This window comes from Streptomyces sp. NPDC057302, from assembly GCF_042667685.1.
GTDB lineage: Bacteria > Actinomycetota > Actinomycetes > Streptomycetales > Streptomycetaceae > Streptomyces.
Genome location: NZ_JBHUZJ010000018.1, coordinates 55,413 through 109,727, shown reverse-complemented (window position 1 = coordinate 109,727; position 54,315 = coordinate 55,413). Strand labels below are relative to the sequence as shown.

General features: G+C 71.2%; 54 protein-coding genes, 1 pseudogene and 1 riboswitch (2 of these 56 running past the window's edge). Of the genes and pseudogenes, 24 read left to right on the top strand and 31 right to left on the bottom strand.

Features of this window, described 5'->3' with window-relative positions; all coding sequences use genetic code 11:
* The 3 genes from ACFUPX_RS16180 to ACFUPX_RS16170 all read left to right on the top strand — a co-directional run.
* On the top strand, positions 1–270 hold the end of the coding sequence (locus ACFUPX_RS16180) for a heme-binding protein (protein WP_383321743.1). 288 nt of this gene lie to the left of the window's left edge; 270 of the gene's 558 nt are visible here — the last part of the coding sequence; its start codon lies beyond the left edge, outside the window; the stop codon is at positions 268–270.
* A gap of 202 nt (positions 271–472) precedes the next feature.
* Positions 473–1,075, top strand: coding sequence for an ankyrin repeat domain-containing protein (locus tag ACFUPX_RS16175; protein WP_383321740.1), 603 nt, complete (start codon positions 473–475; stop codon positions 1,073–1,075).
* Positions 1,072–2,187 (top strand): hypothetical protein, encoded by a 1,116-nt coding sequence (locus tag ACFUPX_RS16170; protein WP_383321737.1) that lies wholly within the window; start codon positions 1,072–1,074, stop codon positions 2,185–2,187. Before ACFUPX_RS16175 ends, ACFUPX_RS16170 begins: the two co-directional genes overlap by 4 nt.
* Here ACFUPX_RS16170 and ACFUPX_RS16165 read toward each other — a convergent pair.
* A complete protein-coding gene (locus ACFUPX_RS16165) occupies positions 2,184–3,710 on the bottom strand; it encodes an FAD/NAD(P)-binding protein (RefSeq protein ID WP_383321734.1) in 1,527 nt (508 codons plus the stop codon). The genes ACFUPX_RS16170 and ACFUPX_RS16165 overlap by 4 nt on opposite strands.
* Positions 3,711–3,878: 168 nt before the next feature.
* On the opposite strand from ACFUPX_RS16165, the gene ACFUPX_RS16160 reads away from it, so the two are divergent.
* Positions 3,879–5,012, top strand: a complete 1,134-nt coding sequence (locus tag ACFUPX_RS16160) for a LuxR C-terminal-related transcriptional regulator (protein ID WP_383321731.1) — start codon at positions 3,879–3,881, stop codon at positions 5,010–5,012.
* Between the two features lie 45 nt (positions 5,013–5,057).
* Positions 5,058–6,485: a M1 family metallopeptidase gene (locus tag ACFUPX_RS16155; protein ID WP_383321728.1), complete on the top strand. Its 1,428-nt coding sequence runs from the start codon at positions 5,058–5,060 to the stop codon at positions 6,483–6,485.
* A 9-nt stretch (positions 6,486–6,494) separates the two neighbouring features.
* On the opposite strand, the gene ACFUPX_RS16150 is transcribed toward ACFUPX_RS16155, so the two are convergent.
* From ACFUPX_RS16150 to ACFUPX_RS16135, 4 genes are all read right to left on the bottom strand, one after another.
* The gene (locus ACFUPX_RS16150; RefSeq protein ID WP_383321725.1) at positions 6,495–7,010 is read right to left on the bottom strand and encodes a GNAT family N-acetyltransferase; all 516 of its coding nucleotides are present in this window, start codon (positions 7,008–7,010) and stop codon (positions 6,495–6,497) included.
* Positions 7,011–7,060: 50 nt separating this feature from the next.
* Positions 7,061–7,891, bottom strand: coding sequence for a phosphoenolpyruvate hydrolase family protein (locus tag ACFUPX_RS16145; RefSeq protein WP_383321722.1), 831 nt, complete (start codon positions 7,889–7,891; stop codon positions 7,061–7,063).
* A 67-nt stretch (positions 7,892–7,958) separates the two neighbouring features.
* Entirely contained in the window at positions 7,959–9,221 is a 1,263-nt protein-coding gene (locus ACFUPX_RS16140) for a Tm-1-like ATP-binding domain-containing protein (protein WP_383321719.1), read from the bottom strand.
* Between the two features lie 133 nt (positions 9,222–9,354).
* The gene (locus tag ACFUPX_RS16135; protein ID WP_249589187.1) at positions 9,355–9,930 is read right to left on the bottom strand and encodes a TerD family protein; all 576 of its coding nucleotides are present in this window, start codon (positions 9,928–9,930) and stop codon (positions 9,355–9,357) included.
* A 197-nt stretch (positions 9,931–10,127) separates the two neighbouring features.
* Between ACFUPX_RS16135 and arfB the strand changes: the two genes are divergently transcribed.
* Positions 10,128–10,565, top strand: a complete 438-nt coding sequence (gene arfB, locus ACFUPX_RS16130) for an alternative ribosome rescue aminoacyl-tRNA hydrolase ArfB (protein WP_383321796.1) — start codon at positions 10,128–10,130, stop codon at positions 10,563–10,565.
* Positions 10,566–10,689: 124 nt separating this feature from the next.
* Here the strand turns inward: arfB and ACFUPX_RS16125 are convergent, their stop codons facing one another.
* Positions 10,690–11,214 carry a flavin reductase family protein gene (locus ACFUPX_RS16125; RefSeq protein WP_383321716.1) on the bottom strand — a complete coding sequence of 175 codons (525 nt, stop codon included), beginning with the start codon at positions 11,212–11,214 and terminating at the stop codon, positions 10,690–10,692.
* A gap of 419 nt (positions 11,215–11,633) precedes the next feature.
* Here ACFUPX_RS16125 and cdgB point away from each other — a divergent pair, with 419 nt between their 5' ends.
* Together cdgB and ACFUPX_RS16115 are read left to right on the top strand one after the other, a co-directional pair.
* A complete protein-coding gene (gene cdgB, locus ACFUPX_RS16120) occupies positions 11,634–13,307 on the top strand; it encodes a diguanylate cyclase CdgB (RefSeq protein WP_383321713.1) in 1,674 nt (557 codons plus the stop codon).
* Positions 13,308–13,394: 87 nt separating this feature from the next.
* Positions 13,395–14,369, top strand: a complete 975-nt coding sequence (locus ACFUPX_RS16115) for a carbohydrate-binding protein (RefSeq protein WP_383321710.1) — start codon at positions 13,395–13,397, stop codon at positions 14,367–14,369.
* Positions 14,370–14,402: 33 nt separating this feature from the next.
* Here the strand turns inward: ACFUPX_RS16115 and ACFUPX_RS16110 are convergent, their stop codons facing one another.
* The 5 genes from ACFUPX_RS16110 to ACFUPX_RS16090 form a co-directional block, all read right to left on the bottom strand.
* Positions 14,403–15,251, bottom strand: coding sequence for a ketose-bisphosphate aldolase (locus ACFUPX_RS16110; protein WP_383321708.1), 849 nt, complete (start codon positions 15,249–15,251; stop codon positions 14,403–14,405).
* 67 nt (positions 15,252–15,318) lie between these two features.
* A complete protein-coding gene (locus ACFUPX_RS16105) occupies positions 15,319–16,251 on the bottom strand; it encodes a 1-phosphofructokinase family hexose kinase (protein WP_383321705.1) in 933 nt (310 codons plus the stop codon).
* Positions 16,252–16,407: 156 nt separating this feature from the next.
* Positions 16,408–17,550 carry an N-acetylglucosamine-6-phosphate deacetylase gene (nagA, locus tag ACFUPX_RS16100; RefSeq protein WP_383321702.1) on the bottom strand — a complete coding sequence of 381 codons (1,143 nt, stop codon included), beginning with the start codon at positions 17,548–17,550 and terminating at the stop codon, positions 16,408–16,410.
* Positions 17,550–18,518, bottom strand: a complete 969-nt coding sequence (locus ACFUPX_RS16095) for an ROK family protein (protein ID WP_383321699.1) — start codon at positions 18,516–18,518, stop codon at positions 17,550–17,552. Before ACFUPX_RS16095 ends, nagA begins: the two co-directional genes overlap by 1 nt.
* 524 nt (positions 18,519–19,042) lie before the next feature.
* Positions 19,043–19,936 (bottom strand): SIS domain-containing protein, encoded by an 894-nt coding sequence (locus ACFUPX_RS16090; RefSeq protein ID WP_383321696.1) that lies wholly within the window; start codon positions 19,934–19,936, stop codon positions 19,043–19,045.
* Between the two features lie 180 nt (positions 19,937–20,116).
* Here ACFUPX_RS16090 and ACFUPX_RS16085 point away from each other — a divergent pair, with 180 nt between their 5' ends.
* From ACFUPX_RS16085 to otsB, 3 genes are read left to right on the top strand one after another with little or no spacing between them, the layout of a single operon-like run.
* Positions 20,117–21,334: an ABC transporter substrate-binding protein gene (locus ACFUPX_RS16085; RefSeq protein ID WP_383321793.1), complete on the top strand. Its 1,218-nt coding sequence runs from the start codon at positions 20,117–20,119 to the stop codon at positions 21,332–21,334.
* Between the two features lie 9 nt (positions 21,335–21,343).
* Positions 21,344–21,592: a DUF3263 domain-containing protein gene (locus ACFUPX_RS16080; RefSeq protein WP_383321693.1), complete on the top strand. Its 249-nt coding sequence runs from the start codon at positions 21,344–21,346 to the stop codon at positions 21,590–21,592.
* A gap of 16 nt (positions 21,593–21,608) precedes the next feature.
* On the top strand, positions 21,609–22,460 hold the full coding sequence (otsB, locus tag ACFUPX_RS16075; RefSeq protein ID WP_383321690.1) for a trehalose-phosphatase: 852 nt from the start codon (positions 21,609–21,611) through the stop codon (positions 22,458–22,460).
* A gap of 19 nt (positions 22,461–22,479) precedes the next feature.
* Here otsB and ACFUPX_RS16070 read toward each other — a convergent pair whose 3' ends face one another.
* The 6 genes from ACFUPX_RS16070 to ACFUPX_RS16045 form a co-directional block, all read right to left on the bottom strand.
* Entirely contained in the window at positions 22,480–22,860 is a 381-nt protein-coding gene (locus ACFUPX_RS16070; protein WP_383321687.1) for a hypothetical protein, read from the bottom strand.
* Positions 22,857–23,513 (bottom strand): sigma-70 family RNA polymerase sigma factor, encoded by a 657-nt coding sequence (locus ACFUPX_RS16065; protein WP_383321684.1) that lies wholly within the window; start codon positions 23,511–23,513, stop codon positions 22,857–22,859. The genes ACFUPX_RS16070 and ACFUPX_RS16065 overlap by 4 nt, the downstream gene beginning before the upstream one ends.
* An 88-nt stretch (positions 23,514–23,601) precedes the next feature.
* Positions 23,602–23,901: a hypothetical protein gene (locus ACFUPX_RS16060; RefSeq protein ID WP_383321681.1), complete on the bottom strand. Its 300-nt coding sequence runs from the start codon at positions 23,899–23,901 to the stop codon at positions 23,602–23,604.
* A gap of 265 nt (positions 23,902–24,166) precedes the next feature.
* Positions 24,167–25,558 (bottom strand): trehalose-6-phosphate synthase, encoded by a 1,392-nt coding sequence (locus ACFUPX_RS16055; protein WP_383321679.1) that lies wholly within the window; start codon positions 25,556–25,558, stop codon positions 24,167–24,169.
* A gap of 119 nt (positions 25,559–25,677) precedes the next feature.
* Positions 25,678–27,786, bottom strand: coding sequence for a hypothetical protein (locus ACFUPX_RS16050; protein ID WP_383321676.1), 2,109 nt, complete (start codon positions 27,784–27,786; stop codon positions 25,678–25,680).
* Between the two features lie 56 nt (positions 27,787–27,842).
* Positions 27,843–28,787 carry a glucosyl-3-phosphoglycerate synthase gene (locus ACFUPX_RS16045; protein WP_383321673.1) on the bottom strand — a complete coding sequence of 315 codons (945 nt, stop codon included), beginning with the start codon at positions 28,785–28,787 and terminating at the stop codon, positions 27,843–27,845.
* 168 nt (positions 28,788–28,955) lie between these two features.
* Positions 28,956–29,090, top strand: a riboswitch (SAM riboswitch).
* A 17-nt stretch (positions 29,091–29,107) separates the two neighbouring features.
* Here ACFUPX_RS16045 and thrC point away from each other — a divergent pair.
* The 4 genes from thrC (at position 29,108) to groL (ending at position 33,359) form a co-directional block, all read left to right on the top strand.
* Complete coding sequence (thrC, locus tag ACFUPX_RS16040; RefSeq protein WP_383321670.1) at positions 29,108–30,418, top strand: threonine synthase; 1,311 nt, start codon at positions 29,108–29,110, stop codon at positions 30,416–30,418.
* Positions 30,419–30,519: 101 nt separating this feature from the next.
* A complete protein-coding gene (locus ACFUPX_RS16035) occupies positions 30,520–30,795 on the top strand; it encodes a MoaD/ThiS family protein (protein WP_383321667.1) in 276 nt (91 codons plus the stop codon).
* Positions 30,796–31,219: 424 nt separating this feature from the next.
* Entirely contained in the window at positions 31,220–31,423 is a 204-nt protein-coding gene (locus ACFUPX_RS16030) for a cold-shock protein (protein WP_005315736.1), read from the top strand.
* A gap of 310 nt (positions 31,424–31,733) precedes the next feature.
* The gene (groL, locus tag ACFUPX_RS16025; RefSeq protein ID WP_055551550.1) at positions 31,734–33,359 is read left to right on the top strand and encodes a chaperonin GroEL; all 1,626 of its coding nucleotides are present in this window, start codon (positions 31,734–31,736) and stop codon (positions 33,357–33,359) included.
* A gap of 99 nt (positions 33,360–33,458) precedes the next feature.
* Here the strand turns inward: groL and ACFUPX_RS16020 are convergent, their stop codons facing one another.
* The 4 genes and pseudogenes from ACFUPX_RS16020 to ACFUPX_RS16005 form a co-directional block, all read right to left on the bottom strand.
* Positions 33,459–34,703, bottom strand: coding sequence for an esterase/lipase family protein (locus ACFUPX_RS16020; RefSeq protein ID WP_383321664.1), 1,245 nt, complete (start codon positions 34,701–34,703; stop codon positions 33,459–33,461).
* Between the two features lie 445 nt (positions 34,704–35,148).
* Positions 35,149–35,949 (bottom strand): annotated as a pseudogene (locus ACFUPX_RS16015) (hypothetical protein); the annotation flags it as partial.
* 281 nt (positions 35,950–36,230) lie between these two features.
* Entirely contained in the window at positions 36,231–36,437 is a 207-nt protein-coding gene (locus ACFUPX_RS16010; RefSeq protein ID WP_383321661.1) for a DUF397 domain-containing protein, read from the bottom strand.
* Complete coding sequence (locus tag ACFUPX_RS16005) at positions 36,421–37,260, bottom strand: Scr1 family TA system antitoxin-like transcriptional regulator (protein ID WP_383321658.1); 840 nt, start codon at positions 37,258–37,260, stop codon at positions 36,421–36,423. Before ACFUPX_RS16005 ends, ACFUPX_RS16010 begins: the two co-directional genes overlap by 17 nt.
* 114 nt (positions 37,261–37,374) lie before the next feature.
* Between ACFUPX_RS16005 and ACFUPX_RS16000 the strand changes: the two genes are divergently transcribed.
* Both ACFUPX_RS16000 and ACFUPX_RS15995 read left to right on the top strand, forming a co-directional pair.
* Positions 37,375–37,587, top strand: coding sequence for a hypothetical protein (locus tag ACFUPX_RS16000; RefSeq protein WP_383321655.1), 213 nt, complete (start codon positions 37,375–37,377; stop codon positions 37,585–37,587).
* Complete coding sequence (locus ACFUPX_RS15995) at positions 37,584–37,808, top strand: hypothetical protein (RefSeq protein WP_383321652.1); 225 nt, start codon at positions 37,584–37,586, stop codon at positions 37,806–37,808. Before ACFUPX_RS16000 ends, ACFUPX_RS15995 begins: the two co-directional genes overlap by 4 nt.
* Before the next feature lie 3 nt (positions 37,809–37,811).
* Here ACFUPX_RS15995 and ACFUPX_RS15990 read toward each other — a convergent pair whose 3' ends face one another.
* The 4 genes from ACFUPX_RS15990 to ACFUPX_RS15975 all read right to left on the bottom strand — a co-directional run bounded on the left by ACFUPX_RS15990 (position 37,812) and on the right by ACFUPX_RS15975 (position 42,575).
* Entirely contained in the window at positions 37,812–38,567 is a 756-nt protein-coding gene (locus ACFUPX_RS15990; RefSeq protein WP_383321649.1) for a polysaccharide deacetylase family protein, read from the bottom strand.
* A gap of 235 nt (positions 38,568–38,802) precedes the next feature.
* Positions 38,803–40,317: a PTS transporter subunit EIIC gene (locus tag ACFUPX_RS15985; RefSeq protein ID WP_383321646.1), complete on the bottom strand. Its 1,515-nt coding sequence runs from the start codon at positions 40,315–40,317 to the stop codon at positions 38,803–38,805.
* A 52-nt stretch (positions 40,318–40,369) separates the two neighbouring features.
* Positions 40,370–41,353 carry an N-acetylmuramic acid 6-phosphate etherase gene (murQ, locus tag ACFUPX_RS15980; protein WP_383321643.1) on the bottom strand — a complete coding sequence of 328 codons (984 nt, stop codon included), beginning with the start codon at positions 41,351–41,353 and terminating at the stop codon, positions 40,370–40,372.
* Between the two features lie 298 nt (positions 41,354–41,651).
* Entirely contained in the window at positions 41,652–42,575 is a 924-nt protein-coding gene (locus ACFUPX_RS15975; protein ID WP_383321640.1) for a MurR/RpiR family transcriptional regulator, read from the bottom strand.
* Between the two features lie 131 nt (positions 42,576–42,706).
* On the opposite strand from ACFUPX_RS15975, the gene ACFUPX_RS15970 reads away from it, so the two are divergent.
* From ACFUPX_RS15970 to ACFUPX_RS15960, 3 genes are read left to right on the top strand one after another with little or no spacing between them, the layout of a single operon-like run.
* Complete coding sequence (locus tag ACFUPX_RS15970; RefSeq protein ID WP_383321637.1) at positions 42,707–43,063, top strand: hypothetical protein; 357 nt, start codon at positions 42,707–42,709, stop codon at positions 43,061–43,063.
* Positions 43,064–43,076: 13 nt separating this feature from the next.
* Entirely contained in the window at positions 43,077–43,343 is a 267-nt protein-coding gene (locus tag ACFUPX_RS15965) for a DUF4031 domain-containing protein (RefSeq protein ID WP_383321634.1), read from the top strand.
* A 26-nt stretch (positions 43,344–43,369) separates the two neighbouring features.
* On the top strand, positions 43,370–43,672 hold the full coding sequence (locus ACFUPX_RS15960) for an NIPSNAP family protein (protein ID WP_383321631.1): 303 nt from the start codon (positions 43,370–43,372) through the stop codon (positions 43,670–43,672).
* On the opposite strand, the gene ACFUPX_RS15955 is transcribed toward ACFUPX_RS15960, so the two are convergent.
* From ACFUPX_RS15955 to ACFUPX_RS15945, 3 genes are all read right to left on the bottom strand, one after another.
* Positions 43,655–44,878, bottom strand: coding sequence for a Cmx/CmrA family chloramphenicol efflux MFS transporter (locus ACFUPX_RS15955; RefSeq protein WP_383321628.1), 1,224 nt, complete (start codon positions 44,876–44,878; stop codon positions 43,655–43,657). The genes ACFUPX_RS15960 and ACFUPX_RS15955 overlap by 18 nt on opposite strands.
* Before the next feature lie 173 nt (positions 44,879–45,051).
* Positions 45,052–46,134: a GNAT family N-acetyltransferase gene (locus ACFUPX_RS15950; protein ID WP_383321626.1), complete on the bottom strand. Its 1,083-nt coding sequence runs from the start codon at positions 46,132–46,134 to the stop codon at positions 45,052–45,054.
* A 20-nt stretch (positions 46,135–46,154) separates the two neighbouring features.
* Positions 46,155–46,808 (bottom strand): hypothetical protein, encoded by a 654-nt coding sequence (locus ACFUPX_RS15945; protein WP_383321623.1) that lies wholly within the window; start codon positions 46,806–46,808, stop codon positions 46,155–46,157.
* Positions 46,809–46,872: 64 nt separating this feature from the next.
* Here ACFUPX_RS15945 and ACFUPX_RS15940 point away from each other — a divergent pair, with 64 nt between their 5' ends.
* Entirely contained in the window at positions 46,873–47,583 is a 711-nt protein-coding gene (locus tag ACFUPX_RS15940; RefSeq protein WP_383321621.1) for a maleylpyruvate isomerase family mycothiol-dependent enzyme, read from the top strand.
* 49 nt (positions 47,584–47,632) lie between these two features.
* Here ACFUPX_RS15940 and ACFUPX_RS15935 read toward each other — a convergent pair whose 3' ends face one another.
* A complete protein-coding gene (locus ACFUPX_RS15935; RefSeq protein ID WP_383321790.1) occupies positions 47,633–48,277 on the bottom strand; it encodes a dihydrofolate reductase family protein in 645 nt (214 codons plus the stop codon).
* A gap of 95 nt (positions 48,278–48,372) precedes the next feature.
* Positions 48,373–49,389, bottom strand: a complete 1,017-nt coding sequence (locus tag ACFUPX_RS15930; RefSeq protein WP_383321618.1) for a hypothetical protein — start codon at positions 49,387–49,389, stop codon at positions 48,373–48,375.
* Between the two features lie 192 nt (positions 49,390–49,581).
* Here ACFUPX_RS15930 and ACFUPX_RS15925 point away from each other — a divergent pair, with 192 nt between their 5' ends.
* The 3 genes from ACFUPX_RS15925 (at position 49,582) to ACFUPX_RS15915 (ending at position 53,495) form a co-directional block, all read left to right on the top strand.
* Positions 49,582–51,864, top strand: a complete 2,283-nt coding sequence (locus ACFUPX_RS15925) for a heavy metal translocating P-type ATPase (protein WP_383321616.1) — start codon at positions 49,582–49,584, stop codon at positions 51,862–51,864.
* 224 nt (positions 51,865–52,088) lie between these two features.
* Positions 52,089–52,778 (top strand): copper homeostasis protein CutC, encoded by a 690-nt coding sequence (locus ACFUPX_RS15920; protein WP_383321613.1) that lies wholly within the window; start codon positions 52,089–52,091, stop codon positions 52,776–52,778.
* A 102-nt stretch (positions 52,779–52,880) separates the two neighbouring features.
* Positions 52,881–53,495: a DUF2165 domain-containing protein gene (locus ACFUPX_RS15915; RefSeq protein WP_383321610.1), complete on the top strand. Its 615-nt coding sequence runs from the start codon at positions 52,881–52,883 to the stop codon at positions 53,493–53,495.
* A 16-nt stretch (positions 53,496–53,511) separates the two neighbouring features.
* Here the strand turns inward: ACFUPX_RS15915 and ACFUPX_RS15910 are convergent, their stop codons facing one another.
* Positions 53,512–54,315, bottom strand: partial view of a HelD family protein gene (locus ACFUPX_RS15910; RefSeq protein ID WP_383321607.1) — the final stretch only. 1,167 nt of this gene lie beyond the right edge of the window; the window shows 804 of its 1,971 coding nt (coding positions 1,168–1,971); its start codon lies beyond the right edge, outside the window — the gene reads right to left on this strand; it ends in the stop codon at positions 53,512–53,514.

Here is a 54,315-nt window from a genome sequence, read left to right as displayed (position 1 = left end):
CGCGGCGACGGCGCGGGCCCGCAGTCCTACGAGTCCGCCGAGAAGAAGGCGTACACCGCCGTCTCCTGGAACGCGCCCACCTCCGAGCTGGCCAAGAACCTGGAGAAGACCCCGAACCTGAAGGACATCCCCGGCACCCTGTTCCTCGCGGGCGGTGCGCCGGTGACCGCCAAGGGCGCGCCCATCGCGGGTATCGGTGTCGCGGGCGCCCCGTCCGGCGACCTGGACGAGAAGTTCGCGAAGGCCGGCGTCGCGGCGCTCGGCCGCTGAAGCCGCGAGAGCTGCGAGAGCCGCGAGAGCCACGAGAGCTGCTGGAGCGGGTGGGGCGGGTAGGGCAGGTGGGGCAGGTGGGGCGCCGGGCAACTCGGCGCCCCGGCCGTCGGAGCCGTCGGAGCCGCCCGAGCCGCCCGAGCCGCCGGATCTCATCATGCTGAAGCTGTTCCCGGTCCGTACGACGACGAGGAGAACGATCATGACAAGGACCGCTGACGACCAGCGGCTGCTCGACGCCGCACGGGCCGGGAACGCCGTCGAGGTGAGGGCCGCCCTCGACGCGGGAGCCCGCGTCGAGGCCCGCGACTCCGAGCTGCGCACGCCCCTGCTGCTCGCCGCCCTCGGCGACCATGTCGAGGCCGCCCGCGTCCTGGTGGCCGCCGGCGCCGACGTCGACGCGCAGGACCACCGCGCCGACAGCCCCTGGCTGGTCACCGGCGTGACGGGCAGCGTCACCATGCTGCACGTCCTGCTTCCCGCGGGGCCCGACCTGAAGCTGCGCAACCGGTTCGGCGGGATCTCCGTGATCCCGGCATCGGAGCGCGGGCACGTCGCGTACGTACGGGAAGTCCTGCGCGTCACCGACACCGACGTCGACCACGTCAACGACCTGGGCTGGACCGCCCTGCTCGAAGCCGTGATCCTCGGCGACGGCGGCCGTGCGCACCAGGAGATCGTGGAGCTGCTGCTCGCCGCGGGCGCGACGCCCGGCCTCGCGGACCGGGACGGCGCCACGCCCCTCGCGCACGCGGAGCGCCGCGGATTCGCGGAGATCGCCGCGCTGTTGAGGAGCGCCTCGTGAAGCCTCCCCGGCGGGTTGCCGTCACAGGCGCCGCTCTCCTGGGAGCCGCCGTCCTCGCGGGCTGCGCCACCGGCGGCGAAGGACCGGAAAGGTCCGAGCCCGCCGCCGCCACATCCACCCTCCCGGCTGAGCACCGCACCCCCGAAGGCACCCTCCTGGTGGCCGACTTCGGCTCGGACACCGTCACGTTCGTCGACCCCGAGCGCGGCCCCATCGACTCCGTGAAGGTCGGCACCGCCCCCTACGGGATCACCGTGGGGGACGACGGCCGCGCCTGGGTCGCCACCGCCGACGCGGTGGCCGTCGTCGACACCGCGACCCGTGAACGCGTCGACCGCATCCCCTACGAGACCGACAGCGGCCCCGTCACGACCGGTGAGTACCGCGGCGGCGGCATGGGCATCGCCCTCGCCCCGGACGGCGAGCACGTCTACGTGGGCGTCAACGTCCCCGACGGCAAGGGGACGTTGGAGGTCATCGACACCGGCGAGCGCGAGGTCACCGACACCGTTGCGGTGGGGCGGCGGCCCTTCGACGTGGACGTGTCGAAGGACGGCGGCGAGGTCTACGCGACCAACCACGACTCCTTCGACGTCACGGTCGTACGCGCCGACTCGCTGAAGCCCCGCCGCATCGAGGTCGCCCCCTACGGGACCGAAGGCGGCCTCGGCTCCTGGCTCAAGCCGCACTACGCCGCCGTACGCCCTTCGGACGGCAAGCTCCTCCTGCCCTTCGAGGGCGAGAAGCTCGTCGTGCTCGATCCGCGCACCGGTGAGTCCGACATCGAGCCGATGACGGCCAACACCCACCAGCACGGCGCGCAGATCACGAAGGACGGCACGCTGTTCGCGGTCGGCACGGGGCCCATCGACCCCTCGTCGGACGAGGGGCCCTCGCTGACCATGCGGACCAAGGACGGCAAGGAGAAGGTCTTCCCGCTCGAAGGGCCGCACGAGGACGTCGCCGTCTCCGACGACGGCCGCACCGCCTACGTCACCGGCGGCTTCACCCGCGACGGATTCTGGAACGGGATCACCGTCGTCGACGTGGACAGCGGCGACACGCGTCGCCTCCCGGCGGGGGAGCGGCCGTTGGGCATCGCCGTCCTCTAGGTGCTGCGCCCCTGCACGTAGGCGCTGCGCCCCTGCACGAGGAGTGCTCGGGCGGCGCGGGATGCCTGGGCCGCGATGCCGGGGACGCTCGAGGTGATGAACGAGCCGCCGCCGGTCAGGTCTCCGACCACGTGCACGCGCGGGTCGGCGGGTATCAGCCCGCCGTCCGGGTGGAGCGTGGTCAGTCCGGTGTCCACCAGGGACCGGACCAGGTGCCCGGCAGCCGCCGGGACCGCCTGCGGCGGCGGGTTCACGGCGTTGAGGACGATGTCTGCGGTGCGTTCGCCGTCGTCGTCCCGTATCCGGAACCGTCCGCCCACCGGCTCGATCGCCCGGAGCCCGCGCGCCACGGAGAGTTGGCCCGAATCGAGGAGCCGCAGCAGGACGGCCGCGTTCGTCGGGACCATGGGCGATGCCACGCCGGTGGCCGTGCGCAGGTGGCGGCGCAGCCACGCGCGGTCGGATGCGGGCAGCAGCCGCCATGCGTACGGGCCGACGGTGTGCGCCGCTTGCTGCAGCACCCGGCGGCCGGTCCGGGGGTCGTCGACGGCGGCGAGCTGCCGACGCAGACGCGTGGCGGGGTCCTCGGTCCCGGTGGCGGCGAGTTCTGCCGTGAGTTCGTCGAAGTCCTCCCCGCAGGAGGCCAGTTCCGCGCGCAGCAGCCCGGCGAGGTCGTCCAGCGTGACCTGTCCCCGCCTCTCGTGCAGCTCCGCCACGCGCTCGGCCGTCACGTGCAGGGGGCGCCTCTCGTCCGGACGCTGCCAGACGTGCGGCAGCACGCCACCGCGCGAGAGGAGCGTGATCCGTCCCGTGTGCCCGCGCGCCGCGAGTGACACGACGGCGTCCACGGCGGTCAGACCGCTGCCGATGATCGCCACGTCGCCTTCGGCCGGGACGTGGGCGAGTGTGTCGGCGAGTGGGTAGGGGTCGGCCGTGAAGCCCGGGGCGCCGGTGAGGCCGTACAGGTCAGGGGGTGTGCCGCCGCCCACGCACAGTGCCACATGGGTGACCTCGTGCTCCCGCGGCTCGTGCTGTCGTGCCTCGTGGTTGCGTGTTTCGTCCTGCTGCGCCCCGTGTTCCCGCGCGTCACGCGTACGCAGCACGAGGCGTGCCCCGGAGCGGGCGACCCCGGTCACGCGTGCGGCCACGACGCGTACGGGCCGGCCCTGCTCGCCCAGGGCTGCCATGGCCTTCTCGGCGGTGTGTGCCAGGTACTCGCCGTAGAGCGCCCGTGGGACCAGCGGCAGGCCCAGGAGCTCGTCCAGGTGGGCGGCGCCCCGTTCGCCCAGCCAGGCCGCGTAGTGGCCGAAGTCGCCGTGCCGGATCGACATGATGGCGGGCGGCGCGTTCACCAGCACCGAATCGAGGTCCGGTCCGTACGGCCGCCCCCGCCACAGCCGCGGCGACGGCTCGAAGACCGTGACGGTGCCGCTGTCGCGCTCCGCGGACCGTGCGCCCTCCGTGGCCAGCGCGTCCAGCAGGCCGACCGCTGCCGCGCCCCCTCCGACGATCGCGATGTCCATGTGCTGCTCCTTCTCCGGTGCCGGTGGTCGTGTCTGCCGTCGACCTTCGCGAACAGCGGAGCGCAGCCCCATCCCCCGTGGAGGGGCGGCTTGTTGGGGCGACTCCCTCAAGTGGGGGGTTGGTTCCGTGCGAGGGGCAGGGCAGGCTGGCCGGTGGAGGGGATGCGCATGGGCGAACCACGCGGGGCGGTGCTCTCGGCCGCGGAACGGGCCGCGGACGCGGGCGAGTTGTTCAGCCGGACCTCGGCAGTTCTCCGGCGCTGGGTGCCGTTCCACTCCGCCGTGTGGACGGCCGCCGACCCGGAGACCGGACTGATCACGGCGCCGATGCTGGTGGAGAACGTCGGCTCGGGCGAGGGCTGTTACGCGTACTGGGAGAGCGAGCTCCTGGAGGAGAACGTCGTGCCGTTCCGCGAGCTGGCCCGCGCGCCCGTGCCGGCCGCCGGGCTGCGGGCCGCCACCGGCGGTCTGCCCGCCCGCAGCGCCCGCTTCCGGCGCCTCCTGCTCGGCCAGGGGGTGCACGACGAGCTGCGCGCCGTACTGCGGATCGGCGGTCGCCCATGGGGCCTGGTGAGCCTGTTCCGCACCACCGACGCGTTCCGCCCGGACGAGATCGAGCTGCTCGCCGACCTGTCGGGCCCGCTGGCAGCGCGCCTTCGCGCGTTCGCCCTGCCGCCCGAGTCCCCGCCCCGCACCGACTCGCCCGCCCCCGGCCTGATCCTCTTCGACGTGTCCGGCGAGGCCGTGTCGGTCAACGAGGAGGCGCGGGAGCACCTCGCGCTGCTGCCGGACGGGCCGTCCTTCCCCACCCGGCTCGGGCTGAAGCTGCCCATCTGGGTGGTCGGCACGGCCTTCCAGGCGCGGGCCGTCGCCGAAGGCCGAGACCACCATGGCAACACCCGTGTGCGCATCCGGACGGCCGAGGGCCGCTGGCTCGTCTGCCACGCCTCGTGCCTCACGGGGCCCGGCGGCCTGCCGGGCCCGGTGGCCCTCGTCATCGAGCCGGCGACCCCCGCCGACCTGGCGGTCCTGGTCGCCGACGCCTACGGCCTGACCTCGCGGGAGCTCCAGGTCACCCAGCTCGTCGCGCGCGGGATGACCACCGCCGAGATCGCCGCGACGCTGTTCATCTCCCAGCACACGGTCCGCGACCACCTCAAGACCGTCTTCGGCAAGGCCCGCGTCTCCAGCCGTGGTGAGCTGGTCGCCCGGCTGTTCACCGACCACTACTGGCCCGCCCTGCCGGGACGCGCCGCCGCTGACCCGCTGGCCCGCTGGCCCGCTGACCCGCTGACCCGGTGAACCCGACGGAGGCACACCGAACATTTGCCGCATAAGATCACGGGCGTGCACCCACGATCCACGGCGCTGCGCGGCGCATCCGCCGCCGCCCTCACCGCCCTCGCCCTCACCGCCTGCAGCGGCTCCGGAGTGCACGGCACGCCCGGGGCCGACGGCGTGCGCGACCCGTACTTCCCCAAGCTGGGCAACGGCGGCTACGACGTCGCGCACTACGACCTGACCCTCGGGTACGACCCCGACGCGCGCCACCTCACCGCCACGGCCGAGGTCACGGCCCGCGCCACGCAGGACCTCAGCGCCTTCAACCTCGACTTCAAGGGCATGGACGTGAAGGGCGTGACCGTCGAGGGGAAGGACGCCTCCTTCCACCGCGACGGGCAGGAGCTGACGATCCGTCCGCCGGACGACCTCGACAAGGGCGAGACGTTCCGCACGGTCGTGCGCTACTCCGGCAGCCCGGAGACCATCACCGACCCGGACGACTCCGAGGAGGGCTGGCTGCGCACCGAGGACGGGGCCCTCGCGCTCGGCGAACCGACGGGCTCGATGGCGTGGTTCCCCGCCGACAACCACCCCTCGGACAAGGCCTCGTACGACATACGGATCACCGTCCCCAAGGGCCTGAAGGCCATCTCCAACGGTGAGTTGACCCGCGAGTCGACCAAGAACGGGCGCACCACCTTCGCCTGGCACAGCGCGGAGCCGATGGCGAGCTATCTCGCGACGGTGGCGATCGGGCGGTTCGAGGTGAAGAAGTCGACGACGAAGTCCGGCATCCCGGTGCTCACGGCGGTCGAGCCCTCCGAGGCCAAGGACAGCGCGAAGGCGCTCGGCAAGATCCCCGAGATCATGGAGTGGCAGGAGCTCAACTTCGGCCCCTACCCCTTCTCGTCGACCGGCGCGATCGTCGCCCACGAGGGGGACGCGGGCTACGCCCTGGAGACGCAGACCCGCCCCACCTTCCCCGGCGCCCCCGGCACCGGGCTCGTCGTCCACGAACTGGCCCACCAGTGGTTCGGCAACTCCGTGACGCCCGAGTCCTGGCGGGACATGTGGCTCAACGAGGGCTTCGCGACGTACGCAGAGTGGCTCTGGGAGGAGGACCACGGCGGCGACAGCGTGCAGGAGACCTTCGACAACGTCTACGCGGACGACTACTACGAGGACAAAGAGGACAACGACGCCATCTGGGAGTTCCCGCCCGCGAAGCCGCCGTCCGCCGGTCAGATCTCGGACAGCCCGGTGTACGAGCGGGGCGGCATGGTCGTCCACAAGATCCGTCAGGCGGTGGGCGACGACACCTTCTACGACATCGTGCAGGGCTGGACGAAGACCTACCGTCACCGCAACGCGGACACCGAGGACTTCACGCGGTACGTGGAGAAGCACGCGGGCGGCGAGGCGGCCCGCAAGAAGGTGCGCGCGATCTGGGGCCCGTGGCTGTACGGGGACGGGAAGCCGAAGCGCCCGTAAGGCGGCGGGTCACACCAACGGCTTGCGCAGCACCGCGCAGGGGCGGCCCGCGTCGATGTCGCGCCGGTGGTCGATGACCTCGTAGCCGAGCCCGCTCCAGAAGGCGAGCGCGGTGTCGTTCCCGTCCAGGACCGCGAGGCGCACCGCGTCGCGTCCCTCCTGGCGGAAGTGCTCCTCGATCCGGGCTGCGAACTCCCGCCCGTACCCCTTGCGTTGCTGACCGGCATCGACCATGAGCAGCCCGATCCACGGGTCCGGGTCCGCGGGGTCGGGGTGCTGGTCCAGCGTGATGCCGATCCCGACGACCCGGCCCTCGGAGCGGGCGACGAGCACCCGCGCCCGCGGATCGGCCAGATCGTCCGCGAGCTCGGCGGCGACCTGTTCGGGGCGGATGTCGTGGGGGTCGGGGAAGTCCCCGGACAGGGCGTGGAAGACGTGGTTGGACGCGTACAGGGCGGTGAGCTCGGTCAGCAGCTCGCCCGGGAGCGCGCCCTCCTCCGCGGAGGTGAGGGTTTCGAGGATCATGCGGCGCAGGCTAGCCGCATTCGGCCCTACGCCTTGGGGAACATTCGGCCTTACGCCTTCAGGGATTTGAAGGCGCGCGTCTGGTCCACGATCGCCCGCTCCGTGGGGAGGCGTTCGATCGAGGAGGCGCCGAAGAAGCCGACGATGCCCGTGGTGCGGGACAGGACGTGGGCCGCGTCCCGCGGTCCCGCGATGGGGCCGCCGTGGCACAGGACCAGGATGTCGGGGTTCACGCGCTTGGCCGCGTCGTGCATCTCCTGGACCGCCGTCGCCGCCTGGTCCAGGGTCAGGGCGGTGCCCGCGCCGATCGCGCCCTTGTTCGTCAGGCCGACGTGGGGGACCAGGACGTCGGCGCCCGCCCGTGCCATGTCGGCCGCCTGGTCGGGGTCGAAGACGTAGGGGGTCGTCAGGAGGTCGCGGGCGTGGGCCTCGCGGATCATGTCCACCTCCAGGCCGAACCCCATGCCGGTCTCTTCGAGGTTGGTGCGGAACGTGCCGTCGTACAGGCCGACCGTCGGGAAGTTCTGTACGCCGGTGAAGCCCATGCCCTTCAGCTCGTCCAGGAAGCGGCCCATGTCCCGGAACGGGTCGGTGCCGCAGACCCCGGCGAGGACCGGGGTGTCCTTGACGACGGGGAGCACCTCCCTGGCCATGTCCACCACGATCGCGTTCGCGTCGCCGTACGGGAGGAGCCCCGCCAGGGAGCCGCGGCCCGCCATGCGGTAGCGGCCCGAGTTGTAGATGATCAGGAGGTCGACGCCGCCCTCCTCGGCGCACTTGGCGGAGAGGCCGGTGCCCGCGCCCGCTCCGATCACCGGATTTCCCTGCGCCACCTGGGAGTTGAGGCGTACCAGTGCTTCCTTGCGGGTGATCTGTGTCATCTGCTTCTCCTCAGGTGAAATCGTGCGTCACGGCATCACGGCATCACGGCATCACGGCATCACGGCGTCACGGCGTCTGTGTCTGCGTCCGCTTGGGCGCGCGTGCGCCGATCAGTTCGTCCAGGCGGTCCGCCATCGCCACCGCGAACTGCGGGTCGTTGATGTGCGCGTCCAGCTCGTGCAGCCGTACGCCGCTGCCCCGCACCGTCGTGCGCAGCGCGTCCAGCCCGGCCTCGTCCGCTGCCGTGTCCTGGAAGGGGCCTCCCTCCACGTCCACCGCCGAGATCCCGCGCAGGGGCCAGAAGAACTCGGCGGGGCCGCGCGCGGCGGTGAGGCGGTGGCCGAGGGTGGCGCCGAGCGCGGCCATCTCGTCGGCCGTCGTCCGCATCAGGGTGACCGTGGGGTTGTGGACCAGGAGCGTGCGGCCGGTGAAGCGGGGCGGGACCGTCGCCGCGGGGCCGAAGTTGACCATGTCGAGGGCGCCGGGGGCGACCACCTGCGGGATGCCCGCGCGGCCCGCGGCGGTGAGGCGCTCGGGGCCCGCGGAGAGGACGCCGCCGACCAGTTCGTCGGCGAGCTCGGTGGTCGTCAGGTCCAGTACGCCGTCCAGGAGGCCGTCGGACGCCAGCTTCTCCACCGCACGGCCGCCCGCGCCCGTCGCGTGGAAGACGAGCACCTCGTAGCCGAGTTCGTCCAGGCGGGCGCGGGCCGCGTCGATCGCGGGCGTCGTCACGCCGAACATCGTCGCGGCGACCACCTTGCGTCCCTGGCCCGCCGGTTCGCCGTGGTCGCGCTCGAAGCGCCGGGCCATGCCCGCGGCTGCCGCCGCCGCGTTGCCCAGGACCTGCCGGGAGACCGCGTTGATGCCGGAGATGTCCACGACGCTGTACATCAGGGTGAGGTCGCTGCTGTCGACGTACGGCGCCACATCGCCGCCCGCCATCGTGCTGACCAGGATCTTCGGCACCCCGATCGGCAGTGCGCGCATCGCCTGCGCGGCGATCGAGGAGCCACCGCTGCCCCCGGCGGCGAGCACCGCGTGGAGCTTGCCCCGCCGGTGCAGGTCGAGCACCACCTCGGTCGCGCCGTCCGCCATCGCGGCCACGGCCGGGCCCCGCTCGCCCGTGCTCCGCAGCTTCGCCAGGTCGTGCCCGGCGGCGCGGGCCACGGTGTCGGCCGGCACGTCCGGGGTCGGGGCCGTCTCGGGCGGCGGCAGTATGCCGGTGTCGACGAGCAGGGTGTCGCTGCCGTACTCCCTGAGCCGTTCGCGCAGCCAGGCGTACTCCGCGCCCTTGGTGTCGAGCGTCCCGACCAGCACCACGGTCGCCATGGGCCCTCACACTCCTTCAAGTGGTGGGTGGTGCCCACGATCCTGCGGCCCCGGAGCCGTCACGGCAACGGCGAGGGCCCCCGGCGGAGATTCCGCCGGGGGCCCTCGGGAACTGCTAACTGAGCTGCGAACCTCAGACGTTGACGCCGAAGTCCTGCGCGATGCCGACGAGACCGGACGCGTAGCCCTGGCCCACCGCGCGGAACTTCCACTCCGCGCCGCTGCGGTACAGCTCGCCGAAGACCATGGCGGTCTCGGTGGCGGCGTCCTCGCTCAGGTCATAGCGGGCGATCTCGGTGCCACCGGCCTGGTTGATGATGCGGATGAAGGCGTTCCGCACCTGGCCGAAGTTCTGCGAGCGGTTCTCGGCGTCGTAGATCGAGACCGGGAAGACGATCTTGTCGATGTCGGCCGGGAGGCCCGCCAGGTTGACCTTGATCTGCTCGTCGTCGCCCTCGCCCTCACCCGTGACGTTGTCACCGGTGTGCTCGATGGTCTGGTCCGGCGTCACCTTGTTGTTGAAGAAGACGAAGTGCTGGTCCGAGAAGACCTTGCCCTGCGGGTTCACCGCGATGGCCGAGGCGTCCAGGTCGAAGTCGGTGCCAGTGGTGGTACGGACGTCCCAGCCGAGGCCCACGGTGACGGCGGTCAGGCCCGGAGCCTCCTTGGTGAGCGAGACGTTGCCACCCTTGGACAGGCTTACTGCCATTGTTGGGAGTCCCTTCCCTCGTTGCGTACGAACGGGCTTCGTACTGTGGACGAAGCTACCGTCACCCCTATGAACGTCGACCGGGGTCCCAGAGGTTCCAGGTCCTTTTACTTTCTTTACTCGTCTCTTGCGCCACTCCCGCCACAAGCGGGCCGCGCCGTTAATACGGGTGACGTGGACCGGACGGACGCGGGACCATAGGACTCATGTCCGGTCCCTATGTCATCCGCGGCTCCGTCTGCCTGCCCGAGGCCGAGCTCATGTGGCGCTTCTCCAGGTCCTCCGGGCCGGGCGGTCAGCACGTCAACACCAGCGACTCGCAGGTGGAGCTGCGCTTCGACCTGGCCGGCACGGAAGCGCTGCCTCCGGTGTGGAAGGAGCGCGCCCTGGAGCGGCTCGCGAGCCGCCTCGTCGGCGGTGTCGTCAGCGTGCGGGCCTCCGAGCACCGCTCGCAGTGGCGCAACCGCGAGATGGCGGCCACCCGCCTCGCCGCACTGCTCGCCGAGGCCACCGCGCCGCCGCCACGGCCCCGCCGCGCCACGAAGATCCCGCGGGGGATCAACGAGCGGCGCCTGCGCGAGAAGAAGCAGCGCAGCCAGACCAAGCGCGGGCGCTCGGGGGAGGGCTGGGGCTGAGCCCCCGCCGCCGCGTCGGCCCGCGTCGGCCCGCCTCGGCCCTCGGTGGCCCTCGTCGGCCTCGGCCGGCTGTGGCCCTCGGCCGGCAAAGGTGCGGCAGCAAATGTCGTTCAACCCGAAACCATCAGCCCAGCTGTCGGTACTTCCCCTTGAAGTAGGTCAGCGGGCCGCCGTCGGCGCTCGGCAGAGCAGCCGAAAGTACTCGCCCGATGACGAGGGTGTGATCACCCGCGGTCACCGTCTGTTCGGTCCGGCACTCCAGTGTCGCCAGCGCCCCGCCGACCAACGGCGCCCCGGACGTCTCTCCCCGTACGTAGGGAATGTCCGCGAAGAGCAGCCGGTCGCTGATCCTGCCCTTCATCGCGAACCGGCCCGCGATGTGCCGCTGGCTCTCGGCGAGCACCGAGACGCCCCACAGCGGCTGCTCGGCGAGCAGGTCGTCCATCCGGGAGCCCTCACGCAGGCTGACCAGCACGAGAGGGGGGTCCAGGGACACCGAGAGGAAGGCCGTCGCGGTCATGCCGACGTCCTCGCCGACCGGTGCCTGCGGGTCGTCCGCGTCGAGGGACGGCTCGCAGGCGGTCACCAGGACCACACCCGCGGCGAGCCGGGACATGGCGGCGCGGAACTGTTCGTTGCTCACCCCCACAGGATGCCCGTCGGGGGACGTCGCGCGGGGGGAGGGAGGGGCGGGGAGAGCCTCAAAGGTGCTCTGGGGGGATGTCTTCTGTACGGGAACCACGGGAGTGACGCTAGCCCCGCCCCACCTGCCGACACATCGGGCCGGGGGCCGAGGCCGGGCCTAGGACCGATGGCCGAGGGGCCTTCACGACGCTCCAGGAGCGCGCTCCGGGGCAAGTGGACTGGACCAACGAAGGCTTCCCATCTGTGACTTGAGTCACAGGACCCATATTTTGTTGACCCTGTGTACCGGGTGAGCTGCTCGCTGTGATTCAGTGACGGTGGCAATCAGACACTGAGGGAACTCAGGTACTACTCAGTACTGAGGGAACAGTAAGGGCGCTGCGAATCCTGGAGTTGCTGTCGAGGTCTCGGGGAGAGCGAGCAATGGAGACCGAGTCGGAGCCGTACGTCCGTCTTGCGACCCTGCGGCAGCTGCATCAGGTGGTGGCGGATCTCAACACGGCCCGGAGCCTGGCGGACACGCTGCAGACCGTCGCCGACGGCGTGGTCAACGGCCTTGGCTATGAACTGGCGTGCGTCAATCTCGTGCGCCCCGACGGCGACCTCGTCGTCGCCGCCTTCGCGGGCAACACCGCCGCCGAGGCCCTCATCACCGGCCGGGTCGGCTCGCGTGACGCCTGGGAGAAGCGGCTCTCCATGGGCGAGGCCTGGGGCGCCCTGAGGTTCATCTCGTACACCGAGGGCTGGGTCCTCGACGAGGACGACGTCCCGCAGTGGTACACGGACGGCCCCGAGCCCCGCTTCGAGGACGAGTGGCACCCCGCCGACCGCCTCTTCGCCCCGATGTACGCGACGGGCGCGGCCGGCGGCGAACTGCTCGGCGTGATCTCCGTTGACCGCCCGCGCAACGGACGCAGGCCCGGCGCCTGGGGCCGCGAGGCCCTCCAGATGTACGCGTTCCAGGCCGCGATCGCGATCAGCAACGCACGCCTTCGCGCCAACATGCAGCGCGCCCTGGTCCGCCTGGAGCGCGAGCAGCAGGCGCTGCGGGCCAGTGAGGAATCCTTCCGGCAGGCCTTCGAGTACGCGCCTTCGGGCATGGCCATCGCCGAGATGGGCGGCGACCAGCACGGGCGGATCCTGCGCACGAACGACGCGCTGTGCCGCCTGCTCGGCCGCCCCGCGTCCGCGATGCGCCGCTACTCCTTCTCCGACCTGGTCCACCCCGAGGACATCGGCACGCTCCTGCGGACCTCCGCCGAGGGCGGCCGGGCCGAGCTGCGCCTGGCGCGCCGCGACGGGACGTACGTCTGGGTCTCCCTGCGCAACTCCGTCGTCGCGGACGCCGCCGACGGCCCGCGCTTCCTGCTCACCCACGTCGAGGACATAGAGGAGCGCAAGCGCCGCGAGCTGCAGCTCGCCCACCGCGCGTCGCACGACTCCCTCACCGGCCTGCCGAACTCCGCCGAGCTGCGCTCCCGCCTCAGCGCCCGGCTCTGTCGTCGGCCGCACGCGGGTCAGCCGAGCGCGGTGGACTCGCTGGATGCGGCGTACGACGGCGTGTACGACGCGGACGGACAGCACAGCTTCGACTACGGCTCGAACAACGCGCACGCCCTCCAGCAGGGCGCCGACGGCTTCGACCACCACGTGCACACCGTCGCGCCGCCCGAGGGGGACGGGGACACGGACGACGGCACCAAGGGCCTGGCCGTGCTCTTCTGCGACCTCGACGGCTTCAAGTCGATCAACGACCGCTTCGGGCACCACACGGGTGACGCGGTTCTCATCGAAGTGGCGAGGCGGCTGACCTGCGGTGTCCGCGACGGGGACACGGTCGCCAGGCTCGGCGGCGACGAGTTCGTCGTCCTGGCGGACGGCCTCGGCCGCGCCGACGCGCAGGACCTCGCGGTGCGGCTGCGGAACGCGATCATCCCGCCGATCCGGGTGGACGGCCGGGCGGTCCGCGTGGGGGCCAGTTTCGGCATCGGGTGGGCGCACTGCGGGATGTCGGCAGACGAGGTGTTGCACTCCGCTGACCAGCGGATGTACGTGGAGAAGCGGTCCCGTGCCAAGCAGCACAGGCGGGCGGGCTGACGGTACGGATGAGGTCAACGCCACCCCTTGACCTCACCCGGAGCGGGTAGGCTCCCCCGGTCAGCGACATGAGGGAGTGACCTGGGAATGACGCCCGGCAATAACGGCGAAGACACGCCGAACGCGCCAGAGGGCGACGACGATGTGTTCGGCTATCTGTACGAAGACGGACAGGCGGCCGGCGCCACTCCGCCCAGCGGCGGTGGCGGCTACGGATACCCGGGTACCCGGTCCTCGTACAACCAGGTGCGCGCGGTCGGCGACCGCCGGCCCAACACCTACGGCGCCCCCGCGTACGGCCAGCAGGTGCCCCCGCAGCAGCAGCCCTACGGCCAGCCGAACGCGCACTACGCCGCCCCGGAGACGCAGCCCGGCGGAGCCCCCACGGCACCGCAGTACACCCCGGCGTCCCGCGGCTCCGGCGGTCGCGGCAGTGGCCCCAACACCAAGGGCCTGCTGATCGCGGCGATCGCGGTCGTCGCGGTCGTCGCCATCGGGATCGCCGCCGCGATGATGACCGGCGACGGTGACGAGGGCGACAAGAAGGAAGCGGGCGGCGGCTCGACGCAGGGCGAGACGGTCAAGCCCAGCGACAAGCCGACGAAGAAGCCGGAGAAGCCCGCCAAGCTCCCGAAGACGGACGCCAAGGCCCTGAAGCTGGAGGGCGGCACGACGACGGCTTCGGACTTCGACGGCGCCGAGTCCGAGGGCGGTGTCTACGTGGCCGGGTTCGACAAGGTCGGTGCCCAGGTGACGTGGACCGTCAACGGCATCCCCAAGTCCGGCTCGTACAGCCTCCACGTGAACTACGGAGTCCCCGGCAAGGACTCCAACGCCACGATCCTCGTCAACGGCAAGAAGCAGACCCGTCCCCTGAACCTGAAGAACTTCGCCCACGCGGAGGAAGGCGACTGGGAGAAGGGCTGGACCAACACCTGGGCGGTGGTCCAGCTCACCAAGGGCACCAACTCGGTCACGCTCACCTGCGCCCAGAGCGACCTGTGCGGGACGACCGGGGCGAACATCGACCAGATGTGGCTCGTGGAGGGCGACAAGGGCTGAGCCGCCCGCGCCCGCCTGGGGCTGCTCCAGGAACTACTTCAGCAGCCCCAGGAACCCCGCCACCGTCCCGGCCATCGCCTCGCGAGCCGGGGCGAGGTATTTCCGGGGGTCCACGCCCGTCTCGTGGGCGGCGAGGTACGCGCGCACCTCGCCGGTGAACGCCGTGTTGAGGGCCGTGCCGACGTTGATCTTCACCATGCCGGAGGCGACCGCGGCCCGGATCTCCGCGTCCGGCACGCCACTTGAGCCGTGCAGCACCAGCGGTACGGGGACGGCCGCCGTGAGCGCCGCTATCAACTCGTGGTCCAGCGAGGCCGTGCGGGACGTCATCGCGTGGGACGAGCCGACCGCCACCGCCAGGGCGTCCACGCCCGTGTCGGCCACGTAGGACGCCGCCTCGGACGGGTCCGTGCGGACTCCCGGGGCGTGCGCGTCCAGGGGGGCCTCGCCCTCCTTGCCGCCCACCTTGCCGAGCTCCGCCTCGATCCAGATGCCGCGTTCGTGGCCCCAACGCACCGCGTCCGCGGTCGCCTTGACGTTCTCGTCGTACGTCATCTTCGACGCGTCGAACATCACCGAGCTGAAGCCCTCGGGGTGCGCGGCCCGCATGAGGTCCACGTCCATGACGTGGTCCAGGTGCAGGGAGAGCGGGGCGGACGAGGTGCGCGCCACCGCCGCCGCTGCCGCCGCGATGGCGGAGAGGTTGCCGCCGTGGAACTTCACGGCGTTCTCGGAGACCTGGAGGATCGCGGGGGAGCCCGCCTGCTCCGCGCCCGCGGCGATCGCCTCCGCGTGCTCCAGGGTGATCACGTTGAACGCGGCGACCCCGCGTCCGGTGGCGCGCGCGTCGGCTACCAGGTCGCCGGTGGATACGAGTGGCACGATGAATGTCCCCAATTCCTGGGCCGGAAGGGCCCGTTGTGCGTCGCTCGCGCGATGTGGCGCGTCGTTACGCCGCGGCGGCCTCCCGGGTCACCGCGACCCGCGCGAGCAGGTCTTCGTACGTCGATGGCACGAACTCGCCCGCGACCGGGGCCGCCACGGTCGCCGCGGACAGCGCCACGGCCCGTGCCAGGCGCTGCGGCCAGGGGAGTTCCTCCACCAGGCCGGAGAGCAGGCCCGCGACCGCCGAGTCGCCGGCGCCCGTCGGATTGCCGTGGACGCGGACCGGCGGGGCGGCCTGCCAGGTGCCCTCAGGAGTGACCGCGCGCAGGCCCTCGGCGCCCAGGGACGCCACCACGGCGTGCGCGCCCCTGCGGCGGGCGTCACGGGCCGCCTGGGCGGGCTCGTGGGCGCCGGTCAGCTCGGCCAGCTCGTCGGCGTTCGGCTTGACGATGTCGGGGCGGGCGGCGACGCCGCGGCGCAGCGCCTCGCCGCTGGTGTCCAGGAGTACGGGGACCTTGGCGGCGCGCGCCGCGCGGACCAGCGTCGCGTACGCGCCCACCGGGACGCCCGGCGGCAGGCTTCCGCAGAGGGCGACCGCCGCGGCGCCGGCGCGCAGCAGTTCCTCGTACGACTCCTGGAAGGCGGACCACTCCGCGGGTGAGACGGCGGGGCCCGGTTCGTTCAGCTGTGTGGTGTCGCCGGTCGCCGCGTCGACGATGGCGAGCGTGCGGCGGGTGGCGCCCGCCACCGGCACGAGCGCGTCCGTGACGCGGGGCTCGCGGGTGAGGTGGTCGTGCAGGACGCGGCCCGTGTCGCCGCCCGCGAAGCCGGTCACCGTCACGTCGTGGCCCAGGGCCGCGAGGACGCGGGCGACGTTCAGGCCCTTGCCGCCGGGGCGTTCGGTGACCTCGGTGACGCGGTGCGAGGCGTGCGGGGTGAGGGCGGGGACGCGGTAGGTGATGTCCAGGGCGGCGTTCAGCGTCACCGTGAGGATCACGTGCCACTCACCCCCGAGATCGCTGGAGAATGCGCTTGCTGTCGGTCTCTTTCGGGGCTGATCATGCCAAAGAGAAGGCGGTTGGCCCAGAGGTCGGGGCCAACCGCGTTCACTTCGTTGCCACTTCAACGGATGGCGAAATCACCCGAGTCGCGGCTAATGGGGGGCAACCACCCATTCACCCTTGCGCATGACGCCCACCAGGTCGAACCCGGCGTCCAGGACCACCAGGTCGGCGTCCTTGCCGGGCTCCAGCGAGCCGACGGTGTCGTACATCCCCAGGAGCCTGGCCGGGTTGGCGGAGATCGCCCGCACGACGTCCTCGACCGGGAGGCCGTCGACGGTCACCGAGCGCTTGAACGCGCGGTCCAGGGTGAGGGTCGAACCCGCGATCGAACCGCCCTCGACGAGCCGCGCGACGCTGTCCGTCACGTCGACCTCCAGCGGGCCGAGCATGTACCGGCCGTCGCCGAAGCCCGCCGCGTCCATCGCGTCCGTGATGAGCGCGGTGCGGGCCGCGCCCGCGTGGTGGAAGGCCAGCTCGAACGAGGCGGGGTGCAGATGCGTGCCGTCGTTGATCAGCTCGACCGTGATCCGCTCGTCCTCCAGGAGCGCGGCGATCGGGCCCGGCGCGCGGTGCCCCAGGGTGGGCATCGCGTTGTAGAGGTGCGTGGCGACGGTGGCGCCCGCGTCGATGGCCTCCTGCGTCTGCTCGTACGTCGCGTCCGTGTGCCCGATGGCCGCGATCACGCCGTGCTCGGCCAGCAGGCGTACGGAGTCGATGCCGCCCGGCAGCTCGGTGGCGAGCGTGAGCATCTTCGCCCGGCCGCGGGCCGCGTCGATCAGCTTGCGGACCTCGGCGGGGTCCGGGTCGCGCAGGAGCGCCTCGCTGTGCGCGCCCTTGCGGCACGGCGAGATGAACGGGCCCTCGAAGTGGATGCCCGCGATGTCGCCCTGCTCGGCCAGCTCGCTGAGCATCCCGGCCCGCTGGGCGAGGAAGTCCATCTCGCCGGTGACGGTGGAGGCGACGACGGTCGTGGTGCCGTGCAGGCGGTGCGTGTGGACGCCCTTGAGTACGTCGTCGACCGTGCCGGAGGTGAAGGAGGCACCGCCGCCGCCGTGGTTGTGGATGTCGACGAAGCCGGGGACCACCCAGTGGCCGGGGTCGAGCTGAACGGTCTCGGCGTCCGCGGGAGCGCTCCCGGAGATGCGCGTACCGTCGACGATCACACGGCCGTTGGAAAGGGTCCCGGTGGGCAGGACCACCTGAGCACCGGCGAGGACCTTGCTAGTGGCCATCAGGCGGTTACCTCCGTGGATTGGGTGGGGTCGGGGGCGGGGTCGGTTCCTTCGAGCAGATCCCAGGCGAGCAGGCCCGCGCCCAGGCACCCGGCGGTGTCCCCCAGGGCGGCGGGGACGATGAGGGGCTGGGTCTGGAACGTGACGATGCGTTCCGTCATGGCCGCCCGCAGGGGTGTGAACAAGGTTTCCCCCGCCTCGGCGAGACCGCCACCGATGATCAGGGTGTGCGGGTCCAGGAGGGTGAGGGCGGTGATGAGGCCGTCGGCGAGCGCGTCGACGGCGTTCTGCCAGACCTCGCGGGCCCGCGGGTCGCCCGACTCCACGGCCTTCGCGCAGTCCGCGGCGTCCGCCTCGGGGTCGCCGCTGGCCGCCGCCCAGGCCTCGCTGACCGCGGAGGCGGAGGCGAGGCGCTCCAGGCAGCCGCGCTGGCCGCAGCCGCAGGGCGGGCCGCCGGGGCGCACGATGATGTGGCCGATCTCGCCCGCGGAGCCGTGGGCGCCCGGCTCGATGCCGCCGCCGATGCCGATGGCCCCGGCGATGCCCGTGCCGAGCGGCACGAAGAGGAACCGGTCCGCGCCCTTGCCCGCGCCGATGCGTCCCTCGGCGAGGCCGCCGGTGCGGACGTCGTGGCCCAGGGCCACGGGTACGCCTTCCAGCCTGCGGCTGAGCAGCTCCCGCATGGGGACGTCGCGCCAGCCGAGGTTCGAGGCGTAGACCGCGATGCCCCGCTCGGTGTCGACGATCCCGGGGATCGCGACGCCTGCGGCGGCGGCGGGTTCCCCGAACTCCTTGATGCCGTGGGCGCGGAGGTCGGCGGCGAAGTCGAGGATGGACTCGACCACGGCGTCGGCCCCGCGTTCCCGGCCGGTGGCCCGGCGCGCCTCATAGAGGAGCGTGCCGTCCGCCCCGACCAGGGCGGCCTTCATTCCGGTGCCGCCCACATCGAGGGCGATGACGTGTCTCACGGGGGACAGTCTCGCGCGTTGCCCGCGAGAGGTCTAGTCCACTTCGGGTGTTTGCCCCCGGGGAAAGGCCCCCTTTCGGGGTGGGGTGCCCCTTTGCGGTGCGCGGGGGCGGGGGAGTGGTTGGCTCCGGCTGGGCCTTGGGCGGGGCGCGGTCTCGGTTCTGGCCGTGCTTCTCACCCGGTCCGGTTCGACCACATGAGCCCGCCGCTTCGCGGCGGATCTTCCCCACCCACCCACCCGGTACCCCGCGGTGTAGTCGGGTGGGTGGGGCCGTCTGTTCGGGCGGGGGCGGGGGCGCTGGGGGGTGAGGGTGGGTCGTCCGTTCGGGTCGGGGTGCTGTGGGGTGAATCGGGCGGGCTGTCTGTTCGGGTGGGGGTGCTGCGGGGTGATCGGGTGGGTGGGCGGGAAACATCCGCCGCGAAGCGGCGGTTCAGGGCGCCGCCCACCCACCGCCGATGGGTGGTGCAGAGCAGGGCATCGCACGCCCCCGGGGCAGAGAGCGGGCGATGCCCTGCCCTGAGGGGTCAGCCCAGGATGACGCTTCGGGTCAGGTTCCGGGGGTTGTCCGGGTCGAAGCCTCGGGACTCGGCCAGGGCCACCGCCAGGCGCTGCGCGCGGACCAGGTCCGCGAGGGGGTCGAGCTCCTCGCGGGCGACCAGCTCACCGCCCACCCGGGCCACATCCCCCGCGAGCCCCTCGGGAAGCACGCCGAACATCCACGCCACCCGGCCGGGGCCGGTGATGGAGATCGGCCCGTGGCGGTACTCCATCGCCGGGTACGACTCCGTCCACGCCCCCGCCGCCTCGCGCATCTTCAGCGCCGCTTCGAGAGCGAGACCGTACGTCCAGCCACGGCCAAGGAACGTCCACTGCTCCGCGGCAAGCACCGCCGAAGGCAGCGGCTCCCTCACCGCGAGCTCCGCGTCGACCGCCGCGTCGGCGACCGACTTCACGCCGGGGATGTCACCGAGCCCCGCCCGCAGGAAGGCCAGGGCGGTCGTGGCGAAGCGGGTCTGGACGACCGACTCCTCGTCCGCCCAGTCCAGGACCGCCACCGAGTCGGCCGCGTCCATGATCGGCGTCTTGGGATCGGCGGTAAGGGCCGTGGTCGGCACCACGCCCTTCAGCTCGCCGAGCAGTTCGAGGACCTCCGTGGTCGTACCGGACCGGGTGATCGCGACCACCCGGTCGTACGTCCGCCCCGCGGGGAACTCCGACGACGCGAACGCATCCGTCTCGCCCTGCCCGGCGGCCTCACGCAGCGCCGCGTACGCGATGGCCATGAACCACGACGTCCCGCATCCGGTGACGGCCACCCGCTCACCCGGCTTCGGCAGTCCGTCGAAGGTGAGAGCGGCCTCGGCCGCCCGGTGCCAGCAGGCGGGCTGAGTTGCTATCTCTGCTGCGGTACGCGACATGCGTCAAGGCTCCTTGCCGGTGGTACGTCATTGGTACGCCGTTGCACAAGCGATACTGAGGTGGTGTAGACCTCGTGTCCATACGCGAGGGAAAATCGCAGTTCACGTAGATCATCGAGGGTGGGAACAGCTGTGCAGCGGCGTGCGACAGGACTGACCGCGGCGATAGCCGCACTGGGCATGGCGGCGGTGCTCGCCGGCTGCGGTGGTCCCGGCGACTCCGGAGACGTCACCCTGAAGCTGGTGGCCGCCGACTACGGCGACTCCAAGGCCAACAGCTCCCAGAAGTACTGGGACGAGCTGGCCAAGAAGTTCGAGGCCAAGAACCCCGGCATCAAGGTCGACGTCAGCGTCTACTCCTGGACCGACGTGGACCGCAAGGTCAAGGAGATGGTCAAGGCGGGCGACGCCCCCGACCTGGCCCAGATCGGCGCGTACGCCGACTACGCGGCGGCGGACAAGCTCTACCGCACCGAGGACCTGGTCTCCATCTCCACCCAGGCCGACTTCATGGCTCCCCTCTCCGAGGCGGGCGAGGTCAAGCGCGTCCAGTACGGCATGCCGTTCGCCTCCTCCACGCGCCTGCTCTTCTACAACGAGAAGATCTTCAAGGACGCCGATCTCGACCCGCCGCAGAGCTGGAACGACCTGGCCGCCGCGGCCAAGGTGCTCAAGGCACGCGGCGTGAAGATCCCCTACGCCCTGCCGCTCGGCAAGGAAGAGGCGCAGGCCGAGACGATGCAGTGGCTGCTCAGCGGTGGCGGCGGCTACACCGACAACGTCGGCACGTACGACATCGACTCCACCCAGAACGTGAAGACCTTCACCTGGCTGAAGGACGAGCTCGTGGGCAAGGGCCTGACGGGCCCCACGCCCCCCGCCAAGCTCGACCGCGCCCAGGCCTTCGCCGCCTTCACCCGCGGCGACGTGGGCATGCTCAACGGCCACCCCACGCTGATGCAGATGGCCGCGAAGAAGGGCGTGAAGTACGGCATGGTGCCGATGCCCGGCGTGAACGGCCACGCGCAGGCCACCATGGGCGTCGCCGACTGGATGATGGCCTTCAAGGAGAAGGGCCACCGCGAGGAGATCGGCAAGTTCCTCGACTTCGCCTACAGCACGAAGAACGTCCTGGACTTCTCGCGCGAGTACGACCTGCTCCCCGTCACGACCTCCGCCGCCCAGGAGATGACGGGCAACAAGAACGACAAGGCGCTCGCCGAGTTCCTGGACGAGCTGCCCACCTCGCAGCTGTACCCCGTGGGCAAGACGTCCTGGGCGCAGGTCTCCGTAGACGTCAAGAAGTACATCGGCAAGACCGTCGACGAGAACGGCAACCCGGCGTCGATCCTCGGTCAGCTCCAGAGCAAGGCGGCGACCGAGGAGAACTCGGAATAGCGTGACGGCATGAGCGATGCCACGGACGAGACCGGCCTCTCCGAGCGCGACCGCGCGATCCTCGCCCTGGAGCGCCGCGACTGGCCGACGGGACCCGGGGCCAAGGAGCGGGCCGTGCGCGAGCAGCTCGGTCTGGTGCCGGTCCGCTACTACCAGCTCCTGAACGCCCTGCTCGACGACCCCCGCGCCCTCGCGCACGATCCGGTGACCGTCAACCGGCTTCGGCGGGTTAGGGAGTCCCGGCGCGGGGAGCGTTGAGCGTAGGGTCAGGCCCATGGGTGACCTTGAGTACTCTCCCGAGCTGCCCGAGCCCGTGACGCCCGCCGGTCGCGAGGGCCTCGCCGCGCTCCTCGCGCGGCCCGGCAAGGCCGTGATCGCGCTCGACTTCGACGGCACGCTCGCCCCGATCGTGCCCGACCCCGAGCAGGCCCGCGCCCACCCCGGCGCCGTCCCCGCGCTCGCCGCGCTCGCGCCGAAGGTGCTGTCCGTCGCCGTCGTCACCGGCCGCCCCGCGGGCGTGGCGGTGCGCTACGGCGGCCTCGCGGGCGTCCCCGGCCTCGAACACCTCGTCGTCCTCGGGCACTACGGAGCCGAGCGCTGGGACGCCGTCTCCTCGACCGTGCACGCGGCGGAACCGCACCCCGGCGTGGCGTCCGTGCGCGCCGAACTGCCCGGCTTCCTGGACACGATCGGCGCCTGGCGCGGCTCGTGGATAGAGGAGAAGGGCCGCGCGGTCGCGGTCCACACCCGCCGCGCGCACGACCCGCAGGCAGCCTTCGAGGCGCTGCGCGAACCCCTCGCCGAACTGGCGTCCCGCCACGGCCTGATCGTCGAACCGGGCCGCCTGGTACTGGAGTTGCGTCCCCCCGGCATGGACAAGGGCGTGGCCCTCGCCGACTACGTACGCGAGGTCGGCGCGGAGACCGTCCTGTACGCGGGCGACGACTTGGGCGACCTGCCCGCCTTCGCGGCGGTGGAGAAGCTCCGTTCGGACCAGGTGCGGGGGTTGCTGGTGTGCAGCGGCAGCGCGGAGGTCGCGGAACTGGCCGAGCGGGCCGACGTGGTGGTGGACGGACCGCAGGGCGTGGTGGAGCTGCTTTCGAGGATCGCCGCGCGGCTGGACTGACGAACTGACGAACTGGCGGTCAGCCGGGCACGGGTGGGTCGGGCACGGGTGAGGGTGGTGTCGCGCCCGACGGCGCCGGCGACGGTGGTGGCGACGGCGCCTGGGACGACGGCCGGGTGGTCCTCTCGTGCGGGTGCGCGGGTTCGACGGGGGCTTCGCCGCCCTGCCGTTCGACCCAGCCAAGGGCCAGCAGGACGCAGGCCAGGGCCGCCGCGAGCGCGAGCAGGCTCAGCGCGGTCGCACGGACGGGAAAACGCCTGCCCACCTGCTCGGACGGCGGGGTGGCGCGCCGCAGGGAGTCAGGGCCGACCGTGCGCGCCCGTGCGTCCAGCGCGTCGCGCAGCCGGTCTTCGAGCAGTTCCTGCCCAGGGCCGGGACCGTGCCCGTCCTTCGGGGTCATCGGGAGCCTCCCAACTGTCTGCTGAGTGCGTCCAGCGCCCGGCTGGCGGTGGACTTGACCGCGCCGCGCGAGAGACCGAGGGTGGCGGCGATCTGGGCCTCGGTGAGGTGGGACCAGTAGCGCAGCACGAGCACCTCGCGCTGGCGCCGGGTGAGCCGCCTGAGCGCTTCGAGCACCTCGCGGTGTTCCTCGCGCAGCAGGACGTGCTCGTCGACGGGCGGGACGTGGCCCTCGCGTTCGGGTGTGTGCGCGCGGGCCGTTCTGCGGCGGCGCAACACGGAACGGGAGCGGTTCACCACGCTCGTCCGCAGGTACGCCTCCGGGTCGTCCACGCCTTCCAGACGGGCGCCGTGCCTGCGGAAAACCGCCGCGAAGGCGTCCTGTACGACGTCCTCGGCGGTCGGCAGATCGTCGACGAGGAACAGCGCGAGACGGACGAGGTCCAGGCGGCGGTACTGGTAGAGGTCGTCGATCCCGGGGCCGGGCTCGCCCAGCGTGGAGAGGGGCACGGTCGGCACGGGGACCGGCTGCCGGATCCCGGGCGGCGGTTGCCCCGTACGAGTCAGGAGCCCGGACAGCAGGCGCTCCCAGCCACGGCGCAGCGCGCTGGTGGCGGGGAAGGCGGGGACGACCGGGTACGTCGCTGTCCTCATGGCTCTCCTGGACGCGGGGCGTGCGGACCGCCGGGTGATCGGCCCGGCGGCCCTCCTACGGCTTGCGGCTACTGCCGACGCTGCGGCATCACTTCGCAACCGGCGCGGGGGACGGCGCCTCGTGTCCGGCCTTGCCCGGGGCGGCGGGGGCGGGGGACGGTGCTTCGTGTCCGCTCTTGTCCGGGGCGGCGGGGGCGGGGGACGGTGCCTCGTGTCCGCCCTTGCCCGGGGCAGCCGGGGCCGGGGACGGTGCCTCGTGTCCGCTCTTGGCCGGGGCCGGGGAGGGATCGGTGGTGGCGGCGTGTGCCACCGTGCCGCCCAGGGCGAGAGCCGCGATGGCCGTCGCCGCGCCCAGGGCCTTGCGGATGGAGACATGACGCAGGGACATGCGGTTCCTCGATTCGTGGTCGTGGTCGGGGTCGGTGGATCGAGCGAAGGCGCCTTCACCCCGACAGACGTCCCGGCCCCGGGGAGGTTGCAGGTCGCCGCGGAGTTTTCACGGGCACCTCCACCCGGGGTCGGCGACAGCACCGTCCCACCGGCTTTCTCAGCCTGTCCGGCGTTTGAGGACGAACTCGGCGGAGCCGGTGATGACGTCCACCAAGGCCCCCGCGCCCAGCGGGTTTTCGGGAAGGGGCGGGGTTGGGGACGAATCAGTCCTGCAGTGCCCGCAGCTGGTCCAGGAACCACTGGGCCGGGGGCAACGCCGTAGCCGCCGCCGCGAGCCGCTTGGTTCGTTCCGCTCGCTCCTCGACCGGCATCGTCAGCGCCTCGTGCAGCGCCGCAGCCGTGCCCGTCACGTCGTACGGGTTCACGACCACCGCGTCCTCGCCCAACTCCTCGAACGCCCCCGCCTCCCGCGAAAGCACCAGCGCACACCCCTCATCAGAAACGACCGGCACCTCCTTGGCCACCAGGTTCATCCCGTCCCGGATGGGGTTCACCAGCGCCACGTCCGCCAAGCGGTACGCCGCCAGCGACCGCGCGAAGTCGTCCTTCACGTGCAGGACGACCGGGGTCCAGCCCTCCACCCCGTACTCGGAGTTGATCTCGTCGGCGAGCGCCTGCACGGACGCCGTGTAGTCGCGGTACACCGCGAGATCCTGCCGCGACGGATACGCGAACGCGACATGCACGACCCGCTCCCGCCACTCGGGGCGGGAGGCCAGCAACTCCCGGTACGCCAGCAGCCCCCGCACGATGTTCTTCGACAGTTCCGTCCGGTCCACCCGCACGATCACCTGACGGCCGGCCCCGACCTGCTCCCGCAGCGCCGCGAGCCGCTCCTCGACGTCCTCCCGGCGCGACCGCTCCCGCAGGAAGTCCGCGTCCGCCCCCAGCCCGTGCACCCCGATCCGCGTCCCCGACGTACCGCCGACGACCGCCACGCAGCACTCCGTGAACGCGTCCGCCCACCGCCCCGTCAAAAACGCCGCCCGGTCGGCCCCCAGGATGCCCCGCAGGAGCTGCTCGGCGATGTCGTCCGGCAGCATCCGGAAGTAGTCCACCGGCGCCCACGGCGTGTGCGAGAAGTGGCCGATGCGCAGGTCGGGGCGGAGTTCGCGCAGCATCCCCGGCACGAGGGCCAGGTGGTAGTCCTGGACCAGGACCACCGCGCCGTCCGCCGCGCTCTGGGCGAGCGCTTCGGCGAAGGCCCGGTTGTAGGTCTCGTACGACGCCCACTGGGCACGGAACTCCGGGCCGAAGGCCGGTTCGAGCGGCGTCTGGTAGAGCATGTGGTGGACGAACCACAGCACCGAGTTCGCGATCCCGTTGTACGCGTCCGCGTGCACCTGGGCGTCGATGTCGAGCATCCGCACCCCCGGCTCACCGACCCCGCGCCGCACGGCCTCCCGGTCACCGTCCCCCAGGGCCGCGCAGACCCACAGGGAGTCCCCCGCGGAGTCGCCGATCGCGCTGAGCCCGGAGACGAGTCCGCCGCCGCCCCGCTTGGCCGTCAGCTCCCCGTTCTCCTCCAGGGCGTACGTGACGGGGCCGCGGTTGGACGCGACGAGGATCTGGGCGGGGGCGTGCTCGGAGACCATGTGCCGAACCTAGCCCTTCCCGGATGCGCTCAAACGTACGGCCGGACCCGTGGCGGGCCCGGCCGTATACATCGGGGAGCTTCAGCAGACGGGCGGTCGTCCCGTCTGCTGCTCCCTGACTAGTCCCGTCTGCTTCTCGCCGCCGCCACCGCGAGCGCGCCCAGTGCGCACAGGGCGATCGCGAGGCCCGCGTACAGCATCGTGTCCGAGTCGCTGCCGGTGTCGGCCAGCTGACCGGCGCCGTCCGCCTGACCCACGGGCCCGGACCCGGCCCCGTGCCCGCTCTGCGGCTCCTGCGGCGCGGGCCGTGCCTGCACCCGGCGGGCGAGGATCGCCGAGGTGCAGGGGTCGTCGCCGCCCCTGTCGGTCCTGGGGCAGTTGCTGCCGGGCGCCGCCACGGTGATCACCCGGACCGCACCGGCCGTGCAGGACACCTTCACCTGCTGGGTGATGGTCACCTTGCCGTGCGGGCGGACATCGCCCTTCCAGACGTACTTGCCGCCCTGCTTGGCGACCTTGCCGCTGCTCGCGACCGGCTTGGAGCCGGGCGTCACCTGCCAGGACGCGGTGGCCGCGGTGCGTGTGCTGCCCGAGGGGTTCTTGATGGTGATGGTGTTCTTCACGTTGCTGCACACCGGCGCGGTCCGCCGTGCGGGCACGTTGGAGACCTTCACCATCGGCTGCTTGCGCTCGATGACCGGCGCCGCCCCGCACTTGGGGTCGGTGCTGCCCGCGTCGCAGTTGGAGCGCGGGGACTCGACGTCGACGTCGTTGAGCAGCTTGCCGTCACCGCTCACGGGGTCGTGGACCTTGACCGAGTACGTCACCGTCGCGGTCTTCCCGGCCGGGATGTCGCCGGTGTAGCTGATCTTCGGCTTCGTGTACGAGACGTCGCCGGTGCTCGCCTTCGCGTCGTTGTTGTACGTCGCGTCGTCGAGGTTGTCGGTCAGGTCGTCGCTGAACTTGGCGTTCGGGTAGTTCAGTTTGCTGATGTTCTTCGCCTTGACCGTGTAGGTCAGGGTGCCGCCCGGCTTGATCTTCTTGGGGCTCGCGGTCTTCGTCACCTCCAGGTCGGGGACCGGGACGGAGAGCGCGAAGGCGGAGGGGACGTAGGTGTCGCCCTTCGTGGAGAAGCTCAGCGTCGTGGAGGTCGCGCCGACGGGGATCGGCTCTGCCGCCGCGGGCGCGCGGGTCCCGCTGCCGGTGACGTCGAACTCCTTGGCGTCGATGGAGAGGTTGTTGGCCATCCTCGGGTCGAGGGCGCCGTCGTCCTCGCTGATGAAGAAGTTGTTGGTGTTGCCCGTGTGCGCCTCGGTGATGTTCTTGCCGCCGACCGCGAACCGGTCGCCCGGGGTGTTCCAGTCGCCTTCGTACGCGGTGACGCTGGCGCGCGGCTTGCCGTCGGTGCGGTAGAAGCCGTCGACCTTGACGCTGGTGGCGGGCGACGTGGAGCGCTGGAGGACGTGGCCGCCGTACACGTAGACGTTGCGGCGGTCGGGGGCGTGGTCGTCGTTGGGGGCGTCGTACTTGTAGACGACGGTGAGGGACCAGCCCGCGACGCAGCCCTTGCCGGTGGGCGCCCAGATGTCGCCGACCGCGACGGGGACGGGGCTTCCGCTGCCGGTCACGCCGTCGAAGAGGTCGGTGACGTCGGCCTCTCCGGTGTAGTAGTGCGGGCCGTTGGTCGACGCCGGGTCCTTGACCAGGTCGGCCGGGGTGACCTTCGCGGGGGTGTTGCCGGCCACGCTGACCGCGGGCACCGCGTCCAGCGGGTCGCCGGGGGAGGGCCGTACGTCGGCGCCGGAGATGTCGCAGCGCTTGAGCTGGGCCCCGCTCGGGCCCTTGTACGTGCCGTCGTTGCCGCCGAAGAAGAGGCGCGCGTACGCGACCTTCGCGCCGGGCGGGATCGCGACCCGGCCGGTGCTCGACCCGTGGTCGGGGTCCATGCCCGCGGTGTTGATCCGCTGCATGACGAAGGTGTTGTTGTTGTCGCGGCCCTGGCCGTCCGCGGCGGTGGCGCAGCGCGCCGCCATGTCCGCGGGCGTCGTCGGGCAGCCCATGACCGTGTTGCCGATGGTCTTGAAGTCGCCGTACAGCGATTCGTCGTAACGCTTGGCGAAGGGCTCGACCACATCCGCCGCGGCGGGCACGGCGGCGGCGCCGAGCGCTCCTGCCGCGAGTCCGGCCGTGGCCATGGCCACGCCGCCGACGCGTCGCGCGCTTCCCATTACTTGTCTGACCCACATAAGTGGGAAATTTAGACAAAATGCCCGGCTTTGGGTGGTTACGCCACGCGGCGAGCCGTGTACTCCGCGATGCCGGCCATCGGCGGCCGCTCCTCCGTGTCCACCGCATGGGTCCGCGGCTCGAACCCCTGCTCGCCCCGTTCGAACTGGGTGATCTCGGGCCGTACGAGATGGCCGCGCGCGAGGCGCAGCTGCGCCGTCCGGTAGATCGCCGCGGCCATCCGCCCGAGCGCCTGCCCGTCCTGGTGGCGGTGCTTGCGCACGCCGACGTCGACCTGCGCGAGGGCGTCAAGGCCCACCGTGTGCAGTGCGTCGACCAGCAGGCCCAGCTCCACTCCGTAACCGACGGGGAACGGCAGCTGCTCCAGGAGGGACCTGCGCGCCGCGTACTCGCCGCCCAGCGGCTGCACGAACCCGGCCAGTTGGGGCCAGTGCATGTTCAGCAGCGGGCGCGCCATCAGCTCGGTGACCCGGCCGCCCTGACCTGCGGTTCCGTCCAGCGGGCGGTCGTACATCGCCTTCACGAGGTCCACGTCGGGCTCGGTCAGGAGCGGGCCCACGATCCCGGTGACGAAGTCCGCCGAGAACTCCCGCAGGTCCGCGTCGACGAACGCGACGATGTCACCGCCGGTCACCAGGAGCGAGCGCCACAGGACCTCGCCCTTGCCGGGCACGGCCGGAACGCGCGGCAGGATGTCGTCCCGGTGCACGACCCGCGCACCCGCGTCCCGCGCGACCTCGGCCGTGCGGTCACGGGAGCCGGAGTCGATCACCACGAGCTCGTCGACGAGGGCGGCCTTCTCGACCAGCTCGCGGCGGATCTCGGCGACGATCTCGCCGACCGTCTCCTCCTCGTCGAGCGCGGGCAGGACGACACTCACCGAGGCTCCCGAAGCCCGTTTGGCGGCGACGAGTGCGCTGAGCGGACGGTCGGCAACGGACCAGGAACGCCTGGTCAGCCAGCGCTCGGCCTCTTCCAGCACGGGTTGCTCCTCCTGTGTGTGGCCTACATGTGATCCATCTCGCGGTGCGGACGACTATCTCAAGGGTCCAGGCCGTCGGTTACAGTCTTGAACAACGCGGATGACCATCGCATGTCGGGGGTCATCGCGTAACAAATGCCCTGGGCCCCCAAAAGCCCGGCGCCATACCGCTCATCCAGAGGGGCAGAGGGATACGGCCCGTTGAAGCCCCGGCAACCATCCCGCCGACCGCGCACGCGAGGTCTCGGTGGGGAAGGTGCCAATTCCGTCTCGCGGTGAGATTCGCCGCGGGGAAGATGAGGAGAAAGGGCCTCGCCTCCATGGCTGCGCAGACTGTCGCAACGAACGAATCCACCCCCTCCACCACCTCCGGTTCCGTGGATCTCGGCCCCGCATCGGGCCTTTCCTGCCGCGAGTGCGGTGAGCTCTACGCGCTCGGCCCGATCTTCGCCTGCGAGGCCTGTTTCGGCCCGCTCGAAGTCGCGTACGACCTGCCGACCGGTGACCCCGAGGCGCTCCGGAAGCAGATCGAGTCCGGCCCCGACAACATCTGGCGTTACGCGCCCCTGCTGCCCGTCCCGGCGAACGTGGCCGAGAAGCCGAACATCAACCCCGGCTGGACCAAGCTCGTCAAGGCCGACAACCTCGCCCGTGAACTCGGTGTCGAGCAGGGCAAGTTGTTCGTCAAGGACGACTCCGGCAACCCGACCCACTCCTTCAAGGACCGGGTCGTCGCGCAGGCCATCGAGGCGGCGCGCGCCTTCGGCTTCACCACCCTCTCCTGCTCCTCCACCGGCAACCTCGCCGGCGCCGTGGGCGCGGCCGCCGCCCGTGCCGGCTTCCGCTCCTGCGTGTTCATCCCGCACGACCTGGAGCAGGGCAAGGTCGTCATGGCCGCGGTCTACGGCGGTGAGCTCGTCGGCATCGAGGGCAACTACGACGACGTGAACCGCTTCTGCTCCGAGCTCATCGGCGACCCGCTGGGCGAGGGCTGGGGCTTCGTCAACGTGAACCTGCGGCCGTACTACGGCGAGGGTTCCAAGACCCTCGCGTACGAGATCTGCGAGCAGCTCGGCTGGCAGCTGCCCGACCAGCTGGTCATCCCGATCGCGTCGGGCTCGCAGCTCACGAAGATCGACAAGGGTCTGAAGGAGCTCATCAAGCTGGGGCTCGTGGAGGACAAGCCGTACAAGATCTTCGGCGCGCAGGCCGAGGGCTGTTCGCCGGTGTCGACCGCCTTCAAGGCCGGGCACGACGTCGTGCGCCCGCAGAAGCCGGACACGATCGCCAAGTCCCTGGCCATCGGCAACCCGGCCGACGGGCCGTACGTCCTGGACATCGCGCGCCGGACGGGCGGTGCGGTGGAGGACGTGAACGACGAGCAGGTCGTCGACGCGATCAAGCTTCTGGCGCGGACCGAGGGCATCTTCGCGGAGACCGCCGGGGGTGTGACGGTGGGCGTCACCAAGAAGCTGATCGAGGCGGGGCTCATTGATCCCTCGCTCACCACGGTCGTGCTGAACACCGGTGACGGCCTCAAGACGCTTGACGCTGTCGCCGAGACCTCGCAGGCCACCGCGACCATCAAGCCGAGCCTTGACGCGTTTCGCTCCGCCGGTCTCGCCGGTTAGCCGCCGTAGGGTCTGAGCCTTCTTTCCGTCTGCGGACCGTCGTGGCTGGTCGCGCAGTTCCCCGCGCCCCTCAAGGGGCCCGCACAACCCGAGGTGAATCCATGAGCGTCAAGGTCCGCATCCCCACCATTCTCCGCACCTACACCGGCGGTCAGTCCGAGGTCGCCGCCGAGGGTGCGAATCTCTCCGAGGTCATCGCCGACCTGGAGAAGAACCACGCCGGTATCGCGGCCCGCGTCCTGGACGACCAGGGCAAGCTGCGGCGCTTCGTGAACGTGTACGTGAACGACGACGACGTCCGCTTCGAGCAGGGCCTGGAGACCGCGACGCCGGACGGCGCGGGGATCTCCATCATTCCTGCCGTCGCCGGTGGTTGATCCTTTAAGGAAATACCCTGCGTAATCCTTGTTGCCCCCTCCGCGAGAGAAGTGGAGGGGGCAATTCCATGTGGTTGAGCGCGGTACAGTTGGGAAGCGAGCTTCCCCGTTTGTGCCGAGCGCATATACGAAGTCGCCCTGAGGGCGACAAGAAGTAGCCAAAGTGAACTGCCCATTTGCCCTTCTCGCGGCATTTGCCTGGCCCGACTTGCCCTGAACTCCGGTAAAACCTCCGCTTATCACCGATCAGGCGTGCCCAGAATTCTCGTCCGATTGACCTGTTGCAGAGGGCAGTTGGACAGATACATTCAGCCGCGGTCGACGCGTTCCGGCGCACGCCTCCACAACCCATTGGGGGGGTGAGGTCTGACCCGGGTCCGCGAAGTGCGGATCCGTGCAAGGGCCAGTAATAGGGGAGTTAGGCATGGCTCAGGGCACCGTCAAGTGGTTCAACGCGGAGAAGGGGTACGGCTTCATCGCGGTCGACGGTGGTGCGGATGTTTTCGTCCACTACAGCGCGATTCAGATGGACGGCTACCGCACCCTTGAAGAAGGTCAGCGAGTTGAGTTCGAGATCTCGCAGGGCCAGAAGGGTCCGCAGGCGGACATGGTCAAGCTCGCCGTCTGATCTCGGCGCGATCGGCCAGCGACTTAGCGAGTGACGAAGGGCCCGCATCCCGACAGGGGTGCGGGCCCCTCGTACGTTTGGGACGCGGGCCCCTCGTACGTCTGGGATCCGTGAGAGGCGCTTGCACTCGCAGGGGTCGAGTGCTAATCATTGGCGTTAGCACTCTCCGAGTGAGAGTGACAGAACTTGGGTCGGGTCAGTGAGGCCCGCAGGCCGGGTGGGGCAAGGAACCACACGGTTTGCAGGCCGTCCGTCGCGGGCACTGGCGCGATCCGGAGCATGCCACCCCTGTCCGGGAGGACCACTTCACATGGCCAAGATCATCGCGTTCGACGAGGAGGCACGGCGCGGCCTCGAGCGCGGCATGAACCAGCTCGCCGACGCCGTCAAGGTGACCCTGGGCCCCAAGGGTCGCAACGTCGTCCTCGAGAAGAAGTGGGGTGCCCCCACGATCACCAACGATGGTGTTTCCATCGCCAAGGAGATCGAGCTCGAGGACCCGTACGAGAAGATCGGCGCCGAGCTGGTCAAGGAGGTCGCGAAGAAGACGGACGACGTCGCCGGTGACGGCACGACGACCGCGACCGTCCTGGCGCAGGCGCTGGTCCGCGAGGGCCTTCGCAACGTAGCCGCCGGTGCCAACCCGATGGCCCTCAAGCGTGGCATCGAGAAGGCCGTCGAGGCCGTCTCGGGCGCCCTGCTCGAGCAGGCCAAGGACGTGGAGACCAAGGAGCAGATCGCTTCTACGGCCTCCATCTCCGCCGCCGACACCCAGATCGGCGAGCTCATCGCCGAGGCGATGGACAAGGTCGGCAAGGAAGGCGTCATCACCGTCGAGGAGTCGCAGACCTTCGGGCTCGAGCTTGAGCTCACCGAGGGCATGCGCTTCGACAAGGGCTACATCTCGGCGTACTTCGCCACCGACATGGAGCGTATGGAGGCGTCGCTCGACGACCCGTACATCCTGATCGTCAACTCGAAGATCTCGAACGTGAAGGACCTCCTTCCGCTCCTCGAGAAGGTCATGCAGTCCGGCAAGCCGCTGCTGATCATCGCCGAGGACGTCGAGGGCGAGGCCCTGTCGACCCTGGTCGTCAACAAGATCCGTGGCACCTTCAAGTCCGTCGCCGTCAAGGCTCCGGGCTTCGGTGACCGCCGCAAGGCCATGCTCGGCGACATCGCCATCCTCACCGGTGGCACCGTCATCTCCGAGGAGGTCGGCCTCAAGCTGGAGAACGCCGGTCTCGACCTGCTCGGCCGTGCCCGCAAGGTCGTCATCACCAAGGACGAGACCACGATCGTCGACGGCTCCGGTGAGAGCGACCAGGTCCAGGGTCGCGTCAACCAGATCCGCGCCGAGATCGAGAACTCGGACAGCGACTACGACCGCGAGAAGCTGCAGGAGCGCCTGGCGAAGCTCGCCGGCGGTGTTGCGGTCATCAAGGCCGGTGCCGCGACCGAGGTCGAGCTCAAGGAGCGCAAGCACCGCATCGAGGACGCCGTTCGCAACGCGAAGGCCGCCGTCGAAGAGGGCATCGTCGCCGGTGGTGGCGTGGCGCTCATCCAGGCCGCCGCTGTCTTCGAGAAGCTTGAGCTCGAGGGCGACGAGGCCACCGGTGCCGCCGCTGTGAAGCTGGCCCTTGAGGCCCCGCTGAAGCAGATCGCGGTCAACGCCGGCCTTGAGGGTGGTGTCGTCGTCGAGAAGGTGCGCAACCTGACCGTCGGCCACGGCCTGAACGCCGCGACCGGTGAGTACGTCGACATGATCGCCGAGGGCATCCTCGACCCGGCGAAGGTCACGCGCTCTGCCCTGCAGAACGCCGCGTCCATCGCCGCGCTGTTCCTCACCACCGAGGCCGTCATCGCCGACAAGCCGGAGAAGGCGGGCGCTGCCCCGGCCGGCGGCGGCATGCCGGGCGGTGACATGGACTTCTGATCGACCTCTGGTTGATCTGCGTCCCGTACGTACCGAGGGCGGCACTCCTTCTCACGAAGGGGTGCCGCCCTCGGGCGTTGTGCGCGGCGAGCGGTGCGGCTACGGCAGGCGGTCCAGGATCCAGGTGGAGAGTTCCTCCGTCACCAGGGTGTGGCCCTCGTTGTGGGAGGCGCAGAGGTACTCGTCGAGTTCGCTGTCCTCGGACTGCTCCGGGAACGGGTCGTACAGCTTCTCGTGGCTGTCGATGTCCCGGAGGGCCACCGCGCTCGCGGAGGGGACGAAGCAGTGTTCGCGGATCTCCGCCTCCGAGCCGAGGCCGATGATCGCGGGGATCTTGTCGAGCTCGTCGGCGAGGATGCCGAAGCCCTCCAGGGTGCCGCCGGGGGCGCCGTCGATCTCGGGCATCCCCGAGGTGCGGATCTGCGGCTTGCGCAGGGTCACCACCCGTAGCTGGGCGACGAGTTGCTCGGCGCCCGTGCGCTGCGTGTAGAGGTGGGTGCCGGTGATGGCCAGGCCCTTGCCGTGGAACGCCTGCTCGCCGGGGGCGATGCCGTTGCCCACGCCCGTGCGTACGCCGTTGGAAACGGCGATCTTCCTCGGCCGCCGCGGCCAGCCGCCGACCCGCTCCAGCTCGGCGAGGAACTCGATGCGCTGCTTGTCGGTCTCGGGGCTGTCGTCCCACTCGGAGATGTGCTGCCACAGGAGCTGGCGCGCGGCCGGGCTGTTCATCTGGTTCGAGAAGGCCGCGTTGAGCCGCCGGATGTAGTGCGCGAACGACTGGAGCGCGAGGGGGACCCAGGCGCCGCGGTGCGGGCTGTCGTAGGAGAGGTAGACCGCCGTCTCGTGGTCGACGCTCTCGTGCTCCATCTTGGCGAGCGCGTACCGCGTGATCAGACCGCCCATGCTGAAGCCGCCGACGGTCAGCGCGTGGTCGCCGACGCGCCGCGCGATCGCCTCCTGGATCGCCGACCTGGCCGCCTTGGCGTTGTCCAGGATCGAGGCGCTGCGCTCGTCGTAGCCGAGCAGGACGAGGTCGTAGCCGCGCCGCCGCAGCTCGCTGACGAACGGGTACTGGCCGCGCTCAAGGCCCTCCCACAAGAGGTCCAGGTCGCTCGGCCCGCTGTTGAAGCCGTCGCTGAGGATCACCGGCTTGGAGAGCCCGTGCTTGGAGTTGGCGAGGTACACCCAGGCCTTTCCGCCGGGTAACGCCCACTCCTGGTCGGGGGTGGGAGCGGCCTCGGAGGCCGTCCTCGGGCCGGGCGCCAGGGTGACGTTGGCGGCGGTCCCGAAAGCCTCGGCGATCTGCTCTTCGTCGGGCTGGCCGGTGTCGCTGTACTCGGTCATGAAGGGTCCCCTCCGGTTGTGCGGCTTCGATGATGGCGGGTGGGCAGGTGCCATCCTCTGTACGCGCGGGGGGTGCCGGAAGACGGCCACCGTCATTCACCGGGTGGGCGGGACCCTTTCGGACAGCGGCAAGCTGGCCGCTTTCGCCTGTGCCGTACGGGGGTGCCGGGGCCCTGGCCGGGGCGAGAGGGTGCGCGGCGGTTACGGGCGTTACGCGTGGGCCGGGGCAGTGCCCAAATCGGTCAGATCTGGTGGCTGAGGGCGGGGAAGTATGTCCCGAAGGCGCCCCGGGGAGGGGCTGGGATCAGTCGGTGTAGTCCTTGAGCTTTTCGGTGTCCAGGGTGATGTTCACGGGATCGGGCAGCGGAGTTGGGGGGCATGGCGTCGCCTCCTCCCCTGCATCGTGCCCCGCTTCTGGCGCGGGTGAGCTGCACGGTCGCGCCTGTGTCCCTTCACGTCGAGGGTGAGCTGCCGAGCGGGCTGCGGCCGCGTGCGTGCGGACCTGGGCCGGAGGCAGAGCTGTGTGCCGCCGAATGCCTGGTTCACCTCGACACGGGCCGCAGGTGCCGCCTGGCAGGGCCTCCGGACGGCCGGGGGTGCCGCATCTTCCGCATTCCAGTACGCGCAGGACGGGGCGGGGCGCCGGCTCCGGGGGGAGCTTGGTCGTGAGGCGGCTGCGGACGAGGGCGGCGGGGCTGTGGACCGGGGTGGGGAGCCCTGCCGTCAGGGCGCGGAGGATGTCCGGCTCCGTCGCGCCCCGGGCGAACCACTCGGTGAGTTGAGGTTCCAGGGCTACGCAGTCCGCGTACGAGAGGGACAGTGCGGGGGCCGTCCTGCCCAGCGCCGCCAGGAGGATCAGGGCCCGGCTGCGGGTCGGGGGCCGGGGTCTGTCCGGCTCGGCCTCCGGTACGCCGCCGCGCGTGAACCTCGTCCACCACGCGTCGTCCCGCGCGGTGCGCGAAAACCACGTTCGAGTGACCCAGCGGGCGCTGCCCGATCCGCGTACGTGTTCGCTGCCCCGCCGCAAGTGGCCCGCGTCCTGAAGCCTGTTGAGGGCGGTGCGGAGGGCGCATTGCCCGTACGGGAGGTGCTTGGCCAGGGTCTTTACGGAGATGTCCGCGCCGTCGGGGAGCCGGTCGAGGTACGCGGCGATTGCCCCCTCCCGGGGCGGGAGGTGGGTGAAGTCGTTCTTCGCGCGGGGGAGTTGTTCGACCGCCGAACGCTTTCCGTAGCCCGGACTGGCCATGGGATGCGGGTCTGCGTGCGCGGCGCCGGAGGCAGCACTAAGCTGAGTATTAGCCATCGGATCGACTGCTTTCGATCTTGGTGGTTAAGCCCCCGCAGGTGTTGCTAGCACCGGGCGGGGGCTGTTCGTTATGCGGGCACGCTAGAGCGTCGTCACACTGCGTGGCAAGTCGAAGCCCGAAAGTGATCGACTGTGCCAACTCCAGGGGAGGGAGGGCGGGTTGAGACCCGCCTCCCGTTCCTTGAAAAGAGGGCTCGCGGCTGGTGGCTTGAGCTCCGGGGCTAGCTGACCTTGAGGTTCGTGATGAACGCGGACCAGCTGACGGCTCGGAACACGAGCTTCGGGCCGGTGGGGTTCTTGGAGTCGCGGACGGGGACGATTTCGGGGTGGCCGTCGCTTACTTCGAGGCAGTTGCCGCCGTCAGGGCCGCTGTACGTGGACTTGTGCCAAGTAGCGGTAGTCAGGTCGTACTCAGGGCTGGTCCTCATGGGTGTAATCCTCTGCCACTGATTCGATCAGAGCCAGGGAATCTTGTGGTGACAGTGCGCTGGCCCCTAGCAAATCGTAGGCCAGAGTCTGCCGTGCGACTGTGGCTGGGTCGTCCTCAAGGCGCCCGGTTTCGACACCCTCTGCGTAGGCGAGCGGAGGTGCATCCTCAAAGGTCATGAGCTTGAGGGAGCCTTGGGTGATCGGGTGGGCGCCAGCCGAGAAGGGTATGACCTGCACGATCGCCCGGTGGCGTTGCCCGAGCGCGGCAACGTGGCGCAGGGCTTCGGCCATCACTGCAGGGCCTCCGACCATTCGGCGGATTGATGCCTCGTCGAGTACCGCCCACAACAACGGTGTTGTTGGATCGCGCAGGATGTGCGCTCGCTCCAGGCGGGCCTTCACCAACTCGTCGATGGCGTCCGGCGTCGCTGTCGGGCGCCCGCCCCGGAACATGGCCCGTGCGTACCCCTCTGTCTGCAACAACCCCGGGATCAACAGGGGGGCGTACTCCCGGATGCCCGTAGCAACCGATTCCGCCTCCGCGGCCTCAGCGAAGTGATCCGGGTACTTCGACTTCGCGATGGCCGCACAGTTGCGCTCAAAGAAGCCCTCTGTGCCCAGGCGCCTGTCTATCTGCCGCGCGTACTCCAGATGCATCCGCCGTGTCCCGGCCTCCAGTTGGCCGATGAACGAGCCGCTGACGAACAAGGGTGCGCCCAGGTCCTCCTGGCTCAGTCCCGCCCGTTCGCGGGCGTGGCGCAGCTCCGCGCCGAGTAGGGCGCGGGGTGACGATGAGGGGTCGAGGTCCTTCGGTCCTGGCATGGCAACTCCCGGTAGAACACGAGGGGTTGTTGGGACGCCGTCGCTGTTCAGGCTAGCCGGGAGCGGACACGCTGGGTGAGGAAACAAGAACACTGTGTGTGAAAGGCGGAGGTCATGGCGCTGACGGCGGAGGAGCGGGTGCGGGCGGTGGAGGATGCCGTACGGCAGTTGAGAGCGGGCCTGGAGAGGGCCGGGATCACGCTGCCCTCGCTGCGGATGGACCCGCTGACGGCGGCGGCGGAAGGAGCCCTCCCCCTGGTGGAGCTGGGGCGCTGCAACCTCGACACCGCCCTGCGGCTGGCCGTCGTACTGGAGGGCGCGCGGTGAACGGCGACCCGACGGTCCCGGAAGCCGGGACGTACGCGGTGGACTTCAGGGACGGCAGCGTCGGCCAGGTCATGGGGTGCGAGGGCGGCCTCGTACATCTCAGGCCGCTCGGCGGAGGCCGGGAGTGGGACTGCCCGCCGGAGTCCCTCGGGCAGGCCCCGCCGGGTGAAGTGCTGCGGGAGAAGGTGCGGCGGCTGAACAGGGAGCGGCGGCTGCCGTGAAGGTCAGCGGACCGGGAAGCCGTAGGTGTAGCCCTGCTGCTTGAGGCGGGGCAGGAGCGTGCGCAGGGCTTCGACGGTCTGGGTGCGGTCGCCGCCCGCGTCGTGGAAGAGGAGGGTCGGCCCGTTGGGCAGTTCCCGCTCGACGGTGGCGATGATGGCGTCCGTACCCGGGCGCTCGAAGTCCTTCGTGTCGACGTTCCAGCCGAGGGGGCGCATGCCGTGGGAGGCGGCGAGCTTGCGGCTGTAGGGGGTGAAGGCGCCGCCGGGTGCGCGGTAGTACATGGGGCGGACGCCGCCGGAGGCCTTGGTGATCATGCGTTCGGCGTCGAGGATCTGCTTGGACTGGTAGGCGTTGGATTCCTTGTCCATGCCGGTGTTGTGCGAGATCGAGTGGTCGCAGAGGCGGTGCCCGTCCGCGACGACCTTCTTCACGACGTCGGGGTGGGCTTGGGCCTGCGTGCCGACCATGCAGAAGGTGGCCTTCACGTCGTACTGCCGCAGCAGTTCGAGCATTTGGGGGGTCCATTTGGGGTCGGGGCCGTCGTCGATGGTGATGTTGATGCCACGCTTCCCGTTCTCGGAGGCGTGCGCGATCGTCTTCGAGACCGGCTTGACGGCGCTCGGCTTCTTCGCTGCCGGTGAGTCCGATGTGCCGGCCTGCGCGGTCCACACCGATGCGCCGGTGGCGAGGATCGTCACCCCGAGCGCGGCCCCGACCAACTTGCCGTACCAGCCCCGCCCACCGCTGTGCCGCGCCATGTCCGCCCCTTTGCGTACTGTTCCTCGCCGTTCCCCGGTCGCTTGCGACCCACAGAGCATGACGAGAGGCGGCGGCAAAGGGATGCGTCCGTTACCGATCAAGGACAATTCCGGGGGAGTTCGCGGACAACTCCGGCGGGGCCGGGCGGGGCCACGACGAGCCGATCGACGCCTCCGTCGCTCGTTCGTGGGACGCTGGGGAGAAGCGGTCAACGACCGCAGGCTCGTCGATCGGCTAGACCGCCGCAGGCGACTTGGCCGGGTCCGCGGGTGTCGATGTGCCGGGGGAACCCGCCACGACCTGGTCGTGGGCGCCGCTGTCGACGTTGAGTTCCGTCAGCATCTGCTTGCTGAAGCCGAAGAAGTACGTCGCGACGAAGCCCACCACGTAGCCGACGAGCAGGCCGCCGCCGTAGACCGCGATCGTGAGGCCCAGGCCCTTGTTGCCGTCCAGGAGCGGGAAGAGGGCCCAGCCCGACGGGCCGATCGCCGTGGAGCCGACCTTCTCGCCGATCATCGAGAAGAAACCGATGAACGCGCCGCCCGCCGCGCCGCCCACGCACGCCGTGATGAAGGGGCGGCCCAGGGGGAGCGAGACGCCGTAGATGAGGGGTTCGCCCACGCCCAGGAAGCCTGCGGGGAGCGCGGACTTGATCGTCGTACGGATTGACGTGTTGTGCCTGAGGCGCTTGTAGACGGCGATCGCGCAGCCCACTTGGCCCGCGCCCGCCATCGCCAGGATGGGGAGCAGGACGGTGAAGCCCTGCTGCTCGATGAGCGTGGTGTGGATGGGGATCAGGGCCTGGTGCAGGCCCAGCATCACCAGGGGCAGGAAGAGGCCGCCCAGGACCAGGCCCGCGAACGCGCCCGTGTTGTCCAGGAGCCAGTTCGCCGCCGTGCCGATGCCGGTCGAGACCTCGCCCGCGAGGAACATCAGGCCGAAGATCGTGACCAGGCCGGAGAGGAGGACCGTGATGGTGGGGGTGACGAGGACGTCGAGCGCCTCAGGGACCCACCTCCTGCACCACTTCTCGATGTACGTGGCGAGGACCGCCGCGCCCAGAGCGCCCAGGACGCCGCCCTGTCCGGGCGAGAGCTTCTGGCCGAACGCCTCGATGTTCGCCACGCCCGCGTAGACGATGATCGCGGCGACCGCGCCGCCCAGGATCGGCGTACCGCCGAACTCCTTCGCCGTGTTGAAGCCCACGAACACCGCGATCAGCGCCATGAAGCCGGAGGCGATCGCCGCGAGCGCCGGGGTGATGCCCGGCAGCCACTCCAGGTTGATCAGGAGGCCGTTGATGCCCGCGATGATGCCGCAGCCGATGAGGGCCGGGATCAGCGGCACGAAGATGTTCGCGATGCGGCGCAGGAAGAGCTTGAACGGGGTGGCGTTTTTCTCCTTGCGGGCGGCCTTGATGGCGGCCCCCTGGTCCGCCAACTCCTCGGCGGTCAGGACGTGTTCGGAGGGCGCGGTCGGAGCCGCCGACCTGCCCTCCGCCACCAGTGCCTCGAACTCCGGGGTGACACGGGCGACCGTGCCCGGTCCGAGCACGATCTGGTACGTGTCGTCCTCGACCACGCCCATCACGGCGGGCAGCGCCTTGAGGGCCTCGTCGTCGACCAGGGAGCGGTCGGCGAGGTTCAGCCGCAGGCGCGTCATGCAGTGGGCGATGGACGTGACGTTCTGGGCGCCGCCGACGAGGGGGAGGATCGCGGCGGCTGTGGCGCGGTTCTTGTCAGTTGCCATGGTGCGGGTGCCTTGCTCTGTGCAGGGGGAGGGAGGGGTGGGTGGGTCGGGGTCAGGTCGTGCGTGCGGTGTCCAGGGCGGCCCTGAGGTGGCCGTCCGACGAGGCGAGGAGGCCGGCGGCGGTGGGGCCGTCGACTCCGCCGAGGATGGTGAGGATGGCGTTCTTCACCTCGCCGTCGGTGGCGGCGAGGGCCGTCTCGATCTCCTCGTCCGATGCGCCGGTGGCCAGCGAGACGATCCGCCGCGAGCGGGCGCGCAGCTTCTCGTTCGACGCGCGTACGTCCACCATCAGGTTTCCGTAGGTCTTGCCGAGGCGGATCATCGTGATCGTCGACAGCATGTTCAGGACGAGCTTCTGGGCCGTGCCCGCCTTCAGACGGGTGGAGCCGGTGAGCAGCTCCGGGCCGACGACGACCTCGATGCCGTGGTCCGCGGCTGCCGCGAGGCCGCTGTCCGCGTTGCAGGAGAGGCCGATGGTGAGGGCGCCGTAGCGGGTGCGGGCGTGCTCGACCGCGCCGATCGCGTACGGGGTGCGGCCGGACGCGGAGATGCCCACGACGACGTCGTCCGCGGTGAGGTGGAGCCCGTCCAGGTCCTCGGCCGCGAGCTCCTTGCTGTCCTCCGCGCCCTCGACCGCCGTGACCATGGCGCGCGGGCCGCCCGCGATGAGGCCGACGACCTCGGCCGGGTCGGTGTTGAAGGTGGGCGGGCACTCGGAGGCGTCGAGCACGCCGAGGCGTCCCGCCGTGCCCGCGCCCGCGTAGACGAGCCGTCCGCCGCGGGCCATGCGCTCGGCGGTGCCGTCGATGGCGGCGGCGATCGCCGGAAGCTGCTCGGCGACGGCCGCGGACACGGTGGCGTCCTCGCCGTTCATGATCCTCGCGATCTCCAGCGTGGGCTGCCGGTCGATCTCGGAGAGCTCGGGCCGGAACGCCTCGGTGGTGAGGGTGTCCAACTGGGCGCGGAGCTCGCCGTACGTGTCCCCGGATCCGGGGGCGGGGGAGGGGGAGGGCGTGTCGTCGGTCGTGGAGGTCATGAGGTGCGGCTCTTTCGTGTGCGGCGGGGTGGTGGGGGTGGTGAGGGTGGCGGCTGCGGTTCTGTGCGTGCGTTGCGTGCGTTGCGCCCGTCACGTCGGTTGCGTCGGTGTGCGCAGGCGGCGCGGGTGCCGTGCTGGTGGGCGGGTGTTTCGTACGGGGCTTGGGGGCTGCGGTTCGGTGTGTCCGGGTGGGCGAGGGGTGGCGGGTGCCGGTGCGCGGGATGTGGCGGTGGGGGGGTGTTGTGGGCGGGGAGCGTGGGGCTGCGGTTCTGTGTGTCCGCTACGTCCGTGTGCGGGGTCAGCGGCCTCCGCCGCGGGGGCTGTGGCGGTGGGCGAGGGCTTCGTAGGAGGCGGCCAGGGCGGGGGCCGCGGTTTCGTAGGTTCGCTGGGCGACGCCTACGAACAGGCAGTCCACGACCAGCAGTTGACTCGTCCGGGAGGACATCGCGGCCGGTCTGAGCTCGCTCTCGCGGGCCGTGGACGTGGTCAGTATGTGATCCGCGTACTGCGAGACGGGGCTGCCGGGGCGGCCGGTGATCGCGATCGTCGTCGCACCCCGCTCGAAGGCGACCCGCAGGGGCTCGATGACGTCGCCCGTCGACCCGGAGTGCGTGATCGCGATCGCCACGTCCTTGGAGTGCAGGGTGACCGCGTTCGTGACCGCCAGGTGCGGGTCGGAGTGCGCGTGCGCGATGTGGCCGATGCGCAGCAGCTTCTGCGCGAGGTCCTGGGCGACGAGCCCCGACGCGGCGACCCCGTAGATCTCGGCGCGGGGCGCGACCGCGAGCGCGGCGACCGCCGCTCCGAGCTGCACCGTGTCGAGCCCGGCCGCGGTGTCCGCGAGGGTCTGCTGCTCGTCGTACGCGAGCTTCGCCACGACGTCCGCGATCGGGTCGTCGACGGCGATGTCCGCGGTGACGGCGGGCGCGCGGCCCGACTGCTGCTGGGCGGCGAGTCCGGCGAGCGCGAGCCGCAGGTCGCGGTAGCCGGGGTAGCCGAGGAGGCGGGCCGTGCGGACCACCGTGGCCTCGCTCGTCCCGGTGAGCTCGGCGAGGCCGGTGACCGTGAGGGCGGCGCAGCCCGCGGGGTCGCCCGCGACGGCTTCGGCGACCAGCTGCATGGAGCGGGTCATGGACGGGGCGAGGGTCCGCACCTTGGCCGCGAGGGCGGCCGGGGCGGGGGGCGCCGCGCCCGCGAAAATTTCCTTCACGTTATTGGTCACGCTTGAAAGATATTTTCGGACCGGGGGTCGGTCAAGACCCCTTTGGTCCCGATCTCGGTCTCGATCTCGGTCCCGATCTTGGCTCCGTCCCGGGGCGGGCCCGGGTTGCGCGTGGGGTGGACAATGGCTGCATGGAAGCGATCGACCCTCTGGAGCAGGCGCTGCACGCCGCTCGTGCACTTGTCCTCGCCGACCTCGTGGCGCGCGAGGTCGCCCAGGCCGAGGTCGTCTCGCTGGTCGAGGAGTCGGTGGTGCACCGCCGCTGGTGGGTCGAGCAGTGGCCCGAGGGCGTCGAGTACGTCGCGGGCCTGGTCGCCCAGGACGTCCAGGACGCACTCCTTGAGCGCTACGGCCGCTGGCCCCTCTGCCCGGTCTGCGGCTCGGGCGACCCGCACGCGCTGGACGTGGAACCGGAGTTGGGCCCCGACCCGCACTGGGTGTGCGGCAAGGCGGGCGTGGTCGTGGCGCCGGTGGGCGGCCTCACGTGACGGGCGGCACGGCGTGACGATCTACGTGGACCCGCCGACCTGGCCGGGCCACGGCCGCATGTGGTCGCACCTGGTCAGCGACGTCTCGTACGAGGAACTGCACGCCTTCGCGGCGGGCATCGGCGCCCCCGCGCGCGCCTTCGAGCGCGACCACTACGACCTGCCCTCGCACCGCTACGAGGACGCGGTGCGCGCGGGCGCGGTCGAGATCGGCTCCAAGGAACTGGTGCGCAGGCTCACGGAGGCGGGGCTGCGCAGGCCCAAGGGCAGGCCCGCGTAAGGGGAGCCGCGCTTAGGGTGACCCGCATGATCACGGTTCATCTGAAGTACGAGATCGATCCCGACCGCATCGCCGACTTCGAGGAGTACGGCCGCCGCTGGGTCGTCCTGGTCAACCGCTTCGGCGGCACCCACCACGGCTACTTCCTGCCCAGCGAGGGCGACAGCGACATCGCGTACGCCCTCTTCTCCTTCCCGAGCTTCGCCGCGTACGAGCAGTACCGCACGGACAGCGCGACCGATGCCGAGTGCCAGGAGGCCATCGAGCTCGCGCGCCGGACGGGGTGCATCCGGCGCTACGAGCGGCGGTTCCTACGGCCTCTGGAGTGAGGGTGCTTGGGCCTGGTGGGTGGCCTCGGCCGGGGCGGCCGACGTGACCACGCGGCTCGGTGTGGAGCGGTGCAGCCGCAGGGAGAGCGCGACCGCGCCGATCGCCACCGCCGTCATCGCCGCGCCCGCCCACGCCGTCGACGCGTAGCCCAGCTTGAGGTCGATCACCGTGCCGCCGAGCCAGGGACCGCCGGTGTTGCCCAGGTTGAACGCGGCCGTCGTGGTCGCGCCCGCGAGGGTGGGGGCGGCGCCGGCGACGTTGAACATGCGGGCGTTGAGGGCCGGGGCGGTGTAGAAGGCGGAGACGCCGAGGAGGAAGGACAGGGCGATCGCCACGGGTGCCGTACCGGCGAAGAGGGCGAGGGCCACGAGGAAGAGCGTCGAGGCGGCGGCGCCGCTCAGCATGACGCCGAAGAGGTGGGCGTCGGCGACGCGGCCACCGATCGCCGTGCCGAGGAGCGCGCCCGCCCCGAAGAGGCCGAGGACGGTCGGGACCCAGCCCTTGTCGAGGCCGGCGACGTCCGTCAGGAGCGGGGAGAGGTAGGAGAACGCGCAGAAGACGCCGCCCGCGGCGAGCGCGGTGATCGCGATGGAGAGCCAGACCTGGCGGTCGCGGTAGATGGTCAGCTCTTGCTTCAGGCGGGGCTTCTCGGCGGGCAGGGGGATGCGGGGGATGAGGGTGAGGACGCCGACGAGGGCGATCGCGGAGGCGACCCCTACCGCCCAGAAGGCCGACCGCCAGCCGAAGTTGTCGCCGAGGAAGGCACCGGCGGGTACGCCGAGCACGTTCGCGATGGAGAGGCCGCCGATCATCACGGCCATGGCGCGGGCGCGCTGGTTGACCGGCACCATCGCGATGGCGACGGCCGCGCCGACCGCCCAGAACCCGGCACAGGCGAACGCGCTGACGACGCGGGACGCGAAGAGGATCTCGTACGTGGGCGCGAGGGCGCCGGCGACCTGGCCGAACCCGAAGACGGTGATGAGGGTGATGAGGGTCGTACGGCGGGGGAGGCGGAGGGTGGCCACGGCGAGGAGGGGGGCGCCGATGACCATGCCGATGGCGAAGGCGGAGATGAGGAGGCCTGCGCGGGGGATGGAGACGTTCATGTCGTCCGCGATGGGGGGCAGGAGCCCCGAGAGCATGAACTCACTCGTACCGAGCGCGAAGACGGCAAGGCCGAGGATGTAGACGGCTATGGGCATGCGGGTCGCTGGCCTGGGGGCCTCGGGGGCGGGGGCCTTTGGGTCAGGTGTTGGCATAACAGTGGTCAACGCTGGGAGCGGGGCTCACATTCCCCCGCCGGGGCAGGGGGATGCAGGGGGATGTGGGGGGATCGGGTGGGTTGGTGGGGGAGCCTTGCTGCGGAGCGGCGGGGTTAGGCGGTTGGGGTACGGCGTAGGTACGCGTGGAGGTTTTCGCGGTCCGAGGCGCGGACGTAGCCCGAGCGGAGGACCACCGTCTGGGAGGCCGTGTTGTCGGGTTCGATGATCGCCAGGAGGGAGGTGACGCCGGGGCGGGTCAGGGCCAGGGTGGAGAGGGCGGCGAGGGCCTCCGAGGCGTAGCCCCGGCCCCGTGCGCCGACCGCCAGGTCATAGCCGACCTCGGCCACACCCTCCTCGTCCGGCGGCCCGTGGAAGCCCATTCCGCCGACCGCGATCTCGTCCTCCGCCCGGATCAGCGCGAACATGCCCCACTCGGGACGATGCACCCCGGAGGCGTACGCCTTCGTCACCATCTCCGCGGCCGTCCGCGTCCCCTCGAAGGGCCCGCCTTCGATCCACGTCAGACCCCCCGTACCGCCCGCGGCGAGATCCGCCGCCGCCGCGGGGGACACCTCCCGCAGCAGGATGCGCCCGGCGGGGATCTCCAGGGCGTTGTGCCAGCGCCAGCCCTCCACCTTCGGGCGTCCCGCCAGAGCGCCGCGGCCGGTGGCCCAGAGCAGCGTCGCCCACTGCTCGGCGGGCGTGCGCGCGGGCATGACCTGCGGGAAGAGCCAGGCGAGCGCCGCCTCGCACAGCGCGGCGGGCGGCTCCGCGTCCACGCCTAGCGCCTGCGCGATGTCGTACGTATGGAGGAGCAGCTCCGTGACGCCCATCGCCGCGAAGCCCACCGCGTCCGCGCTGCCGGAAGGGTAGGGGTGGAAGCCCCGCACCCCCGAAGGAGTCGTCCGCACCACCGCGGAGAGCAGGCCGCCGGTCGATTCGATGACGCTGATCGCGTCCGCGGGGCCCGAGCCCTCGTCGAAGGTGACCTCGAAGGGGACCCACGTGTCCGTCGCCCGGCCCGTCAGCTGACCCGCGTACGCGACGAGCACGCCCGAGACGTGCTCGGCCGTCTCCAGGCAGCTCCAGTCGAGGCCGACCGCCTTGGCGCTCCAGTCACGGTCCACCGCGCCGCGCAGCACCCTCACCGCGTGCGCCACGGCCTCGTCCAACTGGTCCCCACCCATGGAAATCATGGGCCGAGCGTACGGGAGCCTCAGGCGCTCAGCAGGTCCATTTCCGTCGCCAGGTTCGCGCGCGCGGGACCCTCCCATTCGGCCGCTCCGTACGGCGTACGGAACAGGCGCGGCAAGGAGAGGAGCTGGCGCAGGACGTCCGCCCGGCCCGCGCGGAAGTCCTCGTCGGGCACGAAGGAGTACTCCTCCCGGACCGCCGCCGCGTAAGCCGCGTACGCGTCCGGGGCCGCGGCCAGGATCGCCAGGTCGGCGTCGCACAGCGCCTCGCCGTTGTGGTCGTCCTCGGCGGGGTCGTGGGTGACGGTGAGCCGGACGAGGCGGGCCACCTCGGCGGTCTTCGCGTCCGTCAACCCGGCCTCGGGAAGCGCGCGTTCGGCGAGACGGGCGCTGCGCTCCTCGTTCTGGGAGCGGTCCGGCGCGTACACCGCGTCGTGGAACCAGGCCGCGAGCCGCACCAGCTCGGGGTCGTCCGCGTGCTCTTCCAGTACGTCGATGTGGTCGAGGACCGCCTTCAGGTGGGCGGTGGTGTGGTAGCGCCGCTGCGGCTCGGCCCAGCGCGCGAGCAGGTTGTCGGCGTACTTGAACGGGTCGTAGACGCACTCGTCCGTGTCCCGCGCCCGCAGCAGCGTCGTGAGCCAGCGCTTGCGCAGCTCGTCGTTCTCGTCGTCGGCCATGCAAGGACCCTAAACTCCGGTCCTGCCGTTGCCATGCCAGGGAGCGACACGGTTGGCTGCGTCCATGACGACCATGCCGCACGCTGACGAGACGTACGACCCCGAGCGTCCGGGCCGCCTCCTGAGGGCCGAACGCGATCTGCTGATCCCGCTGCTGCGGGCCGCGCCCGACGAGGCGTACGCGATCCGGACCTGCTGTCCCGGCTGGACGGTGCGGCACGTGCTCGCGCACTGCGGCTCGGCCCTGACGCGCGTCGTCGAGAGCCGCTTCGAGGAGGGCGTGTACAGCCCGGAGTGCAACGACCGTGACATCGCGGAACGCGCCGACTGGTCCAACTCCCGTGTCGTGGACGAGCTGGAGCGCGGGATGACGGAGGCGGGCGCCGCCATCACCCGGGCGAAGGGGCGCCTCGACGGCGTCGCGATCGGCGAGTGGGTGCACGCGGGCGACGTCCGCGAGGCCTGGGGCAAGCCGGGCGCGTACGGCGGCCCGGGGCTGCCGGACGCGCTGCGGCTGCTCGCGGAACACAGCCGCAGGACCGAAGCGCTGCCGATGCACGCGGACATCGACGACACCGACGACACCGACGGCATCGACGGCATCGGCGGCATCGACGAGCCGCTCGTCCTCGGCGTGAACGACGGCAAGCGGTCGCCCGCGCGCTACATCGGCGATGCGCCGACGCTGATCCGGCTGTACACGGGGCGACCGCTCGCGGGCACGCGGTACGAGCTCGCGGGGGCGGTGGAGAGGGAGTTGCCGATCTTCAGCTGAAAGAGGCTGAAGGGTCTGAAGGGCCGGGAGGGGGCGGGGGCGTCGGCGGTTACTTTCGCCAGAACAGGTGGTGCGTCACGCCGCTCGGGCTCGGTACGACGTCCAGGTGGAAGCGGTCGCGCAGCTCGTCGGGGGTCTCCCAGAGCCGTGTCCCGGCGCCGATCTTCACCTGCGAGACCGCCACGTGCAGGGTGTCGACGAGGTCGGCGTCGAGGAACTGCCGGATGACACTTGCTCCGCCGCCGAGCCGGACGTCCTTGCCCCGCGCCGCTTCCCGCGCCTGTTCGAGGACGGTGGCCGGGTCGTCGTCGGAGAAGTGGAACGTCGTGTCGGAGAGCGTGAACGAAGGCCTCGGGTGGTGGGTCATGACGAACACCGGGGTGTGGAACGGGGGTGTGTCGCCCCACCAGCCCTGCCACTCGTGGTCCTGCCAGGGGCCGCGCTGCGGCCCGAACTTGTTGCGGCCCATGATCTCGGCGCCGATGTTGTGGGCGAAGTCGCGGGTGAGGTAGTCGTCCAGGCCCCGGCTGCCGCCCGGGTCGGTGCGGTTGGGCCAGCTCGCCGTGGCCCCGGCCCAGGCGAACATGTCCCCGGGGTCGGCGTCGCCGAACGGCCGCTCCAGGCTCTGGTGCTCACCGGCACCGAAGCCGTCTTGCGAGACGGTGAAATTCTGGACCCGCAGCAGCTGCGTCACGTACTTCCTCCTGCGTTCGCTGGTGTCGACGAGGGGGAGACCGGCCGGGGCGCGGATACTCATCGCCGTGCCTACTGCTGTTCATATCGCCGTGCCTAGTGGCCGTGGCCGCCCTTCTCCGTAGTGTCCTCGCTCCCGGGGTCCGTGTCTGCCGCGGCGCCGCCGCCCACGTGGACCGTGAACGCCGCCGTGCGCACCTCGCCCTTGTGCTTGAAGTCGAGGAACAGGCGGTACGCCCCCGGGCTCGGTGCCGTCGCCGCGAAGGAGACGCCGGGGCCCGGCTCCGTCCTGCCGTCGCCCGGTTCGCCGGTCGGGTGGACGTGGAGGTAGGCCAGGTCGCCGGAGCGCAGGGCGACCAGGTGGCCGTACGAGCCGAGGTAGGGCTGGAGGTCGGTGACCGGCCTGCCGTTCCTCGCCACGCTCAGGGTCAGGTCGGCGGACTTCCCCGGCTTCAGCTCGCCGTCGAGACTGACCTCGTAGCCGTCGACCGAAGCCTTCGTGTTGGGCCGCGGCAGCTCCCTCGGCTCGTGCTTCCCCGCCACCGAGAGGTCGGCGCCCAGGGTCAGGCCCTCCTTCGCGCCCGCGGGCTTGAAGTCGGCGAAGACGCGGTAGCCGCCGGCCTGCGGGAGCTCTACCGGCGTCGACCAGGTGCCATCCGCGGCGCGGGTCGGGTGCAGGTGGCGGTAGGTCGTCAGGTCGCGTGAGGCCACGATGAGGTGCAGCTCCTTGCCGTGCTCCTTCTCGTACGCGGTGACGTTCTGCCCGGTGTCGTCCTTGCCGGTGCTGTCCTTGCCCGTGCCGTCCTTGTCCGTCCGGTCCTTGACGACCGTGAACCGCAGCTCCTCGCGCTTTCCGGCGTCCACGCGCGGGGTCTTCAGGTCGAGCGTGTAGCCGCGCTCGGAGATCTGCAGGCCGCCGGGGACGGTGTCCGCGTGGCCCGCACCGGCCTCCGTACCGCTTGGCTTCTCCTCCTCGCCCGGGTGTCCGCCGTGCTCGCTCGCGGGCTTCTTCTCCGAGGTCACGGGGTCGACGCCGCTGCCCACTCCGTACGCGGTCCCGAAGGTCGCGGCGACGGCTGCGGCGAAGGCGGTGATCTTCAGTCCGGTGTTCATGACGGCTCCCGAGAGACGGAATGCGGGGTGGAGGGAGCTCACCGAGTGGCGGCTCCTCATACGACCGAAGGTACCCCCCAGGGGTATAAAGTCAAGCCCGGAGTACCCTTGCGAACGATACCCCCTAGGGGTATAGATTGGTACCACTGCCGGTACCCGCCCCGGGTACCCCCAACCGAGGAGTCCGCAGCCATGCCCACCACACCCGGCGCCCCCGAGGTGGCCTCCACCGCAGAAGTAGAGCTCGCCATCGGTGGCATGACCTGCGCCTCGTGCGCCGCCCGCATCGAGAAGAAGCTGAACCGCATGGACGGCGTCGAGGCGACCGTCAACTACGCCACCGAGAAGGCCAAGGTCAGCTACCGAGGCCAGGACGTCGCCGTACAGGACCTGATCGCCACCGTCGAGGCCACCGGCTACACCGCACAGGAGCCCGCCCCGGCCCGCGCGCAGGAGCCGTCTCCGGCCGACGAGGAGCGGCGCGCCGACGACGAACTGCGGCCCCTGCGCGAGCGGTTGATCACCGCCGTGCTGCTCTCGCTGCCCGTCGTCGCGATGGCGATGGTCCCGGCCCTGCAGTTCGAGTACTGGCAGTGGCTGTCCCTGACCCTCGCGGCGCCGGTCGTGACGTACGCGGCCTGGCCCTTCCACAAGGCCGCGTTCACGAACGCGCGGCACGGCGCGGCCACGATGGACACGCTGATCTCGGTCGGCACGTCGGCCGCGTTCGTCTGGTCGCTGTGGGCGCTGTTCTTCGGGACGGCCGGTACGCCCGGCATGACGCACCCCTTCGAGCTGACCATCTCGCGCACGGACGGCGCCGGGAACATCTACCTGGAGGCCGCGGCGGGCGTGACCGCCTTCATTCTGGCGGGGCGGTACTTCGAGGCCCGCTCCAAGCGCAAGGCGGGCGCGGCCCTGAAGGCGCTGCTCCAGCTGGGCGCCAAGGACGTCACCGTCATCCGCGGTGACGGTCGCGAAGAGACCGTCCCCGTGGGCGACTTGAGGACCGGCGACCGTTTCCTCGTGCGCCCCGGCGAGAAGATCGCCACCGACGGCAAGGTCGTCGAGGGCGCCTCCGCCGTGGACGCCTCCATGCTCACCGGCGAGTCCGTGCCGGTCGAGGTCACCAAGGGCGAATCGGTCACCGGGGCCACACTGAACGTGGGCGGACGCCTGGTCGTCGAGGCCACCCGGGTCGGCGCGGACACCCAGCTCGCCCGCATGGCCAAGCTCGTCGAGGACGCACAGAACGGCAAGGCGGCGGCCCAGCGCCTCGCCGACAGGATCTCGGCGGTGTTCGTGCCGGTCGTCATCGCCCTGGCCGTCGCCACCCTCGGCTTCTGGCTCGGCAACGGCTCCGGTCTGACGGCGGCCTTCACCGCGGCCGTCGCCGTACTGATCATCGCCTGCCCCTGCGCCCTGGGCCTCGCGACGCCGACCGCCCTCATGGTCGGCACCGGGCGCGGCGCGCAGCTCGGCATCCTGATCAAGGGCCCGGAGGTCCTGGAGACGACCCGCAAGGTCGACACGATCGTCCTGGACAAGACCGGCACCGTCACCACCGGCCAGATGACGCTCCTTGCCACGCATGTCGCGGCGGGTGTCGGAGAGGACGAAGTCCTGCGCCTGGCAGGTGCGTTGGAGCACTCCTCGGAGCACCCCATCGCCCAGGCGGTGGCCACCGGGGCGGCCGAGCGGGTCGGCGCGCTGCCCACGCCCGAGGACTTCGCGAACGTGGCGGGGCTCGGCGTGCAGGGCGTCGTCGAGGGCCACGCGGTCCTTGTGGGGCGTGAGGCGCTGCTCGAAGAGTGGGCGATAGGGCTCCCCGCCGAGCTGGAGCGGGCGAAGTCGGAGGCCGAGGCGGCCGGGCGTACGGCCATCGCGGTCGCCTGGGACGGCGAGGCGCGGGCGGTCCTCGAAGTGGCGGACGCGGTGAAGGAGACGAGCCCGGAGGCGATCCGCCGCTTCCGCGCCCTCGGCCTCACACCCATCCTCCTGACCGGCGACAACAAGGCCGTCGCGGCATCGGTGGCCGCAGAGGTGGGCATCGCGCCCGAGGACGTGATCGCCGAGGTCATGCCGCAGGACAAGGTCGACGCCGTCAAGCGCCTCCAGGCGCAGGGCCGGAGCGTGGCGATGGTCGGCGACGGCGTGAACGACGCGGCGGCGCTCGCCCAGGCCGACCTGGGTCTGGCGATGGGCACGGGCACGGACGCCGCGATCGAGGCGGGCGACCTGACGCTCGTACGGGGAGACCTGCGCGCGGCGGCGGACGCGATCCGCCTCTCCCGCCGCACGCTCGGCACGATCAAGTCGAACCTGTTCTGGGCCTTCGCCTACAACGTGGGCGCGCTGCCGCTGGCCGCCGCCGGCCTCCTGAACCCGATGATCGCGGGCGCCGCGATGGCGTTCTCCTCGGTCTTCGTGGTCGGCAACAGCCTGCGCCTGAGGGGGTTCAAGCCGCTGAGCTGAACGGCGAGGGGCCGTCGGTCTCAACCCGCGGCAAGGAGGGCGTGTACATGTCTCTACGATCACCCCGGTGCGTTTGGGTCGCGCCGGGGTGATCTGCGCGTAGGCTGGGTAATTGGACTAGACCTATGTGACCTGTGTGCGGCGGCTACGGAGACTCCCGCTCCGCAAGACTCCCGCGCCGCCCGCCCCAGCCCCCGCGGCCCCGGACCCGAAGGAAGACATCCATGAGCAAGCGTGCAGTCCTGGAGGTGATCGCCCTCGACGCCGAGGACGCCGTCGCCGCCCAGGCCGGAGGCGCGGACCGCCTCGAGCTGGTCACCGACATGGCCGCGGACGGCCTGACCCCGTCCCGCGAGACCTTTGCCGAGATCCGCGCCGCCGTGGACATCTCCCTGCGCGTGATGCTGCGCCTCGCGGACGGATTCGACGCGGGCGACGTCGACGCTCTCGTACGCCGTGCCCACGAGCTGCGCGGCGCGGGCGCCGACGAGTTCGTCCTCGGCTTCCTCGACGAGACGGGCGGCCCCGACCTGGCCGCGGTGGAGGCCGTGGTGGACGCGCTCGACGGCTGCCGCTGGACGTTCCACCGGGCCGTCGACCGGACCGCCGACCGCGACGCCCTGCGCAAGCAGCTCGCCGACCTGCCCGGCCTCGACACCTACCTCACCGCGGGCGCGGCGACGGGCGTGGACGACGGCCTGCCCACGCTGCTCGCCGAGGCGGCGCGGTCCGGCGAACCGGGCTACGAACAGCAGATCCTGGTGGGCGGGGGCCTGCGCCTCGACCATCTGCCGCGGCTCAGGGCGGCGGGCGTCGACGCGTTCCACATCGGCGGGGCGTCACGCCCCGACGGCTGGACGGCGCCGGTGAGTGCCGAAGCCGTCGCGCGGTGGCGGGCAGCGGTGGACGCCTGATCCCTTTCGGCGCGAGGTGCTGATCACGGGGCGTTGATCACGGGGCGCTGATCACGTCGCTGGTGGGACGCGATACAACTTGGCGTACAGGGAGGGGGTTTCATGCCGAAACCAGCAGGTAAGACGCGTCCCGCGGAGCGGATGCTCGCGGCCGGGACGCTGCCCGTCGCCGCGACACTGCTCACCGGGACGGTGGCGCTCTACATCACGCTCGTGGCGTTCGGGAACATCACCGATTTCGACAGCAACCAGCAGTTCGTACGCCATGTCCTGGCGATGGACACCACGTTCAAGGACGACGACCTGATGTGGCGCGCGGTGGGCTCCACCGCCCTACAGGACGCCGCGTACGTGGGGATCATCGTCTGGGAGACCCTGGCCGCCCTGGTCCTCCTCACGGCGACGGTCCTGTGGGCCGGGGCCCTGCGCCGCCCCGAGGGACTGCGCCGGGCCCGCAGGGCGGGCACGATCGGCCTGCTGATGCTGCTCGTCCTGTTCGGGGCGGGCTTCATCGGCATCGGCGGCGAATGGTTCGCCATGTGGCAGTCGGAGGACTGGAACGGCCTGGACGCGGCCACGCGGGTCGTGACGCTCACCGGCATCGTGCTGATCGTCACGCATCTGCCGTCCGCCGGTGCTCCGGCGGGCGGCTCGGGCGGCTCGGACGGCTCGGGCGGCTCGAACGGCTCGAACGGTTCGGACGGAAGCGGGTCGTGACCCGCGCCTCGCGCGCCTAGCGGGTGAGCTGCTCGGGAAGCGCGGCCGAGTGCACGACGGTGAGTCCCGACACGGCACGGGTCAGGGCGACGTACAGGCGTCGCAGGCCCGTCCGCTCGTCGGGCTCGCCGTCGACGACGGCGGCGGGCTCGTCGAGCACCACGTAGTCGTACTCAAGTCCCTTGGCGAGGGAGGCGGGTACGAGGGTGAGCCGGGTGTCGGGGGTGGTCTCCTCGCCGGGTGAGAGGTACGTCATCCCGGCGGAGTCGAGTGCTTCGGCGAGCGCGGGGACGCGGGCGTCGGCGGCGATGAGCCCGATGGACCCCTCCTGGCGCAGCGACTCGACGCAGGCTTCGAGGGAAGCGGCGTCGAGGTCCTCCACGGGCCGCACCACGAGCGAACCGGCCGACTCACGCACGGACTTCACCTCGGCGAGGCCGGGCGCGATGTCGGGAAGCAGCCGCGAGGCGAACGCGATGACTTCCCGAGGCACACGGAACCCCGCGGTGAGCTCCTCCACCACGGCGTCGCCCTTCCCCAGATGACCGAGGGCCTGCTCCCAACTCCGTGTGGCCCAGGGCGTCGTGCCCTGCGCGAGGTCGCCGAGGACGGTGGCGGAACCGGTGGTGCAGCGCCGGCCGACCGCGCGGTACTGCATGGGGGAGAGGTCCTGCGCCTCATCGAGGACGACATGCCCCAGGGAGTGCGTCCGGGCGACGAGATCGCCCGCCTCGTCGATCAGCACGGCATCCGCGGCCGACCACTTGGCGGCCTTGAGGCTGCGCGGGGGCTTCGCCCAGAGGATGAGTTTCTGCTCGTC

Excerpts from the sequence above, each read along its gene's own strand:
- groL (WP_055551550.1), top strand. The coding sequence starts at position 31,734 with ATGGCCAAGATCATCGCGTTCGACGAGGAGGCACGGCGCGGCCTCGAG.
- ACFUPX_RS16080 (WP_383321693.1), top strand. The coding sequence starts at position 21,344 with ATGAGCGATGCCACGGACGAGACCGGCCTCTCCGAGCGCGACCGCGCG.
- ACFUPX_RS16165 (WP_383321734.1), bottom strand. The coding sequence starts at position 3,710 with ATGGACATCGCGATCGTCGGAGGGGGCGCGGCAGCGGTCGGCCTGCTG.
- ACFUPX_RS15925 (WP_383321616.1), top strand. The coding sequence starts at position 49,582 with ATGCCCACCACACCCGGCGCCCCCGAGGTGGCCTCCACCGCAGAAGTA.
- ACFUPX_RS15950 (WP_383321626.1), bottom strand. The coding sequence starts at position 46,134 with ATGATTTCCATGGGTGGGGACCAGTTGGACGAGGCCGTGGCGCACGCG.
- ACFUPX_RS16035 (WP_383321667.1), top strand. The coding sequence starts at position 30,520 with ATGAGCGTCAAGGTCCGCATCCCCACCATTCTCCGCACCTACACCGGC.
- otsB (WP_383321690.1), top strand. The coding sequence starts at position 21,609 with ATGGGTGACCTTGAGTACTCTCCCGAGCTGCCCGAGCCCGTGACGCCC.
- ACFUPX_RS16085 (WP_383321793.1), top strand. The coding sequence starts at position 20,117 with ATGGCGGCGGTGCTCGCCGGCTGCGGTGGTCCCGGCGACTCCGGAGAC.
- ACFUPX_RS16005 (WP_383321658.1), bottom strand. The coding sequence starts at position 37,260 with ATGCCAGGACCGAAGGACCTCGACCCCTCATCGTCACCCCGCGCCCTA.
- ACFUPX_RS15920 (WP_383321613.1), top strand. The coding sequence starts at position 52,089 with ATGAGCAAGCGTGCAGTCCTGGAGGTGATCGCCCTCGACGCCGAGGAC.
- ACFUPX_RS15940 (WP_383321621.1), top strand. The coding sequence starts at position 46,873 with ATGACGACCATGCCGCACGCTGACGAGACGTACGACCCCGAGCGTCCG.
- ACFUPX_RS15990 (WP_383321649.1), bottom strand. The coding sequence starts at position 38,567 with ATGGCGCGGCACAGCGGTGGGCGGGGCTGGTACGGCAAGTTGGTCGGG.
- ACFUPX_RS16020 (WP_383321664.1), bottom strand. The coding sequence starts at position 34,703 with ATGACCGAGTACAGCGACACCGGCCAGCCCGACGAAGAGCAGATCGCC.
- ACFUPX_RS15915 (WP_383321610.1), top strand. The coding sequence starts at position 52,881 with ATGCCGAAACCAGCAGGTAAGACGCGTCCCGCGGAGCGGATGCTCGCG.
- ACFUPX_RS15960 (WP_383321631.1), top strand. The coding sequence starts at position 43,370 with ATGATCACGGTTCATCTGAAGTACGAGATCGATCCCGACCGCATCGCC.
- ACFUPX_RS15985 (WP_383321646.1), bottom strand. The coding sequence starts at position 40,317 with ATGGCAACTGACAAGAACCGCGCCACAGCCGCCGCGATCCTCCCCCTC.
- ACFUPX_RS16070 (WP_383321687.1), bottom strand. The coding sequence starts at position 22,860 with ATGACCCCGAAGGACGGGCACGGTCCCGGCCCTGGGCAGGAACTGCTC.
- cdgB (WP_383321713.1), top strand. The coding sequence starts at position 11,634 with ATGGAGACCGAGTCGGAGCCGTACGTCCGTCTTGCGACCCTGCGGCAG.
- ACFUPX_RS16060 (WP_383321681.1), bottom strand. The coding sequence starts at position 23,901 with ATGTCCCTGCGTCATGTCTCCATCCGCAAGGCCCTGGGCGCGGCGACG.
- ACFUPX_RS16050 (WP_383321676.1), bottom strand. The coding sequence starts at position 27,786 with ATGGGAAGCGCGCGACGCGTCGGCGGCGTGGCCATGGCCACGGCCGGA.
- ACFUPX_RS16030 (WP_005315736.1), top strand. The coding sequence starts at position 31,220 with ATGGCTCAGGGCACCGTCAAGTGGTTCAACGCGGAGAAGGGGTACGGC.
- ACFUPX_RS16150 (WP_383321725.1), bottom strand. The coding sequence starts at position 7,010 with ATGATCCTCGAAACCCTCACCTCCGCGGAGGAGGGCGCGCTCCCGGGC.
- ACFUPX_RS16090 (WP_383321696.1), bottom strand. The coding sequence starts at position 19,936 with ATGTCGCGTACCGCAGCAGAGATAGCAACTCAGCCCGCCTGCTGGCAC.
- ACFUPX_RS16115 (WP_383321710.1), top strand. The coding sequence starts at position 13,395 with ATGACGCCCGGCAATAACGGCGAAGACACGCCGAACGCGCCAGAGGGC.
- ACFUPX_RS16140 (WP_383321719.1), bottom strand. The coding sequence starts at position 9,221 with ATGGCGACCGTGGTGCTGGTCGGGACGCTCGACACCAAGGGCGCGGAG.
- ACFUPX_RS15955 (WP_383321628.1), bottom strand. The coding sequence starts at position 44,878 with ATGCCCATAGCCGTCTACATCCTCGGCCTTGCCGTCTTCGCGCTCGGT.
- ACFUPX_RS16000 (WP_383321655.1), top strand. The coding sequence starts at position 37,375 with ATGGCGCTGACGGCGGAGGAGCGGGTGCGGGCGGTGGAGGATGCCGTA.
- murQ (WP_383321643.1), bottom strand. The coding sequence starts at position 41,353 with ATGACCTCCACGACCGACGACACGCCCTCCCCCTCCCCCGCCCCCGGA.
- ACFUPX_RS16135 (WP_249589187.1), bottom strand. The coding sequence starts at position 9,930 with ATGGCAGTAAGCCTGTCCAAGGGTGGCAACGTCTCGCTCACCAAGGAG.
- nagA (WP_383321702.1), bottom strand. The coding sequence starts at position 17,550 with ATGGCCACTAGCAAGGTCCTCGCCGGTGCTCAGGTGGTCCTGCCCACC.
- ACFUPX_RS16065 (WP_383321684.1), bottom strand. The coding sequence starts at position 23,513 with ATGAGGACAGCGACGTACCCGGTCGTCCCCGCCTTCCCCGCCACCAGC.
- ACFUPX_RS16055 (WP_383321679.1), bottom strand. The coding sequence starts at position 25,558 with ATGGTCTCCGAGCACGCCCCCGCCCAGATCCTCGTCGCGTCCAACCGC.
- ACFUPX_RS15945 (WP_383321623.1), bottom strand. The coding sequence starts at position 46,808 with ATGGCCGACGACGAGAACGACGAGCTGCGCAAGCGCTGGCTCACGACG.
- ACFUPX_RS16160 (WP_383321731.1), top strand. The coding sequence starts at position 3,879 with ATGGGCGAACCACGCGGGGCGGTGCTCTCGGCCGCGGAACGGGCCGCG.
- ACFUPX_RS15930 (WP_383321618.1), bottom strand. The coding sequence starts at position 49,389 with ATGAACACCGGACTGAAGATCACCGCCTTCGCCGCAGCCGTCGCCGCG.
- thrC (WP_383321670.1), top strand. The coding sequence starts at position 29,108 with ATGGCTGCGCAGACTGTCGCAACGAACGAATCCACCCCCTCCACCACC.
- ACFUPX_RS15970 (WP_383321637.1), top strand. The coding sequence starts at position 42,707 with ATGGAAGCGATCGACCCTCTGGAGCAGGCGCTGCACGCCGCTCGTGCA.
- ACFUPX_RS16145 (WP_383321722.1), bottom strand. The coding sequence starts at position 7,891 with ATGACACAGATCACCCGCAAGGAAGCACTGGTACGCCTCAACTCCCAG.
- ACFUPX_RS16175 (WP_383321740.1), top strand. The coding sequence starts at position 473 with ATGACAAGGACCGCTGACGACCAGCGGCTGCTCGACGCCGCACGGGCC.
- ACFUPX_RS16010 (WP_383321661.1), bottom strand. The coding sequence starts at position 36,437 with ATGAGGACCAGCCCTGAGTACGACCTGACTACCGCTACTTGGCACAAG.